Source organism: Streptomyces sp. NPDC001787 (assembly GCF_040297465.1).
Lineage (GTDB): Bacteria > Actinomycetota > Actinomycetes > Streptomycetales > Streptomycetaceae > Streptomyces.
The window spans coordinates 115,344-172,162 of the sequence record NZ_JBEOZE010000022.1 but is presented as its reverse complement, the minus strand read 5'-3'; the positions used below and the strand labels follow the sequence as shown (position 1 = coordinate 172,162).

Sequence of the window (56,819 nt, the reverse complement as noted above, 5' to 3'; positions counted from 1 at the left end):
AGCCGGCGGCGCTCGTCGGCCAGTTTGGCGGCGAGGACGGAGACCGTCCAGGTGCGGCGGGCGGCCAGGCGGGAGGCGGCGATACGGATGGCCAGGGGGAGGAAGCCGCACATGGCCACCACATCCAGAGCGGCTTCGCGCTCCGCGCCCACGCGTTCCTCGCCCACGATCCGGGTGAAGAGCTGGAGTGCTTCCTCGGGGGACATCACGTCCAGGTCCAGCAGGCGGGCGCCGGCCAGGTCGACCATGCGGACCCGGCTGGTGACCAGGGCCGCGCAGCCCGCCGTGCCGGGGAGCAGGGGGCGGATCTGGGCCACGTCGCGCGCGTTGTCCAGGAGGACCAGGACACGGCGGCCCTCCAGCGAGGAGCGGTACAGGGCGGCCCGTTCGTCCAGGGTGTCGGGGATACCCGAGTCGGCGGTGCCGAGCGCGCGCAGGAACGAGCCGAGGACCGTTTCCGGCTCCGCCGCCCGGGGACCGGGGCCCTGGAGGTCGACGTAGAGCTGGCCGTCCGGAAAGTGGGCCCGGACGGCGTGGGCGGCCTCGACGGCGAGGGTCGTCTTGCCGATGCCTCCCAGGCCGCCCAGGGACGCGATGGTCACGACCGAACCGTCAGCCCGGCCCAGATGCTCGGTGACCTCCCGCAGATCGTCTTGATGGCCGGTGAAGTCGGTTACCCGTGCGGGGAGTTGCGCAGGAACGGCCGTGGTGTACGGGGGTGCCGGTCCGTCGGCCGGGCGGGCCAGCTCCTCGTCGGCCCGGAGGATGCGCTGCTGGAGCCGGGCCAGCTCCGGGCGCGGGTCGACGCCCAGTTCCTCGGCGAGCAGTCGGCGGGTGTCGGCGTACACCGCGAGGGCCTCGGCCTGGCGTCCGCTGCGGTACAGGGCGACCATCAGCAGTTCGCGCAGCCGCTCGCGCAGCGGGTGCGTGGCGGTGAGCGCGGTCAGTTCGGAGACCGCCTCCGCGTGGAGGCCGGATTCCAGGTCCAGGTCGAGACGGGTCTCGGTGAGCTGGAGGCGCCATTCCTCCAGCCGGGTGCGCTGGATCTCCGCGTACGGGCCCGGTACGGAGGCGAGCGCCTCGCCGTCCCACAGGCCCAGCGCCTTGTTGATCAGGCCGCGGGCCTGAAGGAGATCGCCGTCGCTCCGGGCCCGCTCGGCCTCGGTGGCCAGCTGTTGGGCGAGGTCCAGATCCAGTGAGTCGGCAGGGACCCGGAGGGCGTACTTTCCTCCAGCGGAGACCAGGACATCGGGGCCCAGGGCCTTGTGCAGCCTGGAGGCGTATGCCCGCAGCGCGGCCGGTGCCTGTGGGGGCGGATCGTCGCCCCAGATCGCGTCGATCAGCTCGGCCGCGGTGGCCGTCCGGCCGTCGTGCAGCAGCAGCCCGGCCAGAAGGGCCCGCTGCTGCGGTGAGCCGGAGGGCAGTGGGTCGCGCCCGCGCCGGACGCGTACGGGGCCGAGCACGGTGAAGCTCAGCCCGTCCGCCGGCGGTGGCGTGACCGGTGAAGCCGTGAGGACGGACCTAGCGTGTGGGGTGATGCCCAGCTGACGGGGGTCGGAGCCGTTCAGGATGCGCTGCTGGAGCCTCGTCAGCTCCGGGCCCGGGTCGAGGCCGGCCTCGTCGGCGAGCGTTCTGCGGGTGTCGGCGTACACCGCGAGGGCCTCGGCCCGGCGTCCGCTGCGGTACAGGACGAGCATCAGCTGCGCGCGCAGCCGTTCGTTCATCGGATTCGCCGTGGTCAGGGCGGTGAGTTCGGGAAGGAGCCCGGCATGATCCCCCGCCTCCAGATCGAGCTCGATCCGGAATTCGAGGAGCGCGAGGCGCCATTCCGCGAGGCGGGTGGCCTGTCCCGCGGCGAAGGGGCCGGGGATCCCGTCGAGCGGGGATCCCTCGGTGCGGGCGAGCGCATCGGTCAGCGCACGCCGGGCCTCTGCCAGGTCACCCGCCGCCCGCGCCGTCTTCGCCTGCTCGTACAGCCGCTCGGCGGCCGTCAGATCCAGATCCGGCTCGTCCCTCTCGCCCTGCGCCGACAACCGGTGGCCGTTCGCCGTGTCGTCGATCTCGACTCCGGAGGAGGCCAACGCCCTCCGCAGCCGGGAGACATAGGACCGCACGGTCCGCGTCCTGCCGTCGGGCGCCCGCCCACCCCACACCGATTCCACGAGCGTCGCGTCGTCCACGGCCCGGCCTCCGCGCAGCAGCAGAGCCACCAGTACCGCCTTCTGCCGAGGCGATCCCATCGGGACCGGCTCGGTGCCCCGCCAGGCGAGATGCGGACCGAAGACCGTGAACCGCAGGGGGGCCCGGGGCGCGCCGGGAGCCTCCGCGACCGGTGTGGTCCTGCCGTACAGCCTGTCCAGCACCGGGCTGACCAGTACCGCGAAGGCGGACGCGCCCGCCGGGCGGTGCTCGTTCCCGCCCGGATCGTCGAGCAGCGCGGCGAAGTCGGGCATCCGGCCGAGGTGGGGCTCCAGCGCCTCACCGACCGCCTCCACGACCTCGATGGACTGCTCCACGCTGAGCCCGCTCGCCAGCAGGTCCCGGACGCCGGGTCTGAAGTCGTAGAGAGGATCGGCCGGTCTGCCCCCGGCCGACGTCGGCAGACGGAGGTCTCCCGGCCCGCCGTCCGCCAGTGGCCGCAGCAGGTCACCGAGCAGAACCTCGGCGACCGCCGTCGGTGACGTACCGGGCAGCGAGGCGATCCGTACCAGCTGGATGACCGGCAGGCTGAGCGGCCTGATCGCGGAGAGCCGGACGGCCAGCCGGTAGGCGTCCGGGGAGAAGGAGGCCCGGAAGCGCTCCAGACGCTGCCGCGGAAGCGCCGGAGGGGGAGGACCGGCAGTTCGCGACGTCCCGTCGCCGGTGTCGAACAGGGCGATGTCCACCAGCGTGGGGGTGCCCGGACGGGTGAGCAGCCGGGCCCACGCGGACAGTGAGGACGGTGTGAGCGCGACGACCGGGACGGCGGGCCGGTCCGCCGTCCGCCCGACCGGCAGACCGGCGAGCGGATCGAGGACCCGGAGCTCGCGGACGGGCGCGAAAGGCCGCTCCGCCACGACGGGACGGGGCTGTGCGTCGAACGCGGTGCCACGCCACAGCCGTCGCGGCAGCGGCGGCAGCACGGTCAGCGGGCCACCGCGCCCCCAAGCCTCGATGAACCGGTCCGCCGCGGGGCTCTGCCACGCCTCGTCCACACCGTCCGTCAGCACGAAGGTGACGGGCGACTCCGTCCGCGGAGTCCCGGCGGGGCGGTGACCGTCCCCCAGGGCGAACCGGTGCACCCGTACCGCACGGAAGGCACCGGCTCGCTCCAGGAGACGCTTCACCTCCCGCGCGAGCGGCTGCCAGAGCCGCATGGACGGCGAGTCGTCCACGAGCAGGACAGCCGTGTGCCGCAGCTCCTGCTCCGGCCGGTCCACCACGTCCAGCACACCCGACTCGGCGGTGAGCCTGACCGTGGCCTCGATGTCCGCGACTGTCCGGTACCGGTGGTCGCGGTAGCCGCGCAGCGGGCGCAGCGCACGGGCCAGCGGCTGCGTGCCCGGGAGCGCCCGGGGACCCGGGGCACGAACGGACCGGGCCCGGGTCCCGGTGCCGTCCGGGGCGCCGCCGCCGTCGGAGGCGTACAGGCGGTGCGGTCGCCCGGCCGGCTCCCCGGCGGGCGCCGGCACGCGCGGATCGTGGGCGGCCCGTGACGGCGCGACGGGGGATTCGGGCCCGGCGGCGTCCCCCACCGGCTCCATGAGGGGCGGAGCACCCGGCTGAACCGTCGGGGTGCCGGCCCCGGGTTCGGGCGCCGGTGATTCACGGCCCATCGCCCGCGCGAGCCAGAGCACATCGAGAAGTTCGGGCGCCGCCAGGTCGTACCCCAGGGAATCCAGGAGCACCCGCATCCGGTCGATCATGAGGGGAACGCTTCGTCCAACCGGTGCATGACCGCGCCGAGCAGCTCCTCACGCGTGAGATCGGCCCCGGTGACCCGCAGATGGACGGCGGCGAGCAACTGGTCGGTGGCCAGGCTCTGCACGGCCGCCTTCCGGAGGAATTCGGAGATCAGGTCGTCGGCCTCGGCCAGGGCCGCCTCACCGAGGTTCTGCCGGACGATGTCGCGCAGCTTCGCCTCGTCCGGGTCGCGCAGGTCGAGCCGGACACAACGGCGCAGGAAGGCCGGGGGGAAGTCCCGCTCCCCGTTGCTGGTCATGACGACGACGGGGAACTGTTCGCAGGCCACCAGGCCGCGCCGCACCCGGATCCGCTCCCTGCTGCCCGTGACGAGAACATCCGCGGTCTGCTGGTGTTCGGGCAGCCTCGCCAGCTCGGGGATCTCGAACTCGCCCTCCTCCAGCACCACCAGAAGGTCGTTGGGCAGATCCAGATCGGACTTGTCGAGCTCGTCGATGAGCAGCACCCGAGGGCCGCCGGTGGCGGCGAGCGCTGTTCCCAGCGGCCCCAGACGCAGGTAGTTGCCGATGTCCGAGCTCTGCGCGCCGCGCCTCTTGAGCCGCCGTGCCGGACCGCGCGGCGCCTCGCGTTCACGTTGCAGCGACGCCTCGCGCAGCCGGCCGACGGCGTCGTACCGGTAGAGGGCGTCCTGCAGTGTCGACCGGCTGTTCACCGACCAGCGGAGCACCTCGCCCAGTCCCAGGTCCTCGGCGAGGGCGCGGGCCAGCGAACTCTTCCCGGTGCCGGGACGGCCCGTCACCAGCAGGGGGCGCCGCAGATGGAGCGCGGCATTGACCACGGCGATCTCGTCGGCGTTCATGAGATAGCGCTGCGAGCCGGGGCTGCGCCGCGCGGCGGGGAAGCGCCGCCACGGTGGCGGCTCGGGCAGATCGGACGGGCCGCGGAACACCCACCAGGGTTCGGCGGGCGAGCTGCTGTCACCAGGTGCTGTGGCGCGTGGATGCGGCACGACGCGGTCTCCTCGTCGGGACGGGTTCATGGCTGGATGAGGGCCCACGGCGCGGGTGCCAGGGGCGGTGGCCGGTGGTTGGGCCCGTCGTGCAGGAGCGACAGTTCACGCCCGTGGTGGGTCGTGCAGTCCGGGTCGGCCATGGCCTTGGCCCGTTCCAGACGGACCGCTTCGGGGATGCGCGCGTGATCGACACCCTCGACCAGCGCCAGCAGGTCCGCCGCGATCCGCCCGCCGTGTTCCTCGCGGTGCCACAGCACGGTGTGGACCCCGGCCTGGATGCACTGCCGCAGCACCAGCCCCTGGTGCTGCCGGTCGCAGCAGACGACGACGATCCCGGCCTCCGGATTCACTTCGAGCCTGGCCTGGGCCACCGCCGGGTCGCAGGAGCGCTGATCGAGCAGCAGCCGGGGCGAGGACGGCAGCGCGCTGCTGCGACGCTTCCACCCGGCGTGCGTCTCCCGGGTCCGCTCCGAACTCCGCAGCACCACACGGCGGGTGATGCCGGGCCGGAAGCCCCCGTCGTCGGCGCTGCCCGGGAACTCCCAGGCATCCACGTCGAGCCGCAGCCAGGCGGGGGCCACGAAGAACTCGACCAGAGCCGTCTCCGGATGCTCCTCCACCTCGGTACGCAGCACCTGCCGGATGGCCTCCACGACGCGGTGACTGGAGACTTCGGTGTCCTCGGTCAGGACCACCTCGTGCCGCCCGTCACCGCTCCAGACCCAGATCTGGTACGTGAAGAGATGGCCGGTGGACACGGGCAGCAGCTCGACCTGGACCCGGGGCGGGTCGGTGCGCGGCGGTCGCGTTCCACGCGCTCCGGCGTGCGCCGACACATCCGCCCGGAACTGGGCGACGGCCGCCGGCGCCACGCCCAGCCGGGGCGCGGTGCTGCGCACCCACGCGTCCAGATCGTCGGCGAGGTAGGCGCCCGATGCGCGCTCCTGGACGCTGATGTGGATGACCCCCTGCAACAACGGGGGCATGGGCTGGCCGGGTTGGGGGTCGTAACACTCCAGGATGTCCGTCGCGTCCGCGAGATCGCAGGGCCGCGGCACCTCGTCCGCGTAGGGCAGCACGGCGCGGACGAGTGCGTCCGGTTCGGTGGCGCGGCACTCGGCGAGCAGGGCGTTGAGATTGCGGCGCTGCCCGGACGACAGGCGTTCCCTCGGACTGACGATGCGTGCGATCCCGAGCGCCCGTTCCCAGTCGGGGTCGGTCGCGGGGGAGCCGGCCCGCAGTTCGGCGAGCTGTTCGTAGACGATGTTGAGCAGTTCGGGGACGCCCCGGCGTACGCCCATGGCCATGCCGGCCAGTCGCTCGATGTCGGCGGCCGGACCGGAGGACCGTCGTCCGAGCCGCGCGGCGAGCCGCTCCTCGCACGCCATGACCTCCCTGCGGGTCGGCAGCAACTTCTCCAGGGCGCCGAGGAGTTGCTGCCGCCCCCGGCCCGCGGCGGGGACAGCGACAGGCGGAAGGCCGGGGAGCTCGGACTCGATGGAGGACAGCCCGATCGCGTACATCGCGGCGGGTGGGGCGTACCGCGCGGCCGGTGCGGGGCCCTCCTCGCGCGCGCGGCTCTCATGAGCGGCGACGACCAGACCGACGACGGCTTGCCTCGACCGGTCCCACAACGGCCCGCCGCTGAACCCCTCGGCCACCGTTCCGCCCAGCACATCGAGCGCGATCCAGGGATGGGAGGAGACCCGCGGCATCGCCCGGAGGGTGGGCAGGGCGTGACCGCTCGCCCACTGCGCGACGACCTCGTTGCCGTCCCGATGGGTCAGGAAGGGGGCCGGTTCGGCGCCCGGTGGGGCCTCGGTGTCCAGTTCGACGACCGCGAGATCACCGTAGTACGGAAGGGCGCCGGCTCCCGGCGGGCTCGGACGGTCGGCCTCGGGGCGGCTGCGCGGAGGCCGCCAGCAGTGCGGCAACACCCGGCCGATCAGCTCGCGCTCCCGGTCGACATGCGGGAACCTCAGCCCGATCTGCTGCCCCCGCGACGGCACGGGTGCGTCGAAGCGATGCCGGCCGAGCGCGCTGTTGATGACATGCGCGCAGGTCAGGACCAGGGTGGGGGAGAGCAGCACGCCCGCACCGACCGGCTGGTCCCGCCCCAGGACGGACACGAACGCCCGGTGCAGGGGTGCGTCGGCGAGCGAGGGGGTCACATCCAGCCGCATACGGTTCAGGAACCGTCCACCTGGCTCGGCAGCCCTGCGGGCGGGTGCCCCTGCGCGGCTTCCTCCGTGCCGTTCGTGCCGTTGAGATTCCAGGTCGCCGAGACGGTGAAGCTGGCCTCGCCGCTCCCGGAGAAGACGCCGAGACTCAGGTCGCTGCCCAGCGTGACACCGAACTCGACCGTGACCTCGTCGGGCCGTTGGGCGAACCGGCTGACGGAGTCGTGGATGCCGCTCAGCACCCCGCCGAGAGGGCGCAACGCGTCACTGAGCGTCTGACCGCTCCGGGTGAGGGCCCGCGCCGTGCGCCCGTCGGAACTCACCGGCCGCGCCTCGCCGAACCCGGGCGGCAGGTCCAGCTCGCCCGCCGGATCACCCTCCCGCTCCGCGGCGCGTGCGCCGGCACCCGGATCGAGCGCCGGAGCACCGGTCCGCGGCGCGAGGTGCAGGCGTACGACAGAGCCGTCGTCGAAGGTCAGTCTCACATCCTCCATGGTCGAAGTCTCCCACGACGCAGGGGGGTTCGCCGTTCGTTCGCCGTTCCCCGGTCCTGTTCCCGGATCCTGGGGCGTCCGCTCGCCGAGGGGTACGTCAGGGAGACCGGCGCACCCGCCAGGAATCCGCGGCCGGAGACCGACGGCGGGACGCCGTCGATTCCGGCAGCAGACCCGTCATGCCCAGAACTCAGGCGTATGTGTAGAAGGGAGTGTGGTCCAGCATGCTCTGTGGGGTCGTGCCGGTCCAGGGCGGCATGGTCTCGTCGAGATCGATCACGTCGGGAGTTCCCGTGGCGGGGAGGTACTCGGCGCTGGTCGGGTGGAGTGCGTGCCAGTCGGCCCAGAGCTTGTCGACGAAGGCGTGGTGCAGCCAGAACACCGGGTCGTTGGGGGAGACGCTCGTCTCCATCTGACCCCAGACCCAGGTGTGCACCCGGTTGTGCATGCTCATGTAACCCGCCGTTCCTTCCAGCGTGGAACGGAAGCCGGCCGAGCCGTCACGCCAGGGCGCGGAGTCGTACGTGGGAATGGCGAGGGCGGCGTCGACCTCGGCCCGGGTCGGGAGCGTGGGGACGCGGTAGGCGAGATTGCGGGCGAGGAACGGGCGCGTGTCGACCTGGATGGTGATCGGCCACTTGCCGGCGGAGTACGCGAAGGGGCCGTCCATCACCTGGTCGTCCAGGGCTCGTCCGGTGCCGCCGAGGAAGTCCGGCGCCCAGAGCGACGAGCCGACGGTGTTGTCGGCTGTCCAGTCCCAGTAGGGGATCGATACCGAGGCGTCGACCTTCTGGAGTTCGTTCTCGAAGTCGATGAGGAACTTGCGGTGCCAGGGCAGGAACGACGGGCCGAAGTGGCCCACGTATATCCCGGTGTTCATGTCCAGCGCGAACCGGAGACGGTGGGCGGCGACGAACTCGTCGTACACCCCGGTCCGTTTGACTTCCAGTACCGCGTCGACGAATGCCTTCTTCTCGGCACCCGTGAGGTTCGCCTGATTCTTGCGTACGGTCATGGCAGTTGCTCCCGGCTCAGGAAGTGGGGTCGAAGGGCACGACGGAGGCGCCCTTGAGTGAGGTGACCGCGGTGCGAGCGGCGTCGAGCGGGCCGGCGAATCTCTCGTAGTGGTTGATCGGGCTGCTCCAGCCGCTCTTCCCGTGCTGCATCACATGGAGTTCGCGGCCATCGACCAGGACGCGGTAGCCGGTGCTGTGCCCGGCGTGGGCATGAGCCTCGGCGGGCAGACCCTGGATGCGCCGCCCCTGGAAGACCTCGTCGAAGGGCGCGGGCCCTCCGGCACCGCCGGGCGCGCCCGCTGCGCCGTCCGCCCTGTCGGGCGCGGTGTCCGCGGACGCGGTGGCCACACCGACGAGCGCTATGCCCGCGGCGGCGCCGGTGACGGCCCCGAGGGCCTGACGGCGGGTGAGTCTGGACATGGTGAATCCCCCCAGGAACATGAATGAGGCGGCCCCCCAGGTTGTTTGGGGCCGCCGCGACCATGCCTACAGGGGGAGCGGCCGTTCACAGAAGGGGAGAGATTTTGGTTGGCTGCCATATGGACATGTCTTCGCAGGTCATCCAGGTGCCGCCGACGTCGGTCCCACGCCGCGCCGACCCTCCATCGATCACAGAGTGGAGATTCCGCTGTGAATGAGCCCTGTACGTGAAGATCCTTCGGGGTTCGTCCGGCCGCCCGCGTCAGGACCATGATCTGAGCATGGCCTGAAATCCGGGGCGACAGGCGCCGCTCCACATCGTGAAGACGAAGCCATGGGCCCTGGCGGCGGCCGACTCCCCATCCGAGCGATACCAGTGGGTCGGGCGCGGGTTCACCTTCTGTTTCGCTCGGTCCGGTCGGGGACGGACACCGAACGGATGAAGGCGATCGTGCGCGAACGCAGACCTTCGCGGCGCGCCCTGAGGGTTTCATCGAACGAGGGATCGAAATCGTGGCGGATCGGCTTGGTGTGCGTCTTCACCGCACAGTCGAGATCGGTGCACAGGAGAAGGCCGACTGCGTTCAGACGTTCGCGTTTGTCGAGAGAGGGGAGTTGGGCGGTGAACAGTGACACCTCGTTGAACCGGCGGACGGACCGGCACAGATCGCACATCATCGCGCGTGATCCGTGTGCCGCGTCGTTCGGGGCCTGCCGCAGCAGCACTCCCAGCGCCCGGCCGTCAGCCTCGGTGACGAGGTAGGCGCGCTTCGGAGCGCGCAGGTCCCGCCAGCCGAGGTAGTCGATCCGATGCCATGGGGCGTCGTCGAACCAGACCGGTAGCCGGACCTTCTTCTCGGCCGGGTCCAGGTTCACGATCGCGCCGCGCACCTCTTCCCTGGTCATGGGGCGCATGGTTCCTCCTGGTGCGTTGTACGGGTTCCACGTGTGGCGGGACGGGGGCTGGAATGAAGGAATCCTGTGCGTCGGGGCGTCGACACGCTCTTCTCACCACGCTTCGCCGGTGAGAAGGGCTCGCGGAACGCTGCACGGACTGACCACGTTCGTGGCCGGCGCCCTGTGCGACGGCGCCGCGACGGGCGGGTCCGGGTCACCGCGCGAGCCGCGGGCGGTGGGGATGCCGGTGTCCGTCGGCGAATTCCGCGCTGGGCGCACCGGGGCCGGCGCGCTGTCGTCGTCGGCGATCCGGTTGGCGCCGAGCTCACCGGCCCGGCTCCGCCAGGTGCTCCGCGTCCTGTGCCGCGCGGCCACGGGTCCGGGCCGCTCGTGTGCCCCGGAGCAGGGTGGCGATCAGGATCGCTCCGCCGGCTGTCACCGCGAGGGCGGCCACCGCAGCGATCCGCATCTCGTGGCTGAAGGCGTCGAAGGCCACCCTGCGCAGAGCCTCCGCGCTCTGGTGCGGCAGGGCCGCAGCGGCTTCGGCGGCGGCGCCGAGGGTCTCCGCCGCGCCCGCCCGCTGCTCGGGAGTGAGGCCGGCGGGGGCCCGGGACTCCATGTGTGAGCGATAGACGGCTGTGCCGATGCTGCCCAGAACCGCGATACCCAGCGCGCCGCCGAACTCGGCTGAGGTCTCCGCCAGGGCGGAGGCCGCCCCGGCCCGCTCGGGCGGCGCGGCCGACAGGATCACCTCGGTGACCACGGCGGACACGCCACCGATGCCGAGGGAGACCACGGCCAGGGCGCTCACCAGGTGCACGATGCCCGAGTCGGTCTCGACGAGAGCCAGCGCGAGGTAGCCGGCAGCCGCCACCACCAGTCCCGCGGCCATCACATTCGGTTTGCCGACGCGCGGAGCCATCGCGGTGGCCAGGGCGATGCCCACGGGCATCACGAGGAACGTGGGCAGTGACCACAGGGCCGACTCGAACGGACTCATGCCCAGGACGAGCTGCATGAACTGCCAGTTGAACAACGAGAAGCCGACCATCGCGAAGGTCGCCAGGGCGTCGATGAGCAGCGGCACGTTGAACCGGCGGGTGCGGAACAACGCGAGGTCGATCATCGCATGGGCGGCCGTGCGCTGGCGGCGGACGAACAGAACTCCCACGCCGATTCCGGCAGCGACACAGACTGCGCCGAGCCGGGCGAAGCCGTGCTCCGCCGTCGTCTTGATGCCGTAGATCACGGCGAGTACGGCCACCAGGGACAGCAGGGCGCCGAGCAGGTCGAAGCGGCCCGGCTCGGGGTCGCGGTACTCGGGCAGCAGCAGCGGTCCGAGTACCAGCAGCAGGATCATCACGGGCACGTTGATCAGGAAGACCGAGCCCCACCAGAAGTGCTCAAGGAGCAGACCGCCGATGATGGGGCCGACGACGGCGCCGCCGGCGAAACCGGCTGTCCAGACCCCTACGGCGGTGGCCCGTTGGCGTTCGTCGCAGAACATGTTCCGGATCAGGGAGAGAGTGGAGGGGGCCAACGTGGATCCGGCGATGCCCATGAGCGCCCGGGTCGCGATGAGCGTCTCGGGGCCGGTCGAGCAGGCCGCCAGGACCGAGGCGAGGCCGAAGGCCGCAGCGCCGATCAGCAGCACGCGCCGCCGCCCGATCCGGTCACCGAGGGTGCCCATCGTGATCAGTAGGCCTGCCAGCAGGAAGCCGTACGAGTCCATGATCCACAGCAGTTCCGCACTGCTCGGGTGCAGGTCCGCCGTCAGGGACGGGAGCGTGACGAACATGACGGACATGTCCATGGACGCGAGGACGCACGGCAGTACGAGGACGGCGAGCCCGATCCACTGCCGTGCTCCGGCCCGCTTGCTCTCTTCGGTCATGTCCCGCACTCACTCCTGTTTCTCCGATCGGTGGCCGAAGGCCGGCAGCCATGAATTCCGTCACCCTTCGCGTACCAAGTACGCGTCACGATGTGTACAGCATAAGCAGGGCGGCGCCCTTCATCGCAAGAGCTTTATTTACCCGCTGGATTCTCGGTTCGCATGGTTCGATGCGCCGGTGAGCTAGACTTTCGTCACAGCGTCAACTTTGTGACGAAAAGGAGTGTGGTGATGTCGGAGCAGTCCGTGTGCGCGTCCTGCGGAAGAGGTCTGGAACCCGCGGAACGGGGGCGGCCGCGACGGTACTGCTCCCAGGCCTGCCGGGCGCGGGCCTACCGGGCGCGAAGGACTGACACGCCGGCCGGGCCCCCGGAGGGAGGTGTCGCGGGCAGTGGTGTGCCGGAGGACGGCGGCAGCGCGCCCCAGCTGACCGTCGAGCGCATCGTGCGGGCCGGGATCGATGTCGCGGACGCGGAGGGACTCGACGCTCTGTCGATGCGCCGCGTCGCCACGGACCTCGGCGTGAGCACCATGGCCCTGTACAGGTACGTCGCATCCAAGGACGACCTGGTGGCCCTGATGGTGGAGGCCGCGCTGACAGGCGTCCCGCTGCCCGGCACACCGCCGCGGGACTGGCGACACGGCCTTGAGCGGGCCGCCTACCGCGACTGGGACCTGTACCACCGCCATCCGTGGATCCTGTCGAAGGTCCTGGTGACGGCCTGGACGCACTCCAGCCCGGCACTCGCGGCGGACAGTGAGAGCGCCTTCTCCGCATTCGACGGACTCGGGCTCCAACCCGCCGACGCGTTCCGGTACATGTTCATGTTCGCCTCCTACGTACAGGGGGTGGCCCTGACCTACGTCAGCGACGTGGAGGCGGAACGGCAGGCTCGAAGCGCCGGTCGGCGAACGGCCCACGAGCCGGGTGCCGAACACAGCTGGCCCTACGAGCCCGGCGCGTACCCACGGCTCGGCCCCGCCATGCTCGCGGGCGCCAACCCGTGGGATCTCGACGCCCTCTTCGCCGCAGGCCTTGCCGGTGTGCTGGACGGCATCGCCGCCGACATCGCACGCCGTGGCATCGGGGCATGAGTCGTGACGGGCGGCCCGTCACCGGTGTCACCGGCAGCGGGTTCCCGCCGCCCACCCTGACCCTGGCCGACCTCGGCGTGCTGAGCGCGTCCTGCCCTTCCGGGAGTGGGTCCGAGAGCGCGTTTGAGACCTGCCGTACTCCGGTGCGGTAGGGGCCGTTGAGCCTTGCGTGAGTGGCTTGACCACCACCGTGACCCCCGTGCGGGGCCGGACCGTTGTGCCAGGGGTGACAGCCTTCAGTGCTGGATCAGGCCGTCGACCGGGACGGGATCGACGTGACCGGTTGCCGGAAGGGCCCGGGCCAGGGAGAGGCCGATGTCGACCAGCGATGACCGGCGCAGGCCGACGACGTCGGAGATCCCGGTCCAGACCGCCTCGGCGATATCGCCGTTCGGCTCGGGCCGGAGCCGGCCGCCAGTGATACGGACCCGGTAGAAGACGCCGACGTTCTGGTGGTCGACTCCCCCGCGGGCTTCGGCTCCGGGGATCACCCGTGAGTCCACTCCGATCAGGCGATCCACCACCGCCGTGCAGCCTGTCTCCTCGGCGACCTCCCGGATCACCGCATCGAACGGATCTTCGCCGTGCTCGACCCCGCCGCCCGGAAGCGTCCAGTTGCTCTCGCCCGCCGGTGACACCCACCGGGCGAGCAGCACCCGCCCGTCCTCGATGCACACGGCATACGCCGCCAGCCGAAAACTCATCCCCCGCACCTCCCGTCCGGAGCCTATCCGCCCGTCAGGACCCGCGCATCGCTTTGCGAGTGGAGCCGGACAGGCTGCCCGCGTCCGCCGGCACTCCTGTTCCGTGCGGTGGCGCCCGAGGAAGTGCTGACACACCGGCCGGACCTTCGCTGCCCCGGTCGGACGCGGGTCCCGGGGTCTCAAGGGTTCCAGCCCGGGTGCGGGTAACGGCGCCCGGAGGGCGGTGGGTTGACGGCGCGGCGGGTGCGCCGCACGACGCCGGTGCCCGTTACGGCCGGGAGGCGGTGACGGGCACCGGGTCGGCTCACGCGTGTGTCCCGTGCTTGTCGCCGCCCGGTTCGGCCGTGACCTGGAAGGACAGCAACTGCTGGAAAAGTCCCGGCTGTTGGGAGAGCTCCGAGTAGGTGCCCTCCTGGACGATCCGGCCCTCGTCGAGGACGACGATCCGGTCGGCCACGGCGACATTGGTGATGCGGTGGGTGACGAGCAGCACGACCCGGTCCCGGGCCAGGCCCCGTAGCCGCTGGAAGATCCGGAACTCGGCCCGTGGGTCCAGATTCGCGGTCGGCTCGTCGAGGACCAGTAACCCGGCTTCTCGGAAGAACGCCCTCCCCAGAGCGACGCGCTGCCACTGACCGCCGCTCAGCTCCTCCCCGTTGAGCCACTCACGGGCGAGGAGCGTGTCCAGCCCTGAACCGAGTTGATCGACGACTTCGTCCGCCCCGGCTGCCTCGCACGCCTCACGCACCGCCGCGTCGCCGCGGGGGGAGGGCTGCCCGAGGGTGATGTTCTCGCGCACGGTCAGCGGCCAGTGGGCGTAGTCCTGGGGCACCAGCGCCACCCGCTGCCACAGGGCGTCGGGGTCGGCGTCCGCGGTGGGGACGCCGTCCCACAGCACCTGTCCGTCCGTCGGCAGGTACAGGCCGCTCACCAGCTTCGACAGGGTCGACTTCCCCGATCCGTTGAATCCGACCAGGGCGGTGACCTCGCCCCTGCGCAGGGTGAGCGTGACGTCGGTCAGCGCGTTGTGGTCCTTGCCCGCGTAGCGGTGGGTGACCGATCCGACCTCGATCGTCTCCGGTGCCTCGGGCCGGTGCGATCCGCGGCGCATGCGGAAACCGCCCGCCTTGTCGAGGAAGCGGGTCCAGTCGTCCATGTAGAGGCCGGTGCGCATGGCTCGCGCCCCGACGGACACCAGACCGCGGACCGACTGCCCCACCGTCTGGAGTGCGAACACCGCTGTCCCGGCGTGGCCCACGCTGATGCGGCTGTTGGCCAGCAGCCACACGACGGCCGCCCACACCAGAGCCGATCCCAGCCCTCCGCAGAGCGCCCCGACGAGCGACATACGAGCGCCCTTGTCGGCCGCACCACGGTCCTCGCGGTTGATCCGCCCGACCGTCTGCCGGTACCGGCCACCCAGGAACGAGGCCATGGTGCCGGCACGGATCTGGTCGGCCGCCTCCCGGTTGTAGATGTGCCAGCGCAGCACCGACAGCATCCGCTGGTCACCGTTGCTGCGGAGGTTGGCGAGGTAGCGCACCCGGGCGGCACTGACCTGGGCGAGAGCCTGCGGCAGGCTGGCCACCACCAGGAGAGGGAGAAGGATCCAGTGCACTCCGGCCAGTACGATGGCCCCGGCGAGGAACGAAGCCGAGGACGCGATCAGGTTCTGGCCCTCGTCGACCAGGTCCCCGGTGACCTGGGCTCCGCGGTCCGCGGCCTCACGGTCCCGGTTGAAGTCCGGTTCGTCGTAGGCGCACAGCTCCACCTGGGCGCAGCCGGTGAGCAGCATCTGCTCGGCCTCGCGCGACATCAGTGGGCCGAGCCGGGAGGACAGCCAGCTGACGGTGATCCCCAGGAGCGCGCGCACTCCGGCCGCACCGGCGAGCAGGGCGACGGACGGCCATGCCTGCAGAAGGCGCTGGTAGACGTCCCCGCTGCTGAGCAGGGCGGTCAGGGTGCCGCTGATGGCGAGCAGACCGAGGGCCTGCATCACTCCTGCGGCGGCCTGGCAGAGCAGAAGTCCGACGGTCGCGTGCCGGTCGACGCGCCAGGCGAGTTCGAGCGAGCGGCGCACCAGCCGGGGCAGGCGCCTGGCCATGTCACGCAGCCGGATCGACCGGCCGGCCGCCTCACGGCTGCCGGTCAGATCCACGAACTGCATCTGTGTCCCCGGACCGTTCACCGCCCCGGAGGAGAGCGGCTCGGCCTCGGGGAGCGGGTTCCCCGGGTGTCCCGGCCCGGTGGACGTCGGTCCGGCAGGGGGCGGCAGCGGGGTGGCGCGCGGTCCCGGGACGCCGCGGGCCGACTCATCGGCGGGGTTGTTCATGCCGCCCGTCCCGCGTCCGGTCGTGCCCAGCCACGGGCGGGGGCGGAGGCGCGGACAGGTCGCACTCGCGGGGCGTGAAGAGGCCTGACCGGCAGCGATCGTTCGAATCCGAGGGGCCGGAGCGGTGGTGCGGGGAGAGGCGTCATCGTGTCCTCCATCAGGTCATCGAATGGCACGTGTGCTCTAGAACGGGGCTCCCCGGCGCGCCGTAACGGGTGACGGCGGGGGTATTTCCGGGTGTCTGTGCGAATACCGCGGTTCGCGCCGTGTGCGCGGGGGCCGGGCGTTTGAAACGCCCTCGTTCGATGGATCGTCGCCCGTTCGGCCGCTTCCTCCGAGGGTTTCCGGCCAACCTGAAATCCTCTTTGCCCCCTGCGGCGACTGCACGGTGGCGATGGGTTCCGCGCGGCACCCCGGTGGTGGCAATGGCCCGATTCCGTGCGGCCGTGCCCCGGCCGCGGAACCGGCGTGCCAGGCTGCCGACCCCGAGGTGCCCCCGGTGCCCGGAGCCGGTCCGCCGGCCCTGTCGTCGTCGGCGGGCCGACGGCCGCACCGGCCGTGCCGCGACAGTGAGGAAAGCCCATGCCGAACGACCACTCACCCGCACCAGCAGTGTCCACCGGCGGCTGTCTGTGCGGACATATCCGCTTCGAAGCGTTCGGAGAGCCCCACGACCCCCACGTATGCGCCTGCCCCCACTGCTCCCGCCTGTCCGGCGGCCCGATCATGGGCTGGGCCGGCTTCCGCCCGACGGCCTTCACCTGGACCGGACCGGGGACACCCCGCTCGTACCGGTCCTGGCCCACAGTGGAGCGCTGGTTCTGCTCCCGGTGCGGTACGCCGCTCGGGGCGGTGGCCGACGGTGAGGAGTACCTCGGGATCTGTCTCTCGGCCCTGGACAACGGCTCCGGGATCGTCCCGGTCGGTCACAGTTTTCGCCACAACACCCCGGCATGGCTTCCGGCCATCCCCTCCGCCCAGCCGCCGTCCTGAGCCTCCGGGCGGGCCGGCCGGCTGTCCCTGCCGCTCAGCGGATGACCAGCGTCCCCGCGGAGGTGGGGTTCGGCGCGTTGGCGGTGACCGCGGGACTGGGGTGCGCGGTGGGTGCGGTCGTCATGCCGGGTTGTCTGCGGGGGAGTTGCGGGGGTGGAGGAGGACGGGCAGGGCCCGGGGGTTGTTGGAGATGATCGAGCGGGCGGGCTCCAGATGCCGCGGGTCCACGGCCGGCGCGATATCGGGGAAGCGGTCGAAGAGGAGAGTGAGGGCCGTGGTCGCTTCGAGCCGGGCGAGGGGAGCCCCCAGACACAGATGGACTCCGTGGCCGAACGCCAGATGCTCCTTCTCCTGACGGCGGACATCGAAGGCGTCGGCGTCGGGCCCATAGGTTTCGGGATGCCGCCCGGCCGCGCTGTAGGCGGCGAGGATGGCCTCGCCCTTTCTGATCACCGTGCCGTCGGGCAGCGCGAGGTCCTGGACGGCGAAGCGCATGGGCAGGTGGGCGATCGGTGCGTCCCGCCGCAGCGTTTCCTCCACGACATCGCTGAACGCCGCCCTGCCCTCGCGGACCAGTTGGAGCTGTCCGGGGTGGGCGAGCAGATTGCGGACCGCGTTCGTGATCAGAGCGACGGTGGTCTCGAAGCCCGCGGAGATGACGAGAAGCAGTGTGTCGGCCAGTTCGGATTCGCTGAGCGCCCCGTCGTCCTCGCCACGAGCCGCGATGAGAACGCTGATCAGGTCGTCTCCCGGCGTGTCCCGCTTGAGGGCGATCAGGTCGTACAGCAGGGCGTAGAGCGCTTCGGCGCTGGTCTGTTGCTCCTGCTGGGTGAGCGTCGTGTCGAAGACGTTGTCGACGGCCCGGCGCAGGGGCTCCTCATGGGCGCTGCCGACGCCCATGAGCCGGCAGATGGTGAGGATGGGCAGGGGATGGGCGAACGCGGCGCGCAGATCCACGGGCCCGTCCGTCCGGTGGGCGGTCAGGTCGTCCAGGAGCTGCCGGGCGATGCCCTCGACCATGGCGGCCCTGGCCCGGGTCTGCCGGGTCGTGAACGCCCCCTGGATCAGCCTGCGCAGGCGCCGGTGGTCGTCTCCGTAGGCGGTGAACATGTTCTTCACGGCGACCCACGTGGCCAGCGGCCACACCGCCACCTGGCGTTCGAAGTCGGGCCAGTGGGCCGAGGCGTCCTTGGAGACCCGCGGGTCCGTGAGGAGTTGCCTGAGCAGGTCGGGGTGGGTGATCGCCCAGGCCTGGACTCCGAGGATGTCGACACGGGTGGCGGCGCCGCGGCGGCGGAGTTCGGCGTCCTCGCCGACACGGTCGGGGGCTTCGGGATCGAGAACGAGGGGTTCCACGGTGGTCCTCCGGGGTACGCGGGCAGCGGCGTGAAGCGGACAGGCAGGCGTTGTCGTACGTGGTGGAAGGGGACCCGGCCACCGGCCGGTCTCGACGGCGATGTCTCGTCTGCTTCATCCTCTCGCCGGAGTGCCGGAGGACGGGCCGGGCTCCGGCCTCGACCGGCCTCTGACGATCGGGCATCGGGCCCGACAGGTCCTGGTCACCTGTGTTGTCGCCGCCGGTCCTGCGGATGTGCTGGAACCCGCGCAGAGTATCCGGACGAGTGAGGTGGCCGGGCCGTGTTCCCGCGGGTTCGTGTGCGGCGGTCACCCGGAACGGTGGGCCGCTCACCGATCGGTGGGAACCGCCTCGTACCTCCCAGGGCGGCCGGACAGCCCGATGAGCGTTGCGGAACGCGGCGACTGCGCACCTACTACAGCGACTGCACGAAGAAGGGATACTCCCGGGAGCCGATCCCGCCCGGTTCCGTGGAACTCCCTGTCGATGAAGTGCTGCCACCGGATCTCTCCGGTCGGCCCGTGCTCCCGCACCGCTAACTCACCGACGCCTTCGTCGCAGCCGCTCCGCCCCCCCCCGACGGCGGCACACTTGAGGACGCGATCCGGGAGTTCAGGGCCTCTCCGGGCCCGCCGAGTCGGCCCGTGCCCGTTCAGGGCCACCCCACCCGGGCCCGTGCGGTACCGACCAGAGCGCAGGCCGTGGTCCGGTTGCTGGCGCACCACCGGACGATCCGGCCTTCACCGGAACCGTCCACCGGCTGGTCGGTCACCGGGGCCGGCGTCCACCTCCATCCCACTCCGTCGGGGCGGCCGTTGAGCAGGGCCGACGCCGCCGAACTGCGTGACGCTCCGACCGCCCGGCTCCACTTCAGCGACCACTCCCGGCCCTACGGCTGATGCCGCCACCGGCTGCCGGGACGCACTGTCGAGGGGGCGTCGAGGAGCAGGCGAGCACTGTCTTGGCGATCGTGGTGCGAGCTTCGAGAGCCGCATGGGCGTCCGACGCGGCGGACAGGGCGAACCGCTGTCCGATCCGGACCCGCAGACGTCCGTCGCGTACCAGTTGGAGCACGGCCGCTCCCCGGCGGAGCAGCTCCGGCCGGTCCTGGATGTGGTGGGTCAGGTTCGGCCGGGTGACGTACACGGACCCGGCGGCGTTGAGGCGCTGGAGGTCGAACGGCGGCACCGCGCCGCCGGACTGCCCGTAGACCGCCAGGACTCCGCGCGGGCGCAGCGCGGCGAGGCTCTCGTCGAACGTCGGCCCGCCGATGCCGTCGAACACCGCGGCGGCGCCGAGGCCGCCGGTGTGTCGGCGCACCGCCTCCAGCAGCGCGCCCGGTCGGTAGTCGACGACCTCGGCGGCACCGGCGGCGCGCGCGGCCTCCGCCTTGGCCCCGGTCGACGCCGTGCCGATCACGGTGCCGCCGCGCAGCCGCACGAGCTGAGTGAGCAGCATGCCGACGCCGCCCGCGGCGGCGTGCACGACGACGGTGTCGCCGGCCCGGACCGGACAGGTGTCGTGGCACAGGTAGTGGGCGGTCATGCCTTGCAGCAGGGTGGCGGCGGCCAGCTCGGGGGCCAGTCCGTCCGGTACCGGCACCAGCCGGTCGGCGCTCAGCAGCGCGTATTCCGCATAGGATCCCGGCAGGTTCGCCCAGGCGACCACGTCACCGACGGCCACCTCACGCACCCCGGGCCCGACCTCGACGACGGTACCGGCGCCCTCCTGCCCGGGTACGAACGGCAGTTCCTTCGGGTAGAGGCCGGATCGGAAGTAGACATCGACGTAGTTGACCCCGGCGGCGGCGAGCCGCACCAGCGCCTCGCCCGCTCGCGGTGAGGGGCGTGGCAGGTCGACGAGTTCGAGCACCTCGGGCCCGCCGGCCCGGCTGACCTGAATGGCTTTCATGGCCGGGACCGGATGACGGCTGTCCACCTCCGGCCGAGCGCCGGACGGTTCAGCTGCCGTCATAGCCGGCCCTCTCGGCGAGGTCGCGGACGATCGGCAGGACCTGACGGATCTCGGACTCATGACGGCGCCACTTGTCCGGGTCGGGAACCGTCTGGGTCATCACGACAGGGAGGTCGTTTCGGCCCCAGGCGTCGGCGAAGGGCAGGTTCACCGCCTCGGCCACGGCCTCCATCGTGGCTACCGGGTCGGCCTGGACGTCCTCGTAGCGGACGAGTACGGAGTTGCCGGTGGGAGCCATGCTCCGGGCGGCGTCCAGGACGGCCTGGTTGTGGGTCAGCCAGTTGCGTGCGCAGACCTCGGCCAGGGGCAGGTCCACCCAGTCCTGCCAACCGGGCGGCAGGCTCAGGTTCCACCACTGCTTGCCCCACGGGAACACGTCCGAGTAGCCCTTGATGCGCAGCGGCACCGGCACCGGGTAGGAGAAGAACATCCGCGGGTTGAGCCAGGCGTCCATCAGGGAGCCGATGCTGGTACGCGGATCACGGATGACGAACACATACGTGGCGTCCGGGTAGAGGGCCTGCAGGAACGGGATCCGGAAGCAGGACTGGATGCTCTTCTCCACCAGCCGGATCCCGTCGGCGAGTTCGGCCTCCGTGGGGCGCGGGCCGCGCGGTGGGAAGCAGAACGGTGTGATCTCGTCGAGCTCACCGCCGTCGCGCGTGGTGGGCGGGCCTTCCGGCAGGTCGCCCGGGAAGCGCTCCTGGAGGGCCTTGAGCGGCACGTCGTAGTAGTACGGCTGGGGGCCCTGGGCGCTGAGGAAGTCCAGGAAGTCGAGCTTGTCGCCGACGGACCACTCCGCGCCGGGCCTGCGCGCGGCGGCGAGCAGGTCCGCGTTCAGCCGCGCCGCCACCTCGGGGGTCGCGTCGGAGGCGTCCAGGGCGTTGGAGTGCCAGCCGCGCCGGCTGGGGTGCAGGCCGTCGCGTTCCCATATCGGCTTGCCTTCGCGGCCGATGCTCCAGACGTGCTCGCTGCGTTCGATCAGGCTGCGTACCAGGCTGGTGCCGGAACGGGGATGGCCGACGATGAAGATGGGCTGCTTGAGCATGGCTCAGTTCGCTTTCGTGAGGAGAAGGGTTCTCATGCGGGCCAGCGAGCGGACCTGACGTGGCGGCTCGCGAGCCCGGCCGCGGTGATCACGGCCTGGACGCCCGCGATCAGCGCGATGGCGCCGGTGACGCCGAGGAACTGCAGGGCCAGACCGCCGACCAGGGAACCGAGCGGGGATCCGGCGCCGATGAGCGTGATGGTCGCGGCGATGGCACGGCCGCGTCGGTGGTCCGGGGTCTGCCGAAAGATCATGATGTCGACGAGGATCTTCAGCGCCGGCAGTCCGAGTGCCGCCAGGGTGAGCATGGCGAAGACCCAGACCGGCCCGAGGGGGAGCGCCAGCAGCGCCACCGCGACCGTGGTCAGCGTGGACGCGGTGAGCAGCAGCGCGCCGGGGCTGAGCAGCCGGTTGAGCCGCGTCACCAGCGCCGAGCCGACGAGCATGCCGACGGCGGTACCGGACAGGGCCAGACCGATCGTGCCCGGCGAGTGGTGCTGGTCCCGCAGGGTCACCATCACCATCAGGATCGCGGCGGTGATGCTGAAGTAGAAGATGCTGATCAGGAGCAGCGCGGACCGTAGCAGCCGGTCGCTGATCAGTTCGAGCAGTCCGGAGAAGGCGGTGGTCAGCGGTGCGAGGGCGCTCTTCGGCTCGGCGCTCACCGGCTCGTTGCTCACCGGCTCGGTGGGCTTCTCCGCCGCGGGCAGGCGTATCACCAGGGCGCAGGCGAACGAGATCACGAAGCCGGTGATCGCCGCGACGAAGGGGAACGTGCGGGAGACCAGGTAGAGCGCGCCGCCGAGGGGCGGTCCGGCCAGGGCGGCGGCTCCGCTGCGGGCCTCGTCCTGACTGAGCGCCGCAGTCAGCTGATGGTCCGGCACGACAGCGCGGATCAGCAGCATCCTGGCCGGTGCGCCGAAGGCCGTACCGGCGCCCAGGACGATCGCGGCCAGGATCAGAAGGCCGAAGTTCGCCCAGCCGGCCGTCAGGCCGAGGACGATGAACGCGAGAGTGAGGGCGCGGACCGCCTCGGAGATCAACAGGATGCGCCGCCGGTCCCACCGGTCGACGACCGCACCGGCCGGCAGTCCGACCAGCAGGGCGGTGCCGATCTGGGCGAAGCCGAAGAGGCCCGCCAGCGCCGGTGATCCGGTCAGAGACATGATCAGCAGGGGATAGGCGACCTCCACGGCTTCGAGGCCGAGGTTGGCCGCCGCCGCCCCGATCCACAGCGTCTGAAAACGCCGGTTGCGGCGCAGGGGTACGGGAGTGGCGGGGACCTTACTATCACCCTGATGTAAGCATTCACTCATGCGTGAACGATAGCGTGTGGGTGAATGGTTCGCTACGAGGAAACGGAGATGGGTCTATGGCTGAGGATGCCGACACGGTCGCGGTCGTCCGGGAGGTGGACGACGTGGAGACGCTGAAGGCCCTGTCCGACCCGCTGAGGCTGGCGATCCTTCGCACGATGATGAGCGATGTGCGCGCGTCGCACCGGGTGAAGGACATCGCCCGGCTCCTGGACCGGCCCACCACCCGGCTCTACCGGCACATCAAGGTGCTTGAGGCGGCGGGCCTGATCAAGGTGGCGCAGACCCGGATGGTCTCCGGGATTCAGGAAAGCCAGTACCGGGTGGCGCAGTTCGCCCTGCGGCTGAGTCGCGATCTGCTGGCCGCGCCGGGCAACGCGGGCGAACTGGCCGACGCGTTCGCCGCGACACTGAACGACTTCCGCGACCGGCTCGTACAGGACATCATCAGCGGTCGCTTCCAACCGGAGCCCGAGGCCGCGGAGCAGCCGGATCCGCTCGGCCCCATGGTCGTGGCGCTGGACCGCCGGCTGACGCCGGAGCGGGCCACCGAGTTCCGGTCCCGTCTGTCCGCGCTGATGGAGGAGTTCAACCGACCCGACGACGAGGAGAACGCCGTCGTGCCGGTCGAGTTCCTGCTGCTCTTCTGGGCGCCCAAGGAGCCCACCGAGGAGTCGCCCGCATAGCCGGACCCGCACGGCCGGCGGGCGGCTCCTCACCCCTCCGGGCACAGCAGCCCCGTACCGGTCGCCGGGACCCGCGCTCACGCCGTCGCCGGTCTGCCGGGTCCGCTCGCCGATCCGCAGCCGGCGCCCCGGACCCGGCGCGCCGGCCGCACTCCCGCACAGGCACCAGCGGCTCGGACGCTGCCGGTTCCTCACGGACTCGGGCAAGCGCCCTCGGGTCCGAGAGGTCCGAGAGGTCCGGGAGGCCCGGCTGCCGGGCCGCCGCGCCTCACCGCCGGCTGTCCAGCACGGCTCACCTGGCCGCGATGAAGAGCCGGCCGGCGGGGAACCGGTGCGGCACGCACCGGGCCTGGTCGAAACCGGCCTGCCGGAAGCGGGCCAGCCAGTCCTCCTCCGGAGGCAGCGTCACGTTCATGAAACCGGCGTGCAGGTAGGTGAACAGCGCGCTGAACCTGCGCTCGCGTTCGGCCGACGCGTACGGCACCGCGTCGGTGATCGCCATGATGCCGCCCGGACGCAGCGCCTCCCGGCACCTGCGCAGCACCCGGTCGAAGACGTCGCCCTCCTGCACGATGTCATGGAAGACGAACCCGGCGTGGATGACGTCCGCACCGGCCACCGGTGCGGGGTCGTCGGCGATGGACTGGATCGGCCGCTCCACCACTTCGAGGCGGTCGCCGACGCCCGCCGCCCGCGCCGCGCGGGCCGCCTCCTGGCACGCTCCGGCACTCATGTCCAGGGCCACCCCGGTGCTGTCCGGCAGCCGGCCGAGCAGATCGATCAGCAGACCGGCGGCGCCGGCGCCCAGGTCGACGATCCGCCGAGGCCGCGCGGCGAGGATCGCCTCGGTGGCGGCCGGGTAGAAGCCCTGGCTTCCGATCCACCGGGAACTGACCGCCACCTCACGTCCGTTCCGCTGGTACCGCGCGGCGGCGGCGACCGGGTCGCGCAGGAAATCGGCGGGATGCTCGACGTACGGCTGGTTGGCCCTCAACGACCAGGTGAGGTAGCCGGACTGGTAGATCCGGTCGGCGAAGTCGTCCGGGATCCGGAACTCCTTGACACCGGTCGGCACCAGCAGCGCGGCGGCGACCAGGGCGGACAGGAAATCGCCCATGCCTTCCTCCGGCACGTCGGCGGTCGCCGCCAGCTGTGCCGCGGTGACCGGCTCACCGCGCTCCAGCAGGGGGACGATGCCCAGCCGGTCGGCCATTTCCAGCAGGGCGGCGACGGCGGCGAGATCGGCTGCGGTCTCAGAGGGACTGATGCTTGACATCGCGCTCTCCCACTCCATTTCGACGGTCATCTCGGGTTCTGCGGTGCCGGTACGGTGCCCGGCCCGCGGGCGCGGCGCCGTCGGCGCCGCGCCGGTCTTCGGTCCCGCTGCCACGGGTCCCCCGCCACCGGGTGGCAGGGGAGAGCGAGTTGTGCGGTACGCGCGAACCGGCCGGGTCCGTCCGGGGCCGCGCCCGGCTCGCCGGCGAGGCGGCCTCCGTGCCGGCCGTTCCGGCGGGCACGGATCCACCGGGTGCCCGTCCGCGTCCTCATCGGGAACTCCCCTCGTCGCCGGCGGGGCCGGTGCGCCGGCGGAGTTTCGGCCGACTGCGGTTCTCGGCCCGCCCGAGGCGTGCGGCGAGTGCGGCGACCGTCGGGGCTTCGAAGAGGGCGGCCACGCTGAGGCTTGCGCCGAACCGGGTACGCACCCGGTTGAGCAGGCGGGTGGCGAGGAGCGAGTGGCCGCCGAGGTCGAAGAAGTTGTCGTTCACACCGACCCGCGGTGCCTTCAGGATCTCGGCGAACATCCCGCACAGCGCGGCTTCCCGCTCGTCCCGGGGGGCCACGTAGGCCGTGTCGGACGCGCTCGGGCCGGGTGCCGGCAGCGCCTTCCGGTCGACCTTGCCGTTGCCGGTGAGCGGCAGCCGGTCCAGGGTGACGAACACGCTCGGCACCATGTAGTCCGGGAGCGTCCGGGCGGCGTGCTCCCGTACGGCGGCCACGTCCACATCCGGCGGCACGAGGTAGCCGATCAGCCGTTCGCCGTCCCCGGTGACCGTCGCGTGAGCCACGTCCGGATGGCCGGTCAGGGCCGCTTCGACCTCGGCCGGTTCGATCCGGAATCCGCGGACCTTCAACTGCGCGTCGGCGCGTCCGTCGAATTCCAGCACCCCGTCGGGCCGGTACCGGGCGAGGTCGCCGGTGCGGTACATGCGCCCACCTGCCGGGCCGTACGGGTCGGCCACGAACCGTGCGGCGGTCACGTCCGGCTGATGCGCGTAGCCCCGGGCCAGGCCCGTCCCGGTCACGTACACCTCGCCGGGTACCCCGGCGGGTACCGGCCGCAGCCGCTCGTCCAGCAGATACAGCCAGGTGTTGTCCATCGCCCGGCCGATCGGCACCGTACGGGCAGGAGCCGAGGCGATCGGGTGCCAGGAGGAGATGACGGTGGTCTCCGTGGTGCCCCAGGCGGCCGCGACCGAGGTGTGCGGCGCCTCGGCCATCAGGTCCGCGACCGACGCGGGCGACACCACATCACCGGCCACCCATACGAGGTCCAGCGCGGACAGCGCCCCTCTGGCCTCGGCCACCATCAGGTTGAACAGCGCGGAGGTGAAGACCGCGGTGGTGGCCCTCCCGTCGACGATGGTGCGGGCCAGCACCTCGGTGTCCAGGTCGCCCTCCGGCACGATCACCACCCGGCCGCCGGTCAGCAGGGGCAGCCAGATCTCGAACGCGGACGGGTCGAACGATATCGGCGAGTGCATCAGCGTGTCGGCCGGCCGCAGCCGCTCCCAGGCACGGTCGGTGACGAACTCGGCGACACTGCGGTGCGAGACGCTGACCGCCTTGGGCGTGCCGGTCGAGCCGCTGGTGAACATCGTGTACGCGGTGAGGTCCGCGTGGGTGGTGAGCGTGGGGCCGTGTTCCTCGGTTCCGGGGGAGGGCGTGATGACGGTGACCCCGGTCAGCCCGGTGGGCCGGTCGGTGACGAGCAGGCCCGCCCGCATGTGGTCGACCATCCGTTGCCGCCGGGCGAGCGGCGCGGACCCGGGCAGGGGCAGACAGCCGCCGCCGGCCTTGATCACGGCGAGGACGGTCACGAGGTAGTCGATACCGCGCGGCTGATGTATCGCCACCGGGTCGTCGGGCGCGCAGCCCGCCGCCACCAGCACGTGCGCCAGATGGTTGGCGCGCCGGTCGAGGTCCCGGTAACTGATCGACCTGTCGCCCTCGACCGCGGCGATCGCGTCCGGGACGGCGGCGGCCCTCCGGGTGAACAGGACGGCGAGATCCTCGTCGACGACCGGCCGTGCGGTGCCGCGCCGGCCCGACAGCGCGGCCTGCCGTTCGGCGTCGGACAGCAGGTCGATCCGACCGATCGGCGCGTCCGGATCCGCGACGGCCGCGCCCAGCACCCGCAGGAGCCGGTCCATCAGGGCGGCCACGGTGTCCCGGTCGAACAGATCGGTGCGGTAGCGCACCTCGCCGGTGATGCCCTCGGGCACCCGGCCGTCCCCGTGGTGCTCGACGAAACTCAGGCTGAGGTCGAAGTCCACCGGACCGACCCGGATCTCGTCGAGCACACCCTCGGCCGGCGCCGGCGAAACGTCCACGCCGGACAGCGCGAAAGCGGACTCGGCGTTGTTCTGCAGCACCAGCATGGTCTGGAAGAGGGGATGCCGGCTGAGTGTGCGGGCCGGGTTCAGCGCGTCGACGATCCGGTCGAACGGCAGCTCCTGGTGGGCGTAGGCGGCCAGGTCCAGGTCCCGTACCCGGCCCAGCAGTTCGCGGAAGCTCGGATCCCCGGCGGTGTCGGTCCGCAGGACCAGGCTGTTGACGAAACAGCCGACCAGGTGGTCGAGGCTGTCGTCGCTGCGCCCGGCGACCGCGGTGCCGATGGGGATGTCGGTGCCGGCGCCGAGCCGGGTCCAGAGCGTCGCGAGCGCGGCGTGCAGCACCATGAACAGGGTGGTGTGCGTGCGCCGGGCCAGGTCCAGCAGGCGGGCGTGCAGCGGACCGGGCAGGGTGACCGGCAGCAGTGCGCCACGCAGGTCCGAGGAGTCGGGCCGGGGCCGGTCGTAGGGCAGTGCCAGTTCCTGCGGGAGCCCGGCGAGTTGCCCGGTCCAGTACTGCGAGAGCTCTTTCCCGGCCGGTCCTTCGAGCAGGGCGCGCTGCCACAGCGTGTAGTCGGCGTACTGGACCGGCAGCGGACGCCAGTCGGGCGCCTCACCGCGGATGCGGGCGGCGTACGCCTGGGCGAGGTCCCGGGTCAGCGGGGCCAGGGACCAGCCGTCGCCGGCGATGTGATGCATCAGCAGCAGCAGCGTGTGCCGGTCCGTGCCGGTGGTGAACAGGTGCAGCCGCAGCGGCAGGTCGGTGGTGAGGTCGAACCGGTGGCCGGCGGCGGCCGTCAGCTCCCGGTCCAGGCCGGCCGGATCCACCCGGAGCACCCGCAGCACCTCGCCCGGGTCGGCCTCTTCCAGGATCTGCTGGCCGGGCGCCCCGTCGACCTCCGGGAAGCGGGTGCGCAGCGTCTCGTGCCGCTCCAGCAGATCGCCCACCGCGGCGCTCAGCCCGTCGAGGTCCAGGGCCCCGTCCAGGCGCAGCACCAGCGGCCAGCCCAGCCCGTTCCATCGGGAGAGGAACCACAGCCGCTCCTGGGCGTAGGACAGCGGCAGCGGACACGGCCGAGCGGCCGGCAGCAGGGGGCTGCGGGTCCGGCTCGCCCCGTGGCCGGAGCCGAGCCGCGCGCCGAGTGCCGCCGCGGTCGGGGCTTCGAACAGGTCCGAGACGCCCAGGTCCGCTCCCAGGTGTGTGCGGATTCGGTTGACCAGACGGGTGGCGAGGAGCGAGTGGCCGCCGAGGTCGAAGAAGTTGTCGTGGGCGCCGACCCGGGACCTGCCGAGCAGTTCGCCCATCAGCTCGACGAGGATCTCCTCGGCCGCGGTGCGCGGCGCCGTGTATCCGGTGCCGGTCTCGAACTCGGGCTCCGGCAGGGCCCGTCGGTCGACCTTGCCGTTGCCGGTGAGCGGCAGCCGGTCGAGGACGACGAAGGCGCTGGGCACCAGGTGGTCGGGGAGTGTCGCGGCGATCCGGTCCCGTACGCCGGCGACGTCCAGGCCGGCGCCCTTGGGCACCAGGTAGGCGACGAGCCTGCGGTCGCCGGCCCGGTCCTCATGGGCGGTGACGAACGCCTGACCCACCTCCGGCAGGGTGGTGAGCGAGCACTCGACCTCGGCGGGTTCGACCCGGAAGCCGCGGATCTTCACCTGGGCGTCGGCCCGCCCGATGAAGTCCAGGGTGCCGTCGCTCCGCCACCGGGTGATGTCACCGGTGCGGTACATCCGGCCGCCGGGCGGTCCCCACGGATCGGCGGTGAACCGTTCGGCGGTCAGACCCGGCTGTCCGGCGTAGCCCCGCGACACCCCTGAGCCGGCGATGTAGAGCTCGCCCGGGACCCCGGTCGGCACCGGCTGGAGCTGCCCGTCGAGCACGTACAGCCGGGTGTTGTCCATCGGAGCGCCGATCGGCACCCGGCCGGGCACGGCCCGCGCGCCGGACATCGAGAACCGGGAGGAGCAGGTGGTCGTCTCGGTCGGACCGTACAGGGCTCTGACCGTCAGGCCGGGGTGGCGGTCCAGAATCCGTCCGACCGCCGCGGGCGGCACCACATCACCGCCGGTCAGTACCTCGCGGATGCCGGCGAAACAGTCCGGGTTCTCCGCGAGGGCCCCGAACAGGCCGGAGGTGAGCCAGATCCGGTCCACACCGAACGCGGTCACCGCGCGGGCCAGACCGGCGTCGTCGAGGATCTCCTCGGGAGCCACCACGACCGTGCCGCCGGTCAGCAGCGGTGTCCAGATCTCGTGCACCGACGCGTCGAATCCGGTGGCGGAGTGCATCAGCACCGTGCCGCCGGCCTGCCAGAGCCGGTCGCGGACGAACCCGGCCGTGTTCCTGTGCGTCAGGACGACGGCCTTGGGAACACCGGTCGAGCCGCTGGTGAACATCACGTAGGCGGCCTGGTCCGGGTGCGGGTCCGGGCGGGGCGGCTCGGACGACTCGCCGTCCCCGGGTGTCAGCACGGTCGGGCCCATCGGCTCATGGGGCCGGTCGGCGACGAGCACGGTGGCGCCGACCTGGTCAATCATCTGCCGCAGTCGTTCCGCGGGAGCGTTCGACGGCAGCGGCAGGTACGAGGCGCCGGCCTTGAGCACCGCGAGCATGGACACGATGAGGTCGGCCGAACGCCCCTGGAGCAGCGCCACCGGCCGGTCCGGGGACGCGCCGGCCGCGACCAGACGGTGCGCCAGATGGTTGGCACGCCGGTCCAGTTCGGCGTAGGTCAGGGTGAGGGGCCCGGTGACCGCCACCGTTTCGGGGGCCGCCGCGGCGTGTGCGGCGAACAGCCGCGGCAGCGACGCGTCCGGCAGCGGCCGTACGGTGTCGTTCCAGGTCCGCAGGATGGTGTCGCGTTCGTCGCCGCCGAGCACGTCGAGCCGGCTCAGCCGCCGGTCGGGGTCGGCGGCGACCGCCTGGAGGACGCGGACGAACCGGTCGGCCAGCGAGCGTACCGTGTCCTGGTCGAAGAGCCCGGTGCGGTAGACGATCTCGCCGGCCATGCCGTCGGCGGTGCCGTCCCGCCGGTAGGTGTCGGTGAGGTTCACGAAGAGGTCCAGCTGCGCGGCGGAGGGCGTCGACCGGACCACCTCGGTGTCCAGGCCGGTCAGGCCGAAACCGGCGTCCGCGTTGTTCTGGAGGACCAGCATCGTCTGGAAGAGCGGGTGGCGGCCGAGTGTCCGAGCCGGGTTGAGTGCCTCGACGAGACGGTCGAAGGGCAGGTCCTGCCGGCTGAGGGCCGCCACGTCGTCGGTCCTGGTGCGTTCCAGGAGTTCGCGGAAGGTCGGGTCGCCCGCGGTGTCGGTGCGCAGCACCAGGTTGTTGACGAAGAAGCCGATCAGGTCGTCGAGCTTGTCGTCGCCGCGCCCGGCGACCACGGTGCCGATGGGGATGTCGGTGCCCGCGCCGAGCCGGGTGTAGAGCGCGGCCAGGGCGGCGTGCAGCACCATGAAGAGAGTGGTCCGGCTCTGCTGGGCCAGGGCCAGCAGGCCGGCGTGGAGCGACGCGGGTATCCGCAACGGGAGCAGCGCGCCGTCGTGGTCGGCACCGCTGGGGCGGGGCCGGTCGTAGGGCAGGGCCAGTTCCTCCGGCAGCTCCGCCAGATAGTCGCGCCAGAACCCGGTCAGCTGCTCCTGGTACGCCGGGGTGAGCAGATCGCGCTGCCACAGCGCGTAGTCGGCGTACTGCACCGGCAGGGGCTGCCGGACCGGCGCGGCGCCGGCGGCCCGCGCCGCGTACGCGTCGGCCAGATCCCGTGCCAGTGGCCGCATCGACCATCCGTCGCCGGCGATGTGATGCAGCACCAGCACCAGCACATGCCGCTCCGGCGCGGTGCGCAGCAGCCACACCCGTACCGGCACTTCCGCGGTGACGTCGAAGGGCTGCCGGCAGGCGGTCCGTACGGCCCGGTCCAGGCCGGACTCGTCCACGTCCAGCACACGGACCGGATCGACCCCGTCCGCCGGCGGAAGGATCCGCTGGCAGGGCTGTCCGTCCCGCTCGTCGAACACGGTGCGCAGCGACTCGTGCCGCGCCATCAGGTCCCCGACCGCGGCGGACAGCGCGGCCCGGTCCAGCGGGCCGGCCAGGCGCACGACCACGGGGAGGTTGTAGGTCCAGCCGAGCGGATCCATCCGGTTGACGAACCACAGGCGCTGCTGCGCCCAGGACAGCGGGACGCGTTCCGGCCGGGGGACCGCGACCAGGGCCGGTGCCTCCTGTCCGGCGGTCTCGGCGATGGTGGCCGCGAGACCCGCGACGGTGGGCGTGGCGAACATCGCGTCGAGCCCGAGCCGGACGCCGAAGGCGCCCCGGATCCGGTTGAGCAGACGGGTGGCGAGGAGCGAGTGGCCGCCGAGGTCGAAGAAGTTGTCGTCGATGGTGATCCAGGACCGGTCCAGCAGTTCGGCGGCGAGTTCGCAGAGCAGTTTCTCCCGCGCGTCCCGGGGGGCCCGGCCGGACCCGTCGCCGCGGAAGTCGGGTTCGGGCAGCGCCCGCCGGTCCAGCTTGCCGCTCGCCGACAGGGGCAGCGCGTCGAGCACCATGAACGCGGAGGGCACCAGATAGGACGGGAGGCGCTCCTTGGCCCAGTCGCGCAGAGCCGCGACGAGCAGCCCGCGGCGGCGGGTGGCGATCGGGTCGTTGGTGAAGCCGGTGGAACGCAGCGAGCCGCGGTGCAGGTACACACCGTCCAGCACCTGTGTGCCGTCGGCGGCCGGGAAGAGGACGTCGAGCAGGTCCGGGCCGTCCGCGGACCAGGTGACCACGGCGGTGCGTCCGTGCGCCGCGGCGAAGGAGTGCCAGTACTCCGGGTCGACCCGGTCGCCCGGCCCCGCGAGCGCGGCGCGCGTGGCCTCCACCGGCGCGCCCGCGCGGACCGCTCGTGCGGCGGCGACCTCACCGGCGACCCGGGCGTTGCGTACCCCGGTGAGCCGCAGCGCGGTGCCGTCGGCCAGACGCGCGGCCAGCTCCTGGGGACCCCGGACCTCGCGCCCCCAGCCCAGCACCGGGGCCGCCGACAGGTCCTGGGCGTCGGTGCCGGGCTTGTGCAGCACCACGTCGTAGCGGTGTTTGGTCAGTTCGTTGTGGTCGGCGCCCGGCTTCAGCCGCACGTCGACCGCGCCGGCGCCGACGGTGCCGAAGAAGCCCGGGTCGATCAGGAGTTCCTTCTCCAGGGCCACCGCCTGTTCGATCTCGCGGCGCAGCACCTCGGGTACCGGATCGTGGTCGAGCTGACCGAGCCGGACGCCGGTCCACATGCTGTCCACGAGCGGCAGGCACCGCACGTCGCCGACGAACAGCCGGCCGCCCGGAGCGAGCAGGTCCAGCAGCTTGGCCACAACGTCGCGCACATAGCGCTCATGGGGGAAGTACTGCACGACCGAGTTGATGACGATCGTGTCGAAGTGACCGTGCGGCAGGCCGGTGGTCACGTCGGCGGCCTGCACGCGCAGGGTGACCTTTCCGGCGGTGTCCGCCTCACCGGCGAGCCGGTCGCGCAGCCCCTCGATCGCGGACGCCGAGTAGTCGGTGCCCCAGTATTCGTCCACCTCGCCGACCAGTGGCGTCAGGATCAGGCCGGATCCGACACCGACCTCCAGGACGCGCCGCGGCGTGAAGCTCCGTACGCGGGTGACGATCGCCTCGCGCCAGCGGGTCATCTGCTCGACCGGGATGCCCTCGCCGGTGTAGCTGGAGTTCCAGCCGGAGAAGTCGGCTCCGAATCCCGCGCTGTCGGACCCGTCGTAGAACGAGTCGTAGATCTGCTGCCACTCGTCGACGTGCCGCTCGGCGTTGCCGTCGTCGCTGTCCCGGGCCTGTGCGGCGACCAGGTAGGCGGCGAGCCGCTTCTCGCCGAGCTGGTCCTCGTGCACCAGGACCCGGGCCTGTTCCACCGCCGGGTGCCCGGTGAGGACCGTCTCGATCTCGCCCGGTTCGATCCGCAGGCCCCGGATCTTGATCTGGTCGTCGGCCCGGCCGCAGTAGGCGAGCTGCCCGTCCGGCAGCTGCCGCACCAGGTCGCCGGTACGGTACATCCGGCTGCCCGGCGCCCCGAACGGGTCGGCGACGTAGCGCTGCGCGGTGAGCCCGGCGCGGGCGACGTATCCGCGGGTCACGCCTCCGCCTCCGCTGTACAGCTCGCCGATCTCGCCGGGCGTCGTCGGACGCAGTTCGTCGTCCAGTACGTACAAGCGGCTGTCCCCGGCCCGGGAGCCGATCGGCGGTGCGTCCGGCCCGGGTACGAGCGGGGCCGAGAGGGTGATCGCCATGGTGGTCTCGGTGGGGCCGTAGCCGTTGACCATCCTGCGGCCGCGGCTCCAGATGTCCACCAGCCGCGCGCCGCACGCCTCGCCCCCCACCATCAGCGCCCGCAGCGCCGGAAGACCGGGCGGCGGTACCGTCGCCAGCACCGACGGCGGTACGAACGCGTGGGTGATCCGGTGGTCCGCGAGGAACGAGGCCAGATCCTCCCCGACCAGCGTGTCCGGGGGCGAGAGGACCAGGGTGCCGCCCGGTACGAACGCCAGCAGGACCTCGATGATCATGGCGTCGAAGCTGGGGGAGGCGAGCTGCGACACCACGCAGCCGGGGCCTGCCGCCATCCGGTCCACCAGGTCGGCGCCGAACGGCGGAAGCCCCCGGTGCGGTACGGCGACTCCCTTGGGCCGGCCCGTCGAACCGGACGTGTAGATGACGTACGCCAGTGACAGCGGATGGTCCACCGGGTCCGGGGCGGTCACCGGCGCCTCGGCCGCCTCGGCCAGGAGCTCCGGCAGCGACAACTGGGCGGTGCCCGGGGTGTCCGGCAGTCCGGGCAGCACCGCCTCGGTGGTCAGCAGGGCGCGCGGCGCGCTGTCGGCGCACATGAAGGCGATCCGCTCGGCCGGGTGATGGATGTCCACCGGCAGGAACGCGCCACCGGCCTTCCCGACCGCGAGCATGGCGACGATCAGGTCGGCCGAGCGCGGCAGCGCCAGCGCCACCACGTCCTCGGCGCCCACGCCGCGACCGCGCAGCACATGGGCCAGCTGGTTGGCGCGGGTGTCCAGCTCGGCGTAGCGCAACTCGACCGGGCCGCACCGCAGTGCCGGCGCGTCACCGCGCCGCGCCGCGTGCCGGGCCACCAGACCGTGCAAGGACGCGGGCGAGTCGGTATCGGCTGACGGCGGGCGCTCCGGCGAATACGGCATCGCGGCTCTCCATGATCGGTGTGTGCCGGTGGTCGTGGCCCATGCGGGCTGGCTCATGATGAGCGGACGGCAAGTTGTGCGACAACCCCTAGACAGGGCCGTCGGAACCCCTTTGGACGCGGCCTTTTCGGACTCGGTGACCTTGCTCTCCGCGGAACCGTCCTATCGTGTGCGGCCGACGACCGTCGATGCCTCGCAGGCGCAGGAGGATCCGTGTTCCCGTTGTCTTTCGCGCAGCAACGCCTGTGGTTTCTCAACCGCCTCGACACCGGAGCCTGGACCTACAACCTGCCGCTCGCGCTCCGGTTGGAGGGTCCGCTCGACACCGCGGCCCTGCGCTCCGCCCTGGGTGACCTGGTGGCCCGGCACGAGAGCCTGCGCACCGTCTTCCCCGAGACCGACGGCGAGCCGCGGCAGTGGGTCCGCGACAGCGTGGACGCCGCCGAGTTCATCACCGAACTGGACGTCACGGCGGCCGAACTGCCCACGACCCTGGACCGGCTGGCCCGGCACGCGTTCGACCTGACGGCGGACCTGCCGCTGAGGGTATGGCTGCTGCGCACCGGCCCGCGGAGCCACACGCTGTACCTGGTGCTCCACCACATCGTCGGCGACGGCTGGTCGATGGCGCTGCTCGGCCGCGACCTGGACGCCGCCTACAAGGCCCGCCGGGCCGGTGCCGCGCCCGACTGGGAACCACTGCCCGTCCAGTACGCCGACTACGCGCTGTGGCAGCGGGAACTCCTTGAGGGCCAGGACGGTGCGGAACTCCTCGCCCACTGGACCGCCCGGCTCGCCGGCCTGCCCGACGAACTGCCGCTGCCACTGGACCGGCCCCGGCCGGACGTCTCCGGTGACGACGGCGGTGAGGTACGGCTGGACGTGCCGCCGGCCCTGCACGCGCGACTGCTGCGGCTCGCGCGCGAGTCCGACGCGTCGCTGTTCATGGTCGTGCACGCGGCCCTGGCGGCCCTGCTGACCAGACTGGGCGCCGGCACCGACATCCCCATCGGCACGATGGACGCCGGCCGCGCCGAACAGGACCTGGAGGACCTGATCGGGTTCTTCGTGAACACGTTGGTGCTGCGGCTGGACACGGGCGGAGACCCCACGTTCCGGCAGCTGCTCGCGCGGGCCAGGGAGGCGGACGTCGCGGCCCTCGCGCACCCCGAGCTGCCGTTCGACCGGCTGGTCGAGGCGCTCAACCCGAGCCGGGCGCTCAACCGGCACCCGCTCTTCCAGGTCGCGCTGGTGATGCAGAACAACACCGCCGCGCGGTACACGCTGGACGGCCTGACCGTCACGGAGCTGCGCAACCGGACCATCGCGGCGCACTTCGACCTCTCGGTCGGCTTCACCGGCCGGCACGCCGCGGACGGCACTCCGCTCGAACTGTCCGTGCAGCTCGTCCACCGCACCGAACTCTTCGACCGGGACACGGTCACGGCGTTCGCGCACCGCCTGGTGCGGCTGCTCGAAGCGGTGGTGGAGGACCCCGACCGGACCCTGGGCGACATCGACCTGCTGGACCCCCGCGAACGCGACAACGTGCTGTACGGGTGGAACGGCACGACCCGGCCGGCCCCGACGACCGGACTCGCGCAGGCCTTCGCCCAGCAGGCCGCCCGGACTCCCGCCGCGCCCGCCGTGTCCGACGCGGACGGTTCGCTGAGCTACGCCGAGCTGGACCGCCGGAGCGACCTGCTGGCCGGCCGCCTGAGCCGGCTGGGCGTGGCGGCGGAGACACGGGTCGCGATCCTCCAGCAGCGCTCCGCCGACCTGATCGTGTCGATGCTCGCGGTGCTCAAGGCCGGTGGCTGCTTCGTACCGCTTCCGCTGACCGCGCCGGCCGAACGGCTGCGCGACATGCTGGACCGGGTCGGCGTGGAACTGCTGCTGGTCGACGACGCGCTGCGCGACCACGACGTGGTGACCGGCGGCCGGGCGGAGACCCTGACGGTGACGGGTTTCCTGGCCACCGAGGCCGACCGCGCCGCCGTACCGACCGGTGCCGCGCACCCCGAGCAGGCCGCGTACATCATGTTCACGTCGGGCTCGACCGGTGCGCCCAAAGGGGTCGTCACCACCCAGCGCGGAGTGCTCGCGTTCGCCCGCGACCGGTGCTGGCAGGACGACCGGCCCCGCCGCGCGCTGCTGCACTCACCGCACGCCTTCGACGCCTCGACCTGCGAGATCTGGGTGCCGCTGCTGTCCGGCGGAGAGATCCGCGTGGCACCGGTCGGTGAGGTCGACGGCGCGGTCGTGCGGGCCGCCGGCCTCACCGACGTGCTGCTGGTCTCCGGCCTCTTCCAGGTCATCGCCGAGGAGGACCCGGACTGCTTCGCCGGGCTGCGCGAGGTGATGACCGGCGGCGACGTGATCAGCCCCGCCGCGGTCCGCGCGGTCCTGCGCCGCCACCCGGGCCTGCGGGTCCGCGCCACGTACGGTCCCACCGAACTGACCATGTGCTCGGTGCAGATGGCACTGCACGACCCGGACGCGGTGCCGGGCGGCGTGCCACTGGGCCGGCCGATGGACGACACCGCCGTCTACCTGCTCGACGACCGGCTGCGACCGGTGGCGGTCGGTGTGGTCGGCGAGCTCTACGCGGCCGGCGCCGGTCTGGCGCGCGGGTACGCCGGCCGCGCCGGGCTGAGCGCCGAACGCTTCCTCGCCGACCCGTTCGGCGCGCCCGGCACCCGGATGTACCGCACCGGGGACCTCGCCCGCTGGCGCGCCGACGGGACCCTGGAGTTCGCCGGCCGGGCCGACACCCAGGTGAAGATCCGCGGCTTCCGGGTCGAACCCGGCGAAGTGGAGAGCGCGCTGGTCCGCCACCCGCACGTGGCGCAGGCCCACGTGCACGCCCGCGAGGACCGGCCGGGCGACAAGCGCCTCGTCGGCTACCTGGTGCCCGCAGTACCGCAGCCGGACCTCGCCGGGATCCGCGCCGCGGCGGCCTCGGTGCTGCCGCCCTACATGGTGCCCACCGCCCTGGTCCCGCTCGAACAGCTGCCGCTCACCCCGAACGGCAAGATCGACCGGCGGTCCCTGCCGGCCCCCGGCCGGGAGGCCCCCGGCACGGACTACGTGGCACCTCGGGACGACCGGGAACGCGCCCTGTGCGCCCTGTTCGCCGAGGTGCTGCGGGTACCGCGGGTCGGTGTGCACGACGGCTTCTTCATGCTCGGCGGCCACTCGCTGCTCGCCATCCGGCTGATCAACCGGATCCGTACCACCTTCGGTGCGCAGATCGGTGTGGCGGCCCTGTTCCAGGCGCCCACCGTCGCCGAACTCGCCACCTGGCTCGTCGAACCGGCGGCCGGCCGGCGGATCCCCGCCGTTCCCCGGGCGGACGGGCTGCCACTGTCGTACCAGCAGGAAGGCCTGTGGTTCCTGCACCAGCTCGACCCCGCCTCCCCGGTCTACAACGTGCCGCTCGCGCTGCGCCTGCGAGGCCGCCTCGACGTGGACCGGCTCTCCCGCGCCCTGGGCCGGCTGGTCGGCCGGCACGAGAGCCTGCGCACCCGGTTCACCGCGGTGGACGGCACTCCGGTCCAGGTGACCGATCCCGCCCCGCCGGCCTGGCCGCTCGTGGTGACCCCGACCCACCCGGACGCGGTGCCGGAGGCACTCGCCGGGGCCGCCACCCGCCCGTTCGACCTGGCCGCCGATCAGCTGCTGCGCACCGAACTGCTGCGGATCGGCCCGGTCGAGCACGTGCTGGTGCTGTGCACCCACCACATCATCGCCGACGGATGGTCGGCGGGCGTCCTGCTCGACGAACTGTCCACCCTGTACACCGATCCGGACGCCTCCCTTCCGGAACTGGACATCCAGCCGGCCGACCACGCCGTGTGGCAGCGCGACCGGCTCGCCGACGACATGCTGGACAAACAGCTCGGCTACTGGCGCGAACAGCTCCACGCGCTGCCGCAGCTGGACTTCCCGGCCGACCGGCCGCGCGGCACCGGCGCCGGGCACCCCGGAGCCACGGTGGAGCTCCACCTGCGGGACGGTCTCGGCGCGTCGCTGCGCCGGCTGGCCGAGACCGAACGCGGATCGCTGCTGTCCGTGCTGATGGCCGGATTCCTGGTGGTGCTCTCCCGGCACACCGGGCAGGAGGACATCGGCATCGGTTCGGTGTTCTACGGCCGCGACCGCCCCGAACTGGAGCCGCTGGTCGGCTACTTCGCCAACACTGTCGTGCTGCGCGCCGATGTCGCCGGCAACCCGGCCTTCCGGGAGCTGGTGCGCCGCTGCGAACTGGCCGTGCAGGGCGCCACCGAACACCAGGACCTCCCGTTCAGCACCCTGGTCGAACAGTTGCGGCCGGCCCGTGAACCGGGCCGCAACCCGCTCTTCCAGATCAGCCTCACCCTGCACGCCGACGAGGTCTCGGCAGCCGCGCCGGCGTTCGGCCCGGTCACCGCCGAACCGCTGCCCGTGGCCGGTTCGGTCGCCCGCTTCGACCTGGCCGCGCACGCCACCGTCACCGCGGACGGCGGGCTGCGGTTGCAGGCCGAGTACGCCACCGACCTGTTCGACAGCGACCGGATCACCCGGCTGCTGGAACACCTGGGCCGCGTCCTGACCCGTGCGGTGTCGACCCCGGACGCCCCGGTGGACGACTTCGTCCTGCCCGGACCGGACGAGGCCGCGCTGCTGCGCCGGTGGAGCGCCGCCCGGCGCGAGGTGCCCTTCGACGCCTCGCTGTGGGACCTGTTCGCCGAACAGGTCCGGCTGCGCCCCGACGCGGTGGCGGTGGTCGCCGGCGAGGAGCGCACGACCTATCGGCAACTGGCCCGGCGCGCCGAACGGCTGGCCGCCCGGCTGGCCGCCCGCGGGGTCACCCGGGGAAGCCTGGTCGGCCTGTGCGCACGCCGGGACACCGGCCTGGTCGTCGGGATCCTGGGCATCCTGCGCGCCGGCGCCGCGTATGTGCCGCTGGATCCCGACTACCCGGAGCGGCGGCTGTCCTACATGGCCGCCGACGCGGGCCTGTCGGTGGTGGTCACCCAGCGAGGGCTGAAGGTGCCCGGGACCGCGCTGCTGCTGGACGCCGACACCGACGGGGACCTCCCGGTGCCGGACACGACCGTGACCGGTGCCGACCTGGCCTACCTGATCTACACGTCGGGCTCGACCGGGGAGCCCAAGGCGGTCACCGTCCCGCACGGCCAGGTCGTCCGGCTGATGCGGGCCACCCAGGACCGGTACCGGTTCGACGAGCGGGACGTGTGGACGTTGTTCCACTCGTTCGCCTTCGATTTCTCCGTCTGGGAACTGTGGGGCGCCCTCGCCCACGGCGGTCGGCTGGTCGTCGTGCCGTTCTGGCAGACCCGCTCGCCCGAGGACTTCCAGCAGTTGCTGGTCCGGGAGAAGGTGACGGTGCTCAACCAGACCCCGGCCGCGTTCCGGCAGCTGGCCGCGGTCGACGAGGAGCGTCCGGAGGCCCTCTCCCTGCGGTACGTGATCTTCGGCGGTGACGCGCTGGACATCGCGTCGGTACGGCGCTGGTTCGACCGGCACGGCGAGGACCACCCGCGGCTGGTCAACATGTACGGCATCACCGAGACCACGGTCCATGTCACGTACTGCCCGCTGACCCGGGACCTCCTGCGCGACAACGCCGGCCCCATCGGCGAGCCGATCCCCGACCTGTCGCTGTGGGTCGTCGACCCGGCCGGGCAGCCGGCTCCCATCGGCGTACCGGGCGAACTCCTCGTCGGCGGCGCCGGTCTGTCCTGGGGCTACCTGAACCGGCCCGGCCTGAGCGCACAGCGATTCGTCGCCGACCGGTTCGGCGGCACACCCGGCGCCCGGCTCTACCGCTCCGGCGACCTGGCCCGGCGCCGCGCCGACGGCGGCCTGGAGTACCTGGGCCGCATCGACCAGCAGGTCAAGATCCGCGGGTTCCGGATCGAGCTCGGTGAGATCGAGGCCGTACTCGCCGCGCATCCGCGCGTCGACAGCGCGTGTGTGACCGTCCGTGACGACCGTCTCGTCGGTTACGTGGTGGCCGGCGCGGCGGGCGGCGCCGGCGACCTCGGTGAGATCCGCGCGCACCTGGCGGCCCGCCTGCCCGCCTACATGGTGCCCTCCGCCCTGGTACCCGTGGAGAGCATCGCCCTGACCGGCAACGGCAAGGTGGACCGGGGCGCGCTGCCCGCGCCGGAGCCGAGCCGCGCCGGCGAGTTCGTCGCGCCGCGCGACGACACCGAACACGCCGTCGCCCGGGTCTGGTCCGCTCTGCTGGGCACCGACCGGATCGGCGTCCATGACAGCTTCTTCGACCTGGGCGGCACCTCGCTCGACCTGACCCGGCTGCGTGCCGAGATCCGCCGGGAGTTCGGCGTCGAACTGGGCGTGCGCGACCTGTACTCGGCGCCGACCGTGGAGAGGACCGCCATGCTGCTCGATCCGTCCCGCCGGCAGCGGCCCCAGCCGTCGCCGCTGGTGCCGATCAAACCCACCGGCAGCCGGCCGCCGCTCTTCCTGGTCCACGCCGTCGGCGGATCCGTGGTGCCGTATCTGCCGCTGGCCCGCCTGATCGACCCCGAGCAGCCGCTCTACGGCCTGGAGGATCCAGGGCTGGAGGGCGGTCCGGTCACCACGTCGCTGACCGACCTGGCCGCGCGGTACGTCGAGGCGATCCGCGCCGTCCAGCCGCACGGCCCCTACCATCTCGGCGGCTGGTCCCTGGGCGGAGTGGTCGCGGCGGAGATGGCCGGCCGGCTGACCGCCGCGGGCGAAACGGTCGCGCTGGTCGTCATGCTGGACACCGGAATGCCGCCGTACCTGGACGGGGAGCTGCCGGAGCGCTCGGTGCTCCTGGGCGGGTTCGTCCACGACCTGGCCGGCCTGGCCGGGGTGCCGGCGCCCCGGTACGACGAGGCCGCACTGCGGAACCTGTCGCCGGACCGTCAGGAGGGGGCGCTGCTGGACCTCCTGGAACGCGCGGCCCTCGTCCCCGAAGGCATCCGCGAGGACATGCGGGACCGGATACGGGTCTTCGAGGCCAACACCCGCGCACTGTTGCGGCACCGTCCGGGCCCGGTCGACGGCCGCCTGGTGCTGCTGTCGGCGCGTGAGCAGCCGCGCAGACCGAGGACCCGTCCGTGGCGCGTCCTCGCCCGTGGCGGCTTCGAACTCCACACGGTCCCGGGCGACCACCACACGATGATGCAGCAGCCTCATCTGACCGTGCTGGCGGAGAGCCTGCGGAGTGTGCTGGACCGGCTGGGCCGGTCGTGAGACGCCACCCCGGCCCGTGAACACGAGGCCGGGGGAGCGCGCACACAGGACGGCGGGAGCGAAGGAGCCGCTCCCGCCGTCCGGTACGACCGGGCTGTCAGGACCGGTCCGGGGACCGTTCCCCGGACCGGTCGAGCTGGCCGGCGAAGTCCGACAGCACCGGGTGTTCGAGCAGGACCCGGACCCGGACCGTGATGCCCAGGCGACGGCGCACCGCGGCCACCACCTCCATGGCGGCCAGTGACTGGCCGCCCAGGGCGAAGAAGTCGTCGTCGTCCTGGACCGGGACGCCCAGGACCTCCTGCCAGATTTCGGCGATCGAGGTGGTACCCATCGTCCATCAGCTCCTTGACGGGCTCACGCCGGGCTCAGCCGCACCGGCAGTCTGGTCAGTCCATGGATGAAGTTGCCGGTGCTCCACACCGGCCTGCCGGCCGGGGCTATCGTGGCCACCCGGCGGATCAGCGCGGTCAGCAGCGCGGTCAGCTCCAGCCTGGCCACCCGCGACCCGACGCAGACATGGGGACCCCAGCCGAACGCCAGGTGCCGGTTGGGGGTGCGGTCGGGCCGGAAGGTGTCCGGGTCGGGGAAGACCGCCGGGTCGCGGTTGGCCGAGCAGAGCCAGGCGGTCACCCGCTCGCCGGGGAGCAGGTCGCTGCCGGAGAGGGTCACCGGACGGGTCACCGTACGCAGCGCGTGCAGGCCGGGGCTGGTCCAGCGCAGGATCTCCTCGACGGTGGTGGGCAGCAGCTCCGGCGACGCGCGCAGCGCCGTCCACAGATCGGGCCGGTCGCCGAAGACCAGCAGTGCTCCGGCCGCCGCGTACCGGACGGTCTCGTTGGCCCCGGTCAGCACCCCGCTGCAGTTGATCAGCAGCTCCTCGTCGGTCAGGTCGCCGTCGGCCGCGAGCAGCGCGCTGATCAGGTCGTCGCCGGGGCGGGCGCGGCGCCGGCCGATCAGGTCGGCGAAGTAGCCGAAGATCTCGGCGTTGGCGTCCAGCCGGTCGATGGGGTCGGGGGAGTCCAGACCGTCGGTGGTGAGCCTGCCGATCAACGGCCAGTCGGCCCGGGGCAGGTTCATCATGGCGCAGATGACCTGGTTGGGCAGTCGCTGGGTCAAGTCGCCGACGGCGTCCCGGACCGGTGGCCCGGCGGCCCTGTCCGGCCCGTCCCCCACGGGGCCGCCGGCACCCGCCTCGACCACCTCGTCCACCAGTTCCGTGACGCCGGCGACGATCCGGTCGTGCCAGCGGAGCAGCGCCGCCGGGGTGAACGGCGCACCCACCACGCGGCGGATCCGGCCGTGCCGCGGCGGGTCGCTGACCACCATCATCCGGTCGGCGACCATGCGGGCCGCCTCGTCCGATCCGCCGAGCCTGATGCCGGCGCGGGAACTGAACGTGGCCGGATCACTCAGTACCGTCCGGACGTCGTCGTACCTGGCGGCCACCCAGAACCCGGGACCGTCCGGCTCCGGATGCCGGGTCAGGCCCGGACGGGCGCGTACGGCCGCGAGCTGTTCCAGGTGCCGGTGCCCGGCGAAGACCTCCGGCGTGAGCAGGTCGATGTCCATCGCCGGTCAGCGCGCCTCGATCACGGAGAACGGCGACCCCGGGATCTCCGAGACCCGGTCGATCCGATAGCCGGCGGCCTCCAGGACCCGGGCGAACCCGGCCCGGTCGCGTTCCCGGCCGCCGGTGAGGACCATCATGCCGAGGTCGCTCCAGCGGCTGATGTGCTGGGCGCCGTCCTCCGGCACCAGCATCTCGATCACCAGCAGCCGGCCGCCGGCCGCCAGCGCGCGACGGCTCGACCGCAGAATGTCCACCGCCTGCTCGTCGGTCCAGTCGTGCAGGACGCTGCACAGCAGATGAGTGTCCGCGCCGGTGGGCACCGCGACGAAGAAGTCGCCCGGCACGGCGCGGCAACCGGGGACACCACCGCGGAGGTTCACCTCGTCGATCACCGAGGGGCGGTCGAACAGCACGCCGCTCGCGTGCGGGGCCACCGAGAGGATCTTGCCGAGGAGGAAGCCGTCGGCGCCGCCGATGTCCAGGATGACCTTTGACCGCGACCAGTCGACGGCCTCGGCCGCCTGCCGGTACAGACGACCGGTGCGTTCCCGCATCCGGCGCAGGAACGCGACGTTCGCGCCGCGCCGGGTGTTCTTGACACCGAAGAAGTCGCCGCCGCCGTCGCCGTCGAAGGATGCCGCGCCGGTACGGAAGGTGTCCGTGGCACGCAGCCAGGCCAGCTGGCTCTCGGCATTGACCAGGGACGCGGAGAGACTGCGCGGGTGGTCCCGCCGCAGCCGCGCGCCGAGCGCGGTCAGCCGGAAGCCGGTGGCGGGGTCGCCGGCGAAGAATCCGGCCGCGGCGAGGGCGGACAGCAGCCGGCCCAGGGCGTCGGGGGCGGCATCGATCAGGCCCGCCGTGGTCGCTACGGGCTGCGGGGCCAAGGAGTCCATCACATCGGCGACGCCGAGTTCGACGGCGATGCGCAAGGCGTGCGGCAGCACCGCGACCATGCTGTCGTCGACGAGGGTGAGGTAGTCCTCCACGATCTTGTCGGTGGTCTCGGTGTACGTGGTCATCGTCAGCCCCTTTCCTGGGGTCGGGACGTGAGCAGCAGCTCGGTCAAGGCCCGGTGGTCGACCTTGCCGTTGGCGTTGTGGGGGAGATCGTGGAGGCGGCGCACCAGATCGGGCACCAGGTGGCCGGGGAGCCGGTCGCGCAGCTCCGCGCGCACCCGGTCGGGGTCCGCGTCGCCGGTGAAGGCCAGCGCCAGACGTTCGTACGCGCCGCTTCGGCCGGACAGCGCCACCGCCACGCAGTCGCGCACGCCGGCGCGGCCCGCGGCGTGGCTCTCCACCTCTCCCAGCTCCACCCGGTATCCGCGGATCTTCACCTGCCGGTCGGCACGGCCCAGGAAGTGCAGCACTCCCTCGGCGTCGCGCACCGCGCGGTCACCCGTGCGGTAGACCCGTGTCGGCACACCCCGGACATCGACGGTGACGAACCGCTCGGCGGTGCGTTCCGGGTCGCGCAGGTATCCCTGGGCCAGCCCCGCGCCCGCGACGCACAGCTCGCCGTCGATCAGGTGGACCTCCGTACCGGGCACCGGCCGCCCGATGGGCACGCCGTGAGGCCGGTCGCAGTCCTCGGGCCGGATGTGATGCATGGTGGCGAAGGCGAAACTCTCCACCGGCCCGTAGCAGTTGTGGACGGTCGTGTCCGGGTGGCGCAGCAGCAGTGCGCGCACCGGCTCGGGCGCCAGACGTTCACCACCGATGAACATCAGACCGATCCCGCGGAAGCAGTCGGGATCCAGCCGTACCAGCAGGTTCACCACGGAGGCGACCAGGACGAGGGTGTTCACGCCGTGCCGCGCGACCAGGTCGCGCAGGGTGTCCGGCAGCAGATGGTCCTCGTCCGGCAGCACCACGGTGCCGCCCCGGGAGAGCATGCCCCACAGTTCCAGTCCGCAGGCGTCCCAGCCGACCGGGGCGAGTTGCGGCAGCACCCGCCCGGGGCCGAAAGCGGCCAGGGGGCCGCTGTCGAAGAGCCGCAGCACGGCCCGGTGCACGGTCACCACGCCCTTGGGGGCGCCGGTGCTGCCGGAGGTGAAGAAGACACAGGCCGGGTCGTCCGGCCCGATGTCCGCCCGGACCCTCCGGGGCCCGGGGACGGGGGCGGGTACGGACGGTGGTGTCCAGCACGGTGCGCCGGCGAGCGGTGTGTCCGTGATGAACAACGGTGCCCGCAACAGGCGAAGCAGTTCCCGTACGCGCTCGTCCGGCCACTTCACGTCGATGGGGCAGTACGCCGCACCCGTCTTCAGCACGGCCAGCAATAACGTCACCATGCGGGCCGACCGGGTGATGCGTACCGGCACCAGGCAGCCCGGTCCCACCCCCGCCTCGACCAGTGAGGCCGCATACGAATCGGCCGCCGAAACAAGCTGGGAATAAGTGACAGGGCCATTTTCACCCATCAGTGCAATATGGCCGCCATATTCTGCCGCGCGCTCGTCGAGTGCCTGGTGAATCAGCACGTACCGCTCCTTGTCCGCAGCTTCGATCGCACGCATATTCACCCGTGGCCGTGGTGCGCGCAACCCCTACGAACCCCATAGCGGATACCCCGGTACCCAGGTGCGGGACAGTGCGTTCCGTACTGTTGGGCGGCTCCCAGCAGGGTTCATTGACTTTCTTCCGTGCCCGTCCGTAGCGTTTTTTCGTCGCGGTACCGGGATCTGACAATTCTTGTTCCCACCGTGGAAACCGATTATCGAGCCTTGGGGGAATTCGTGTCGTCCGCACCCCAGACCAGAAATCAGCACGCCATCGACGCCGGCATCGACCACATCACACTCTCCGTCGGTGATGCCCGCGCCCGTGCGGCCGAGTTCGTGGACCGCTACGGCTTCCGGGTGATCGCCGCCGGGGACACCCCGGAGTTCACCGCCGTGGCGGTGCGGCAGCGGGACATCGTCCTGGTGCTGCTGGAGGGCCGCGCCGACGACCATCCGGCCACCCTGTTCACCGCCCGGCACGGCGACGGCGTGAGCGGCATCGCCCTGCTCGTGGACGAGCCGGAGCACACGGTGCTCGAAGCCTTCGGCGATGTGACGCACACCTTTGTGAGCCGGCCCGCCGGCGGACCCTGGTCGCTGCCCGGTATCGCACCGGTGCGCACCGAGGAGCCCGAGGAGCCCGAGGCGCCGGCGCGGCGTCACCTGCTGTGCGTCGACCACATAGCGGTCTGCCTTGAGAACGGCGAACTGGACCGGACCGTCGAGACCTACCGGCGGACGCTGGGCTGGGAGGTGGTGTTCGAGGAGGACATCCACGTCGGCGCGCAGGCCATGCAGTCCAAGGTGGTGCAGAGCCCGAGCGGGCGGGTGACGCTGACGCTGCTGCAGCCCATGAGCGGTGCCGCCCCGGGCCAGATCGACGACTTCCTGAAGAAGCACGGCGGCAGCGGTGTGCAGCACCTGGCCTTCGCGGTACCGGACATCGTGGACGCGGTGGCCGATCTCGGCACCACCGGCGTACGGTTCCTGTCCACGCCCGCCACCTACTACGAGAACCTCGAACAGCGGCACGGATCCTCCGGCCACCCGGTGGCGGAGCTGCGCGAGCACAGCGTGCTCGTCGACCGGGACCACGACGGTGAGCTGTTCCAGATCTTCACCCGGTCCGAGCACCCGCGCCGCACCCTCTTCATGGAGATCATCGAACGCCGCGGCGCGACCACGTTCGGCAGCAACAACATCCGCAAGCTGTACGAGGCGGTCGAGCGACAGGACCGGGCGTGACGGGCGGTCGGACCGTCCTGGCGACGGATCCGCTCACCCTCGCCGACATCGAGGACCGGGCCCGCGCCGTGCTGGCGCCCGAGGTGTACGACTTCGTGGCCGGCGGAAGCGGCCACGAGTCGACGCTGAACGCCAACCGGACCGCGTTCGACCGGTGTCACCTCGTCCCTCGCGTACTGTCCGGGGTGGACACCGCCGACACCACGACCACCCTGCTGGGCGTGCCGGCGACGATGCCCGTCGCGGTGGCGCCGATGGCGTTCCACTCGGTGGTGCACCCGGACGGCGAACCGGCGGTGTCCCGTGCGGCGGCGGCGGCCGGCATCCCCTTCACGGCGGCGACCCTGGCCGGCTGCCCGCTGGACGAACTGTCCCGCGCCGGCGGCGACCTGTTCTTCCAGCTGTACTGGCTGCGCGACCGGGCCCGCACCGAGTGGCTGATCGGCGAAGCCGAGCGGCTCGGCGCCCGTGCCCTGATCCTTACCGTGGACGTTCCGTTCATGGGCCGACGGCTGCGCGATCTGCGCAACGCGTTCGCCGTGCCGGCGCACGCCGCACCGGTGAACCTGGCCGGCACACAACGCGGCGGCGGGCAGAGCGTCGGCGGGCACGCGGCCGCGGTGATCGACCCCACACTGTCCTGGTCCGACCTGGACTGGGTCCGGCGGCGGACGCGATTGCCGTTGGTGCTCAAGGGAGTTCTCGACCCGGCGGACGCGCGGCGCGCGGTGGACCTCGGCGCGGACGGCCTGGTGGTGTCCAATCACGGCGGCCGGCAACTGGACGGCGCCGTACCCAGTCTCCTGGCCCTGCCGGCGATCAGGGACGAGGTCGGTGACGCGTGCGAGGTGCTGCTGGACAGCGGTGTGCGCAGCGGCACCGACGTGCTGCGCGCGCTGGCCCTCGGCGCGTCCGGGGTGCTGCTCGGCCGACCGGTCCTGTGGGGACTGGCCTCCGGCGGCGAGCCGGGCGTGACCGGGGCGCTGGAACTGCTGCGCACCGAACTGGAGGTGTCGATGGCCCTCGCCGGCGCGCCGCACGTGGCCGCGGCCGGGCGGCTGGGCGTGAAGTGGGCGTCCACGGCGCACGAACGGGAGGAGGGATGACCGACGCGCCCCACGCCCGTACGGCACCGCCCGGAGCGGTGATGGACCTGGCCGGCCTGCACGGGTCGCTGTCCGATCCGGCGCTGCTGTCGATGAACCTGCTGAACGAGGTGTCCGACCGGTACCCGGACGCGGTCTCCTTCGCGCCCGGACGGCCGGACCCGGGCGGGTTCTCGGTGGAGGACGTCCACCGGTATCTGCGTACCTGGACCGCGTACGTCACCGACGGCACACCCCGCGGCGCGGAAGTGGCCCGCAACCGGCTCTACCAGTACGGCAGAACCAAGGGGGTGATCCAGGACCTGGTGGCCCGCAACCTCGTGACCGACGAGAACATCCACGCCGACCCGGAGTCGATCCTGGTGACCGTCGGCTGCCAGGAGGCCATGGTCCTGGTGCTGCGCGCCCTGCGGGCCGGTGACCGCGACGTGCTCCTGGTCACCTCACCGGCCTATGTGGGCATCACCGGCGCGGCCCGTCTGGTCGACCTGCCGGTCGTGCCGGTCGACAGCGGCGCCGGCGGCATCGACCTGGACGACCTGGCGGCCAAGGTGCGCGGCGCCCGCGAGGCCGGACTGCGGCCCCGGGCCTGCTACCTGGTGCCCGACTTCGCCAATCCGACCGGGCTCAGTCTCGACGTGCCGACCAGGCGCCGGCTGCTGGAGCTGGCTGCGGAGCTGGACATCCTGATCATCGAGGACAACCCGTACGGCTTCTTCGGCGACGGCGCGCCCCCGAAGCCGACGCTCAAGTCGCTGGACACGGGACATCGGGTCGTCTACCTCGGCTCGTACGCCAAGACCGCCCTGCCCGGCGCCCGGATCGGGTATGTGGTGGCGGACCAGCCGGTCGCCCGGGACGGAGAGGTCGTCGGCACCCTCGCCGACGAGCTCTCGAAGATCAAGAGCATGATCACGGTCAATACCCCGCCGATCGCGCAGGCGGTCATCGGCGGCAGGCTGCTGGAGAGCGACTTCGCTCTGCGCGAGGCGAACCGGGACGCCACCGCGCGGTACGGACAGCGGCTGCGGCACCTGCTCGACGGGCTGGCCGCGCGGTTCCCGACAACGTCGCCGGTCTCCTGGAACCGACCGGACGGCGGATTCTTCCTGGTCGTCACGGTGCCGTTCGTCGCCGACGACGACCTGCTCGCCCACTCGGCCAAGAGGCACAAGGTCATCTGGACGCCGATGCACCACTTCTACGCGGCAGGGGGCGGTCAGCGGCAGCTGCGACTGTCCTGCAGCTCGCTCACACCGGCGGAGATCGACCTCGGTCTGGACCGGTTCGCTTCGCTGGTGACCGATCTTCTGGAGAGGACCTGAGAACGATGAGAGCGCTGACGGTAAACGATCGGACCATCTCGGACGAGACCGACGCCTATGTGATCGCGGAGATCGGCCACAACCACGAGGGCGATCTGGCCAAGGCGGAGGAGCTGGTACGTCAGGCGGCCGCGGCCGGGGCCAGCGCGGTCAAACTGCAGAAGCGGAACAACCGCTCGCTCTACACCAGGGCGATGTACGACTCCCCGTACACCGGACGCAACAGCTTCGGCCCGACGTACGGAGCGCACCGCGAGTTCCTGGAGTTCGGCACCCACGAGTACACGCACCTCCAGCAGCTGTCGGCCGAACTGAGCGTGGACTTCCTGGCCACCGCCTTCGACTTCGCCAGCGTGGACTTCCTGGCCGAGCTCGGTGTGCCGGCGATCAAGATAGCGTCCGGGGACATCAGGAACACACCACTGCTCGCCTACGCGGCGAAGGCGGGCAAGCCGCTGATCGTGAGTACCGGTGGCGCCGACATGGAGGCCGTCCGGCGCGCCTGCGGCACCGTTCTGCCGATCAACCCGGACCTCGCGCTGCTCCAGTGCACGGCGATGTACCCGGCCGAGCCCGAGGAGTTGAACCTGGCGGTGCTGAGCACCTACCGGGCCGAGTTCCCCGGGACGGTGGTCGGTTTCTCCGGGCACGACCTCGGCCCGTGGGCAGCCTGGACCGCGTACGCGCTCGGCGCCCGGGTGGTGGAGAAGCATGTCACTCTCGACCGCACCCGGCCCGGCAGCGACCACAAGTTCTCGTTGGAACAGGCGGACATGGCCGAACTGGTCGACGGGCTGCGCCGGGTGCGGCGCTCGCTGGGCGGCCGGGACAAGCAGGTCCTGCCGGGCGAGCGGCCCGCGATCAACAAGATGGGCAAGAAGCTGGTCGCCCAGCGGGACCTGCCGGCGGGGCACCGCCTCATCATGGAGGACGTGGCGATCAAGTCGCCGGGCGACGGGCTGACCCCCGACCGGCTCGTCGACGTGGTGGGCCGCCATCTCGGCCGGCCGCTGGCCGCCGACGCCGACATCACCCTGGAGGACCTGGTGGACGGCGATGCCGAGCGCGATTGACCTGACCGGATCGGTCGCCGTCGTGACCGGGGTGTGCGGACGGCTCGGCGCGGTGTGGGTGGACGCCCTGCTGGGCGCCGGTGCCGATGTGCTGGGCCTGGATGTGCGGGACACCCGCGGGCCGGAGCTGCGGGCGGTGCTGGACAAGCACGGCCCCGAGCGGTTCGCCGCACTGGTCGCGGACGTCACCGACACCGGCAGCCTGCGCCGCGCGCTCGACGACTGTCTCGCACTGGCCGGCGAGCCGACCATCCTGATCAACAACGCCGGTGTCGACAGCCCACCGTCGGCCGCGGGCGCCAGCTGGTGCTTCGAGGACATCCCGGACGAGGTGTCCGGCGGCATACTCGCCGTCAACGCCCAGGGGACGCTGCGGATGTGCCAGGTGTTCGGGTCGCGGATGGTCCGGCACGGCGGCGGATCCATCATCAACATCGGATCGATGTACGGCGGCCTCGCGCCCGACCCGCGGATGTACGAGCACCTGCCGATGGATCCGCCGTTCCTGAAACCGCCCGCGTACGGCATGTCCAAGGCCGGTGTCGCCTCGCTCACCCGGTACCTCGCGGCGCTGTGGGGGCCGGCCGGGGTGCGGGTCAACACCTTGTCGCCGGGTGGTGTGCTGGGCGCGCAGGACCCCGAGTTCCGCGAGAAGTTCCACGCCCGCGTGCCGCTGCGGCGCATGGCCCGCGCCGAGGACCTGAACGGACCGCTGCTGTTCCTCGCGTCCGACCTGAGCCGCTACGTCACCGGAACCGAACTCACCGTGGACGGCGGGTTCAGCTGTTGGTGACATCGACCCATCCACGAGGAGAAGCCATGGACAGCTCCTTGGCCTGGATACCGCGCACCGAGTTCGAGCGCGTCCTGGGCCATGTCGACGATCCGTACGAAAGGGCCCTCGCCTTCGCGGCGATGTCCCGGATCAACACCCTCTACATGATCGCGCGCGCCGGGTCGGGACACATCGGTTCCAGCTTCAGCGCCGCCGACGTGGTCAGCTGGCTGTTGCTGGAGGAGCTCGACCAGCCGTTCGAAGAAACCGGCGACGTGTACTTCTCGTCGAAGGGACACGACGCGCCCGGACTGTACGCCGCGATGATCGCGCTCGGACGGCTGGACGAGGACCTCCTGCACCGGCTGCGGCGGATCGACGGGCTGCCCGGTCACCCTGACGTCGGCACCCCGGGAATGCCCTTCAACACCGGTTCCCTCGGTATGGGCATCTCCAAGGCGAAGGGCCTGATCCTCGCCCATCGCCTGGCCGGCCGGGTCTCCCGGGTGGTGGTGATGACCGGGGACGGTGAACTGCAGGAGGGCCAGAACTGGGAGGCGCTGCCCGGCGCCGCGCGGTACGGGATGGGTGAGCTGACCGTGGTGGTCGACCACAACCGCCTGCAGTCCGACACGTTCGTCAGCGACGTCAGCGACCTCGGCGACCTGCCGGGCAAGTTCACCGCCGCGGGCTGGGGCGTGCTGCGCTGCGACGGGCACGATCCCCGGCAGCTGGAGAAGGCGTTCACCCGCCGCGCCGAGGACCACCCGGAGCAGCCCGTGGTCATCATCGCGGAAACGGTGAAGGGCGGCGGATGCCCCACGTTCGCCGCGACCTCGATGGAACCCGGCGAATGGCGCTACCGTCACCACAGCGGCGCGCCGAGCCCGCAGGACTACCGCTCCGCGTACCTGGAGCTGACCGGCACCGCAGACGGGATCCTCCGCAGGCACGGCCTGCCGCCCCTCCGGCCGGTCGGGCTGACACCGGACCGGCCCGTGAAACCGGCCGGGGTGCGGCTGCCCGAGCTGTACGGCCGGCTTCTCACCGAGGCGGCGCACGACGATCCGCGGATCGTCGCGCTGGACGGCGACCTGGTGCTCGACACCGGCCTGATCCCGTTCCGCGAGGCCCACCCGGACCGCTTCGTCGAATGCGGCATCGCCGAGCAGGACATGGTCTCGATGGCGGGCGGACTGGCGGCCGGCGGTCTGCGGCCGTTCGTGCACTCGTTCTCCTGCTTCCTGCACGCGCGGCCCAACGAGCACATCTACAACAACGCCACCGAGCGGCGGCCGGTGGTGTACGTCGGCTCGCTCGCCGGACTGCTGCCCGCCGGGCCCGGACACTCGCACCAGGCGGTCCGTGACGTGTCGGCGCTGAGCGCCGTTCCCGGTCTGACCATCCTGGAACCGTCCCACCCGGCCCAGCTGGCCGCCGCCCTGCACTACTGCCGGTCCACCCCGGACAGCGTCTATCTGCGGCTGTCCAGCCAGCCGGTCCCCGGCGAACTGGCGGATCTGCCGCCCGCGCCCCTGGTGACCGGCCGGGGACAGGTACTCCGCGCCGGCGGCCGGGCGGTCGCGTTCGGCGCCGGTCCGGTGGTCCTCGCGCAACTGCTGGGCGCCGCCGGCCTGCTCGCCGCACAGGGCATCGAGCTGACGGTGGTGGACCTGCCCTGGCACAACCGGGTCGACCCGGTGTGGCTCGGCGAACTGCTGACCGGCGTCCGGCAGGTGTTCGTGGTCGAGCACCAGTACAGCAGCGGTGGCCAGGCCGACCTGATCGCCCGGCAGCTGCTGGAGACGGGCGCCTGGGACGGAGCCTCCTTCCGCGGCGTCGGCCTCACGGACGTACCGCGCTGCGGCACCGACGCGGAAGTGCTCGCCGCGCACGGCATGGACGCATCGCACCTGGCGCACCTGATCGCTGCGGACGTCCTGGACCGCACCCGCACCACCCAACCGACGGGAGACACACCGTGGAAACTGTCCGCAACGAACTGAACCGCCCACCCCAGGAGATCGTCGAGGCCTTCCGCGCGGTGCTCGCCGAGTACAGCCCGAGCTGCCTGGTCACCGACGCCCGGCGGCGGGTCGGCGCGATCGGCGGGCTGCTGCCGGTGAAGCACCACCACAAGATCGCCGGGCCGGCGCTCACCGTCAACCTCTCGATCGACGACCTGGTCGACTGCATGCCGGTACTGACCCGGGCACAGCCGGGCGACGTGATCGTGGTGGCCTGCCACGGCACCACCCGCACCGCGATGTGGGGCGGCCTGATGTCCACCCTGTCACGGCAGATCGGTCTGGCCGCAGGCATCGTCGACGGCGCCATCCGCGACGTCGACGAGATCCGCGACCTGGACTTCCCGGTCTGGTACCGCAGCACCGTCCCGAGGCCCTCCCCGACCGCCGTGCACGACCGCACCGAGCCGGTCCAGGTGAACGTGCCGGTGGTGATCGACGGTCAGGTGATCAACCCCGGGGACATCCTGGTCGCCGACGAGAACGGCATCGCCGTCGTACCGAAGGACGAGGCCGAGACCGTGCTCGCCCGTACGAGGATGAACATCGAGAGGGAGCGGGTGATCCGCGAGAAGATCGGCTCCGGCCTGTCGGTCGCCGAACTGATCGCCGAGTTCGGACACCTGTGATGCGCGTCTACCTCACCGGCGCGGACGGGATGCTGGGCACCGCGCTGCGGCAGGAGCTCGCGAGCCGGCCGGAGACCGCCGACTGGCCCGTCCTCGGGGTGTCCCTCTCCGACTTCGACATAGGCGACGAGACCGCCGTCCGGGACTCGATCGCCGATTTCGGCCCCGACGTGGTGGTGCACACCGCCGCGAACGCGGTGGTGGACTCCTGCGAACGGGACCCGGCGCTGGCCCTGCGCGTCAACGTGGGCGGGACCCATCACGTCGCGGAAGCCTGCCGACGGCACGGCAGCCGGCTGATCTACATCTCCAGCGACTACGTGTTCGACGGCCGGGCCCCCGGGCCGGCCGGGTACAACGAGGAGGACGTACCCGCCCCGGTCAGCGTGTACGGCCTGAGCAAACTGGCCGGCGAGCGGATCGTCGAGTCCGTGCCCGACCACCTCGTGGTGCGCACGTCCTGGCTGTACGGCGGTACCGACCCCCGCCTGGACCAGGTGCTCGCCGCCGCGCGGGAGTTCCTCGACGGCGGCCGGCCGCGGCTGATCGACGACCAGTTCAGCAGCCCGACCTACGTCCCCGACCTGGCGTCCGCGCTCGTCCGGCTGCTGCCCGGCGCACTGGCGGTCCGCGGTCTGCTGCACATCGCCAACCGGGGCCGGGCGAGCTGGTACCAGGTGGGTATGGCACTCGCCGAACGTCTCGGCACCGCGCACCCGGTGCCGATGTCCATGGCGGACGCCGGTTTCGTCGGCGGCCGGCCGCGCGACTCACGCCTGGACAGCACCCGCGCGGCCGCCTTCGTACACGCGATGCCCCACTGGAGCGACGCCCTCTCCCGGTACTGCGCCCGGCTCGCCGCCGTCGACCGAGGACCGGTGAACCACTGATGCCCAAGCCGTTCCTGCTGCTGGACTTCGACGGTGTGGTGTGCGACACCGAACGGGCCGCGCTGCTGGCCTGGCAGGACCTCTACGACCGGCTCGGGGCGCCCCTGAGCGGCGAGGTGCGGGCCAGGATGCTCGGCAACTCGGCCGGAGCTAGGGTCGCCCTGGCCGACCTGGCCGAGCGGCTGGGCCGGCCGGTCGGGGACGGCGAGTGGGCCTGGCAGCGGCAGCGGCGGTCCGCCCGGTGCGCCGCCGCGCCGGTCCGGCCCGGTGTGGAGCGGCTGCTGCGCACCGCCGAGGGTGCCGCGATCGTGTCCAGCAGCCCGACCGCCTGGGTGGAGGAACACCTGCGGCGGCTCGGGCTGCGGGACCGCTTCGTCTTCCTCGTGACCGGCGACGACACCGACCGGCACAAGCCGGAACCGGACCTGTACCTGCTCGGGCTGGAACGCGCAGGGGTGGGCGCCGACGACGCGTTGGCCGTCGAGGACTCCCCGCGAGGGGTCCGCGCCGCCCGCGCCGCCGGTCTACGCTGCGTGGCGGTGCCCTGGGAGCCGGCCGGGGCAGCCGGCCTGGCCGGTGCCGACGCCGTGCTGTCCAGCCTGGACGAGCTGGACTTGCGGCACTATCAGCGCAACGAGGTGTGACATGGAGATCACGGCGGACAACGCCCTGGACGAACTGTCCCGGCATGTCCTGATGGACGGTCTGGACCTCGTACTGGACCTGGAACGCAGCCGCGGCAGCACGCTGGTCGACGCGCGCGGCGGCGAGGAGTATCTGGACCTGCTCACGTTCTACGGTTCGTTGCCCCTGGGCATGAACCACCCCGGTATGGCCGATGACCCGACGTTCCTGGCCGAACTCACCCGGGCCGCGCTGCACAAGGTGACCAACTCCGACATCTACACCGCGCAGTACGCACGGTTCACGGCGACGTTCAGCCGGGTGCTCGGCGACCCGGATCTGCCGCACCTGTTCTTCATCGACGGCGGCGCCCTGGCCGTGGAGAACGCGCTGAAGGTGGCCTTCGACTGGCGGGCCCAGCGACCGCGGACCGACCCGACGGCACCCCTCGAAGTCCTGCACATGGAGAACGCCTTCCACGGGCGCAGCGGCTACACACTGAGCCTGACGAACACCTCGCCGACGGTGACCGAGCGGTACCCGGTGTGGACATGGCCCCGCGTACCGGCACCCGGGCCCGGCGGCGAACGGGAGGCGGTCGAGGCCGCGCGACGGCACCTGGCCGAGCGCGGCGACCGCATCGCCTGCTTCGTCGCCGAGCCGATCCAGGGAGCCGGCGGCGACCGGCATCTCAGCAGGGAGTTCCTGCTGCGCATGCAGGACCTCTGCCATCAGTACGACGTGCTGTTCGTGCTCGACGAGGTGCAGACCGGTTGCGGCATGTCCGGCGCGCCGTGGACCTATCAGCGGCTCGGGCTCGCACCGGACGTGGTGGCCTTCGGCAAGAAGACCCAGGTGTGCGGTCTGATGGCGGGCGGCCGGGTGGACCAGGTGCCCGAGGGAGCGCTGGCCGTGCCGGACCGGCTCGGCTCCACCTGGGGCGGCAACACGGTGGACATGGTGCGGGCCACCCGGATCCTGGAGATCATCGAACGGGACGGCCTGGTCGACGCGGCCGAGACCAAGGGCGGACATCTGGGCCGTCTGCTCGCCGGCCTGGCCGCGGCCCACCCGGCGCTGGTGCGCGACGTGCGTGGCCTGGGCCTGATGTGGGCGTTCGACCTGCCGGACCCGGAACTGCGCAATGAGGTCCTGGACCGCCTGCGCCGCGGTCACCGGGTGCTGCTGCTGCCCGGCGGGGCGTGCGCCGTACGCTTCCGCCCGGCACTGACCATCGGGCTCGACGACCTGGACAGGGCGGTCGCCGCGGTGGACGCGGTCCTCACCTCGGTGAGTGCGCGGTGAACACCGTGCTCCGTGGACGCGTCGCCCGGCGGAGGGGTGCCCCGCGCCGTCGGACCGGGGCGGCTCCGACCCGGTCCGGCATCGGCTTCCCGCCGGGCGAAGTAGGGGTTGTCAGAAGGTTGTGGTGCGGCGAAAATACGGGCAGCAATACGGGCAGCTTTGTATTTCGGTGACAATGGAGGAGTGCGAGGGCTCATGAGTAATCCGTTCGAGGACGAGAATGCCTCATACTGCGTTCTGGTCAATGCGGAGGAGCAGTATTCCTTGTGGCCGGATTTCGCGGAGGTCCCGGCCGGCTGGACCGTCGTCCTGCCGAGCACGACCCGGCAGGCGTGCCTGGACTACGTGAACGAGCACTGGG

General features: G+C 72.1%; 35 protein-coding genes and 1 pseudogene (1 of these 36 only partly in view). 15 read left to right on the top strand and 21 right to left on the bottom strand.

The window, feature by feature from the left end:
* From ABT170_RS40640 to ABT170_RS27135, 9 genes and pseudogenes are all read right to left on the bottom strand, one after another.
* On the bottom strand, positions 1-1,475 hold a 1,475-nt coding region (locus ABT170_RS40640), incomplete at its 3' end, for an AfsR/SARP family transcriptional regulator (RefSeq protein ID WP_502970573.1).
* A gap of 150 nt (positions 1,476-1,625) precedes the next feature.
* Positions 1,626-3,815, bottom strand: a pseudogene (locus ABT170_RS40635) (SAV_2336 N-terminal domain-related protein); the annotation flags it as partial.
* Between the two features lie 86 nt (positions 3,816-3,901).
* On the bottom strand, positions 3,902-4,942 hold the full coding sequence (locus ABT170_RS27165; protein ID WP_443034324.1) for an AAA family ATPase: 1,041 nt from the start codon (positions 4,940-4,942) through the stop codon (positions 3,902-3,904).
* Positions 4,939-7,098, bottom strand: coding sequence for a VMAP-C domain-containing protein (locus ABT170_RS27160; protein WP_351871621.1), 2,160 nt, complete (start codon positions 7,096-7,098; stop codon positions 4,939-4,941). The genes ABT170_RS27165 and ABT170_RS27160 overlap by 4 nt, the downstream gene beginning before the upstream one ends.
* A gap of 5 nt (positions 7,099-7,103) precedes the next feature.
* Positions 7,104-7,589, bottom strand: a complete 486-nt coding sequence (locus ABT170_RS27155) for a CU044_2847 family protein (protein ID WP_329944426.1) — start codon at positions 7,587-7,589, stop codon at positions 7,104-7,106.
* Positions 7,590-7,779: 190 nt separating this feature from the next.
* A complete protein-coding gene (locus tag ABT170_RS27150; protein WP_329944427.1) occupies positions 7,780-8,604 on the bottom strand; it encodes a tyrosinase family protein in 825 nt (274 codons plus the stop codon).
* Between the two features lie 16 nt (positions 8,605-8,620).
* A complete protein-coding gene (gene melC1, locus ABT170_RS27145) occupies positions 8,621-9,025 on the bottom strand; it encodes an apotyrosinase chaperone MelC1 (protein ID WP_351871616.1) in 405 nt (134 codons plus the stop codon).
* 393 nt (positions 9,026-9,418) lie between these two features.
* Positions 9,419-9,931 (bottom strand): FBP domain-containing protein, encoded by a 513-nt coding sequence (locus ABT170_RS27140; protein WP_351871613.1) that lies wholly within the window; start codon positions 9,929-9,931, stop codon positions 9,419-9,421.
* Between the two features lie 316 nt (positions 9,932-10,247).
* Positions 10,248-11,816, bottom strand: coding sequence for an MFS transporter (locus tag ABT170_RS27135; protein WP_351871610.1), 1,569 nt, complete (start codon positions 11,814-11,816; stop codon positions 10,248-10,250).
* A 396-nt stretch (positions 11,817-12,212) separates the two neighbouring features.
* Here ABT170_RS27135 and ABT170_RS27130 point away from each other — a divergent pair, with 396 nt between their 5' ends.
* The gene (locus ABT170_RS27130; protein ID WP_351871607.1) at positions 12,213-12,911 is read left to right on the top strand and encodes a TetR/AcrR family transcriptional regulator; all 699 of its coding nucleotides are present in this window, start codon (positions 12,213-12,215) and stop codon (positions 12,909-12,911) included.
* 236 nt (positions 12,912-13,147) lie between these two features.
* On the opposite strand, the gene ABT170_RS27125 is transcribed toward ABT170_RS27130, so the two are convergent.
* The gene (locus ABT170_RS27125; RefSeq protein WP_351871603.1) at positions 13,148-13,615 is read right to left on the bottom strand and encodes an NUDIX hydrolase; all 468 of its coding nucleotides are present in this window, start codon (positions 13,613-13,615) and stop codon (positions 13,148-13,150) included.
* 304 nt (positions 13,616-13,919) lie between these two features.
* Positions 13,920-15,782 (bottom strand): ABC transporter ATP-binding protein, encoded by a 1,863-nt coding sequence (locus tag ABT170_RS27120; protein WP_351871635.1) that lies wholly within the window; start codon positions 15,780-15,782, stop codon positions 13,920-13,922.
* Between the two features lie 747 nt (positions 15,783-16,529).
* On the opposite strand from ABT170_RS27120, the gene ABT170_RS27115 reads away from it, so the two are divergent.
* A complete protein-coding gene (locus tag ABT170_RS27115; protein WP_329944433.1) occupies positions 16,530-16,940 on the top strand; it encodes a GFA family protein in 411 nt (136 codons plus the stop codon).
* A 120-nt stretch (positions 16,941-17,060) separates the two neighbouring features.
* Here the strand turns inward: ABT170_RS27115 and ABT170_RS27110 are convergent, their stop codons facing one another.
* The 4 genes from ABT170_RS27110 to ABT170_RS27095 all read right to left on the bottom strand — a co-directional run bounded on the left by ABT170_RS27110 (position 17,061) and on the right by ABT170_RS27095 (position 22,635).
* Positions 17,061-18,296 carry a cytochrome P450 family protein gene (locus ABT170_RS27110; protein WP_351871600.1) on the bottom strand — a complete coding sequence of 412 codons (1,236 nt, stop codon included), beginning with the start codon at positions 18,294-18,296 and terminating at the stop codon, positions 17,061-17,063.
* Positions 18,297-19,167: 871 nt separating this feature from the next.
* A complete protein-coding gene (locus ABT170_RS27105) occupies positions 19,168-20,208 on the bottom strand; it encodes a quinone oxidoreductase family protein (RefSeq protein WP_351871597.1) in 1,041 nt (346 codons plus the stop codon).
* A 49-nt stretch (positions 20,209-20,257) separates the two neighbouring features.
* Complete coding sequence (locus ABT170_RS27100; RefSeq protein ID WP_329944437.1) at positions 20,258-21,319, bottom strand: sulfotransferase family protein; 1,062 nt, start codon at positions 21,317-21,319, stop codon at positions 20,258-20,260.
* 32 nt (positions 21,320-21,351) lie between these two features.
* Positions 21,352-22,635, bottom strand: coding sequence for an MFS transporter (locus ABT170_RS27095; RefSeq protein WP_351871594.1), 1,284 nt, complete (start codon positions 22,633-22,635; stop codon positions 21,352-21,354).
* Between the two features lie 56 nt (positions 22,636-22,691).
* Between ABT170_RS27095 and ABT170_RS27090 the strand changes: the two genes are divergently transcribed.
* Positions 22,692-23,321, top strand: coding sequence for a helix-turn-helix domain-containing protein (locus ABT170_RS27090; protein WP_351871592.1), 630 nt, complete (start codon positions 22,692-22,694; stop codon positions 23,319-23,321).
* Positions 23,322-23,613: 292 nt separating this feature from the next.
* Here ABT170_RS27090 and ABT170_RS27085 read toward each other — a convergent pair whose 3' ends face one another.
* Entirely contained in the window at positions 23,614-24,597 is a 984-nt protein-coding gene (locus tag ABT170_RS27085; RefSeq protein ID WP_351871589.1) for a class I SAM-dependent methyltransferase, read from the bottom strand.
* 268 nt (positions 24,598-24,865) lie between these two features.
* A complete protein-coding gene (locus ABT170_RS27080; protein WP_351871586.1) occupies positions 24,866-34,129 on the bottom strand; it encodes a non-ribosomal peptide synthetase in 9,264 nt (3,087 codons plus the stop codon).
* A gap of 213 nt (positions 34,130-34,342) precedes the next feature.
* Between ABT170_RS27080 and ABT170_RS27075 the strand changes: the two genes are divergently transcribed.
* Positions 34,343-41,386 carry a non-ribosomal peptide synthetase gene (locus ABT170_RS27075; protein WP_351871583.1) on the top strand — a complete coding sequence of 2,348 codons (7,044 nt, stop codon included), beginning with the start codon at positions 34,343-34,345 and terminating at the stop codon, positions 41,384-41,386.
* A 97-nt stretch (positions 41,387-41,483) separates the two neighbouring features.
* Here ABT170_RS27075 and ABT170_RS27070 read toward each other — a convergent pair whose 3' ends face one another.
* Genes ABT170_RS27070 through ABT170_RS27055 form a run of 4 tightly spaced genes read right to left on the bottom strand, consistent with a single transcriptional unit; the run spans position 41,484 to position 45,474 of the window.
* The gene (locus tag ABT170_RS27070) at positions 41,484-41,720 is read right to left on the bottom strand and encodes a phosphopantetheine-binding protein (RefSeq protein ID WP_351871580.1); all 237 of its coding nucleotides are present in this window, start codon (positions 41,718-41,720) and stop codon (positions 41,484-41,486) included.
* Between the two features lie 23 nt (positions 41,721-41,743).
* The gene (locus ABT170_RS27065; RefSeq protein WP_329944443.1) at positions 41,744-42,958 is read right to left on the bottom strand and encodes a cytochrome P450; all 1,215 of its coding nucleotides are present in this window, start codon (positions 42,956-42,958) and stop codon (positions 41,744-41,746) included.
* Between the two features lie 6 nt (positions 42,959-42,964).
* Positions 42,965-43,978, bottom strand: a complete 1,014-nt coding sequence (locus tag ABT170_RS27060; protein ID WP_329944444.1) for a methyltransferase — start codon at positions 43,976-43,978, stop codon at positions 42,965-42,967.
* Between the two features lie 2 nt (positions 43,979-43,980).
* Positions 43,981-45,474, bottom strand: coding sequence for an AMP-binding protein (locus ABT170_RS27055; protein ID WP_351871577.1), 1,494 nt, complete (start codon positions 45,472-45,474; stop codon positions 43,981-43,983).
* 219 nt (positions 45,475-45,693) lie between these two features.
* On the opposite strand from ABT170_RS27055, the gene ABT170_RS27050 reads away from it, so the two are divergent.
* The 11 genes from ABT170_RS27050 to ABT170_RS27000 all read left to right on the top strand — a co-directional run.
* Positions 45,694-46,704: a VOC family protein gene (locus ABT170_RS27050; protein ID WP_351871574.1), complete on the top strand. Its 1,011-nt coding sequence runs from the start codon at positions 45,694-45,696 to the stop codon at positions 46,702-46,704.
* Entirely contained in the window at positions 46,701-47,810 is a 1,110-nt protein-coding gene (locus tag ABT170_RS27045) for an alpha-hydroxy acid oxidase (RefSeq protein WP_329944447.1), read from the top strand. The genes ABT170_RS27050 and ABT170_RS27045 overlap by 4 nt, the downstream gene beginning before the upstream one ends.
* Positions 47,807-49,135: an aminotransferase-like domain-containing protein gene (locus ABT170_RS27040; RefSeq protein ID WP_351871571.1), complete on the top strand. Its 1,329-nt coding sequence runs from the start codon at positions 47,807-47,809 to the stop codon at positions 49,133-49,135. The genes ABT170_RS27045 and ABT170_RS27040 overlap by 4 nt, the downstream gene beginning before the upstream one ends.
* Before the next feature lie 5 nt (positions 49,136-49,140).
* On the top strand, positions 49,141-50,208 hold the full coding sequence (locus ABT170_RS27035; RefSeq protein WP_351871569.1) for an N-acetylneuraminate synthase family protein: 1,068 nt from the start codon (positions 49,141-49,143) through the stop codon (positions 50,206-50,208).
* The gene (locus ABT170_RS27030; RefSeq protein WP_329944450.1) at positions 50,192-51,001 is read left to right on the top strand and encodes an SDR family oxidoreductase; all 810 of its coding nucleotides are present in this window, start codon (positions 50,192-50,194) and stop codon (positions 50,999-51,001) included. Before ABT170_RS27035 ends, ABT170_RS27030 begins: the two co-directional genes overlap by 17 nt.
* 26 nt (positions 51,002-51,027) lie before the next feature.
* Positions 51,028-52,989, top strand: a complete 1,962-nt coding sequence (locus ABT170_RS27025) for a transketolase family protein (RefSeq protein WP_351871566.1) — start codon at positions 51,028-51,030, stop codon at positions 52,987-52,989.
* The gene (locus ABT170_RS27020; protein ID WP_351871563.1) at positions 52,965-53,639 is read left to right on the top strand and encodes an RraA family protein; all 675 of its coding nucleotides are present in this window, start codon (positions 52,965-52,967) and stop codon (positions 53,637-53,639) included. Before ABT170_RS27025 ends, ABT170_RS27020 begins: the two co-directional genes overlap by 25 nt.
* On the top strand, positions 53,639-54,529 hold the full coding sequence (gene rfbD, locus ABT170_RS27015) for a dTDP-4-dehydrorhamnose reductase (RefSeq protein ID WP_329944453.1): 891 nt from the start codon (positions 53,639-53,641) through the stop codon (positions 54,527-54,529). Before ABT170_RS27020 ends, rfbD begins: the two co-directional genes overlap by 1 nt.
* Positions 54,529-55,173: an HAD family hydrolase gene (locus ABT170_RS27010; protein ID WP_329944454.1), complete on the top strand. Its 645-nt coding sequence runs from the start codon at positions 54,529-54,531 to the stop codon at positions 55,171-55,173. The genes rfbD and ABT170_RS27010 overlap by 1 nt, the downstream gene beginning before the upstream one ends.
* A gap of 1 nt (position 55,174) precedes the next feature.
* A complete protein-coding gene (lat, locus tag ABT170_RS27005) occupies positions 55,175-56,458 on the top strand; it encodes an L-lysine 6-transaminase (RefSeq protein WP_329944455.1) in 1,284 nt (427 codons plus the stop codon).
* 195 nt (positions 56,459-56,653) lie between these two features.
* Positions 56,654-56,819 carry the 5' portion of an MbtH family protein gene (locus ABT170_RS27000; RefSeq protein WP_329944456.1) on the top strand. The gene runs 50 nt beyond the window's last position, so the window shows 166 of its 216 coding nt (coding positions 1-166); the start codon lies at positions 56,654-56,656; its stop codon lies off the right edge, out of view.

Coding starts and splice junctions, on each gene's coding strand:
- ABT170_RS27125 (WP_351871603.1), bottom strand. CDS start 13,615: ATGAGTTTTCGGCTGGCGGCGTATGCCGTGTGCATCGAGGACGGGCGG.
- ABT170_RS27055 (WP_351871577.1), bottom strand. CDS start 45,474: ATGCGTGCGATCGAAGCTGCGGACAAGGAGCGGTACGTGCTGATTCAC.
- ABT170_RS27165 (WP_443034324.1), bottom strand. CDS start 4,942: ATGAACCCGTCCCGACGAGGAGACCGCGTCGTGCCGCATCCACGCGCC.
- ABT170_RS27035 (WP_351871569.1), top strand. CDS start 49,141: ATGAGAGCGCTGACGGTAAACGATCGGACCATCTCGGACGAGACCGAC.
- ABT170_RS27115 (WP_329944433.1), top strand. CDS start 16,530: ATGCCGAACGACCACTCACCCGCACCAGCAGTGTCCACCGGCGGCTGT.
- ABT170_RS27150 (WP_329944427.1), bottom strand. CDS start 8,604: ATGACCGTACGCAAGAATCAGGCGAACCTCACGGGTGCCGAGAAGAAG.
- ABT170_RS27080 (WP_351871586.1), bottom strand. CDS start 34,129: ATGCCGTATTCGCCGGAGCGCCCGCCGTCAGCCGATACCGACTCGCCC.
- ABT170_RS27060 (WP_329944444.1), bottom strand. CDS start 43,978: ATGACCACGTACACCGAGACCACCGACAAGATCGTGGAGGACTACCTC.
- ABT170_RS27030 (WP_329944450.1), top strand. CDS start 50,192: ATGCCGAGCGCGATTGACCTGACCGGATCGGTCGCCGTCGTGACCGGG.
- rfbD (WP_329944453.1), top strand. CDS start 53,639: ATGCGCGTCTACCTCACCGGCGCGGACGGGATGCTGGGCACCGCGCTG.
- ABT170_RS27065 (WP_329944443.1), bottom strand. CDS start 42,958: ATGGACATCGACCTGCTCACGCCGGAGGTCTTCGCCGGGCACCGGCAC.
- ABT170_RS27090 (WP_351871592.1), top strand. CDS start 22,692: ATGGCTGAGGATGCCGACACGGTCGCGGTCGTCCGGGAGGTGGACGAC.
- ABT170_RS27085 (WP_351871589.1), bottom strand. CDS start 24,597: ATGTCAAGCATCAGTCCCTCTGAGACCGCAGCCGATCTCGCCGCCGTC.
- ABT170_RS27160 (WP_351871621.1), bottom strand. CDS start 7,098: ATGCGGCTGGATGTGACCCCCTCGCTCGCCGACGCACCCCTGCACCGG.
- ABT170_RS27070 (WP_351871580.1), bottom strand. CDS start 41,720: ATGGGTACCACCTCGATCGCCGAAATCTGGCAGGAGGTCCTGGGCGTC.
- ABT170_RS27040 (WP_351871571.1), top strand. CDS start 47,807: ATGACCGACGCGCCCCACGCCCGTACGGCACCGCCCGGAGCGGTGATG.
- ABT170_RS27095 (WP_351871594.1), bottom strand. CDS start 22,635: ATGAGTGAATGCTTACATCAGGGTGATAGTAAGGTCCCCGCCACTCCC.
- ABT170_RS27100 (WP_329944437.1), bottom strand. CDS start 21,319: ATGCTCAAGCAGCCCATCTTCATCGTCGGCCATCCCCGTTCCGGCACC.
- ABT170_RS27105 (WP_351871597.1), bottom strand. CDS start 20,208: ATGAAAGCCATTCAGGTCAGCCGGGCCGGCGGGCCCGAGGTGCTCGAA.
- ABT170_RS27135 (WP_351871610.1), bottom strand. CDS start 11,816: ATGACCGAAGAGAGCAAGCGGGCCGGAGCACGGCAGTGGATCGGGCTC.
- melC1 (WP_351871616.1), bottom strand. CDS start 9,025: ATGTCCAGACTCACCCGCCGTCAGGCCCTCGGGGCCGTCACCGGCGCC.
- ABT170_RS27140 (WP_351871613.1), bottom strand. CDS start 9,931: ATGACCAGGGAAGAGGTGCGCGGCGCGATCGTGAACCTGGACCCGGCC.
- ABT170_RS27025 (WP_351871566.1), top strand. CDS start 51,028: ATGGACAGCTCCTTGGCCTGGATACCGCGCACCGAGTTCGAGCGCGTC.
- lat (WP_329944455.1), top strand. CDS start 55,175: ATGGAGATCACGGCGGACAACGCCCTGGACGAACTGTCCCGGCATGTC.
- ABT170_RS27155 (WP_329944426.1), bottom strand. CDS start 7,589: ATGGAGGATGTGAGACTGACCTTCGACGACGGCTCTGTCGTACGCCTG.
- ABT170_RS27120 (WP_351871635.1), bottom strand. CDS start 15,782: ATGCAGTTCGTGGATCTGACCGGCAGCCGTGAGGCGGCCGGCCGGTCG.
- ABT170_RS27010 (WP_329944454.1), top strand. CDS start 54,529: ATGCCCAAGCCGTTCCTGCTGCTGGACTTCGACGGTGTGGTGTGCGAC.